Annotated in this window: 50 protein-coding genes and 2 tRNA genes (2 of these 52 running past the window's edge); 35 read left to right on the top strand and 17 right to left on the bottom strand. The window is 69.9% G+C overall.

Translation table 11 applies throughout. The features are described from left to right. On the bottom strand, positions 1 to 214 hold the start of the coding sequence (locus tag AB5J50_RS09900; protein ID WP_327427326.1) for a CGNR zinc finger domain-containing protein. The gene continues 344 nt to the left of window position 1, outside the view; the window shows 214 of its 558 coding nt (coding positions 1-214); the start codon lies at positions 212 to 214; its stop codon lies beyond the left edge, outside the window. Positions 215 to 586: 372 nt separating this feature from the next. After that, positions 587 to 1000, bottom strand: coding sequence for an SsgA family sporulation/cell division regulator (locus AB5J50_RS09895; RefSeq protein WP_003959770.1), 414 nt, complete (start codon positions 998 to 1000; stop codon positions 587 to 589). Positions 1001 to 1191: 191 nt separating this feature from the next. On the opposite strand from AB5J50_RS09895, the gene AB5J50_RS09890 reads away from it, so the two are divergent. The 7 genes from AB5J50_RS09890 to AB5J50_RS09860 all read left to right on the top strand — a co-directional run bounded on the left by AB5J50_RS09890 (position 1192) and on the right by AB5J50_RS09860 (position 10549). Next, positions 1192 to 1626, top strand: coding sequence for a TIGR02611 family protein (locus AB5J50_RS09890; RefSeq protein ID WP_369256771.1), 435 nt, complete (start codon positions 1192 to 1194; stop codon positions 1624 to 1626). Positions 1627 to 1708: 82 nt separating this feature from the next. Further along, a tRNA-Val gene (locus tag AB5J50_RS09885) sits at positions 1709 to 1783 on the top strand. Positions 1784 to 3956: 2173 nt separating this feature from the next. Next, positions 3957 to 5246 carry a sugar ABC transporter substrate-binding protein gene (locus AB5J50_RS09880; RefSeq protein ID WP_327427324.1) on the top strand — a complete coding sequence of 430 codons (1290 nt, stop codon included), beginning with the start codon at positions 3957 to 3959 and terminating at the stop codon, positions 5244 to 5246. A gap of 11 nt (positions 5247 to 5257) precedes the next feature. Beyond that, positions 5258 to 6217 carry a sugar ABC transporter permease gene (locus AB5J50_RS09875; RefSeq protein ID WP_330303222.1) on the top strand — a complete coding sequence of 320 codons (960 nt, stop codon included), beginning with the start codon at positions 5258 to 5260 and terminating at the stop codon, positions 6215 to 6217. Beyond that, complete coding sequence (locus AB5J50_RS09870) at positions 6214 to 7083, top strand: carbohydrate ABC transporter permease (protein WP_369256769.1); 870 nt, start codon at positions 6214 to 6216, stop codon at positions 7081 to 7083. Before AB5J50_RS09875 ends, AB5J50_RS09870 begins: the two co-directional genes overlap by 4 nt. A gap of 1 nt (position 7084) precedes the next feature. Beyond that, on the top strand, positions 7085 to 7708 hold the full coding sequence (locus AB5J50_RS09865; RefSeq protein ID WP_369256767.1) for a hypothetical protein: 624 nt from the start codon (positions 7085 to 7087) through the stop codon (positions 7706 to 7708). A 105-nt stretch (positions 7709 to 7813) separates the two neighbouring features. Next, positions 7814 to 10549: a Tat pathway signal sequence domain protein gene (locus tag AB5J50_RS09860; RefSeq protein ID WP_369256765.1), complete on the top strand. Its 2736-nt coding sequence runs from the start codon at positions 7814 to 7816 to the stop codon at positions 10547 to 10549. Positions 10550 to 10571: 22 nt separating this feature from the next. Here AB5J50_RS09860 and AB5J50_RS09855 read toward each other — a convergent pair whose 3' ends face one another. Beyond that, on the bottom strand, positions 10572 to 13046 hold the full coding sequence (locus AB5J50_RS09855; protein ID WP_369256763.1) for an SCO7613 C-terminal domain-containing membrane protein: 2475 nt from the start codon (positions 13044 to 13046) through the stop codon (positions 10572 to 10574). Positions 13047 to 13098: 52 nt separating this feature from the next. Here AB5J50_RS09855 and AB5J50_RS09850 point away from each other — a divergent pair, with 52 nt between their 5' ends. Both AB5J50_RS09850 and AB5J50_RS09845 read left to right on the top strand, forming a co-directional pair. Beyond that, complete coding sequence (locus tag AB5J50_RS09850) at positions 13099 to 13545, top strand: SRPBCC family protein (protein WP_327434922.1); 447 nt, start codon at positions 13099 to 13101, stop codon at positions 13543 to 13545. Positions 13546 to 13584: 39 nt separating this feature from the next. Then, a tRNA-Val gene (locus AB5J50_RS09845) sits at positions 13585 to 13656 on the top strand. Between the two features lie 47 nt (positions 13657 to 13703). On the opposite strand, the gene AB5J50_RS09840 is transcribed toward AB5J50_RS09845, so the two are convergent. After that, positions 13704 to 14429 carry a 3'-5' exonuclease gene (locus tag AB5J50_RS09840; RefSeq protein WP_327427291.1) on the bottom strand — a complete coding sequence of 242 codons (726 nt, stop codon included), beginning with the start codon at positions 14427 to 14429 and terminating at the stop codon, positions 13704 to 13706. Positions 14430 to 14599: 170 nt separating this feature from the next. Between AB5J50_RS09840 and AB5J50_RS09835 the strand changes: the two genes are divergently transcribed. The 3 genes from AB5J50_RS09835 (at position 14600) to thrS (ending at position 18480) form a co-directional block, all read left to right on the top strand. Then, positions 14600 to 15166: a DUF4365 domain-containing protein gene (locus tag AB5J50_RS09835; RefSeq protein ID WP_327427290.1), complete on the top strand. Its 567-nt coding sequence runs from the start codon at positions 14600 to 14602 to the stop codon at positions 15164 to 15166. Further along, entirely contained in the window at positions 15163 to 16380 is a 1218-nt protein-coding gene (locus tag AB5J50_RS09830) for a hypothetical protein (RefSeq protein WP_369256761.1), read from the top strand. The genes AB5J50_RS09835 and AB5J50_RS09830 overlap by 4 nt, the downstream gene beginning before the upstream one ends. A 120-nt stretch (positions 16381 to 16500) precedes the next feature. Beyond that, complete coding sequence (gene thrS / locus AB5J50_RS09825) at positions 16501 to 18480, top strand: threonine--tRNA ligase (protein WP_369256759.1); 1980 nt, start codon at positions 16501 to 16503, stop codon at positions 18478 to 18480. A gap of 30 nt (positions 18481 to 18510) precedes the next feature. Here thrS and AB5J50_RS09820 read toward each other — a convergent pair whose 3' ends face one another. Further along, the gene (locus AB5J50_RS09820) at positions 18511 to 19167 is read right to left on the bottom strand and encodes a potassium channel family protein (protein WP_369256757.1); all 657 of its coding nucleotides are present in this window, start codon (positions 19165 to 19167) and stop codon (positions 18511 to 18513) included. A gap of 79 nt (positions 19168 to 19246) precedes the next feature. Between AB5J50_RS09820 and AB5J50_RS09815 the strand changes: the two genes are divergently transcribed. Next, positions 19247 to 19795: an HIT domain-containing protein gene (locus AB5J50_RS09815; protein ID WP_369256755.1), complete on the top strand. Its 549-nt coding sequence runs from the start codon at positions 19247 to 19249 to the stop codon at positions 19793 to 19795. 178 nt (positions 19796 to 19973) lie between these two features. Here the strand turns inward: AB5J50_RS09815 and AB5J50_RS09810 are convergent, their stop codons facing one another. Both AB5J50_RS09810 and AB5J50_RS09805 read right to left on the bottom strand, forming a co-directional pair. Beyond that, complete coding sequence (locus AB5J50_RS09810) at positions 19974 to 21629, bottom strand: hypothetical protein (RefSeq protein WP_369256753.1); 1656 nt, start codon at positions 21627 to 21629, stop codon at positions 19974 to 19976. Between the two features lie 168 nt (positions 21630 to 21797). Next, positions 21798 to 23993 (bottom strand): elongation factor G-like protein EF-G2, encoded by a 2196-nt coding sequence (locus AB5J50_RS09805; RefSeq protein WP_369265351.1) that lies wholly within the window; start codon positions 23991 to 23993, stop codon positions 21798 to 21800. A 218-nt stretch (positions 23994 to 24211) separates the two neighbouring features. Here AB5J50_RS09805 and pgsA point away from each other — a divergent pair, with 218 nt between their 5' ends. From pgsA to AB5J50_RS09725, 16 genes are all read left to right on the top strand, one after another. Continuing rightward, entirely contained in the window at positions 24212 to 24934 is a 723-nt protein-coding gene (gene pgsA, locus AB5J50_RS09800; RefSeq protein WP_327434920.1) for a phosphatidylinositol phosphate synthase, read from the top strand. Next, positions 24931 to 25920 carry a phosphatidylinositol mannoside acyltransferase gene (locus AB5J50_RS09795; protein ID WP_369256751.1) on the top strand — a complete coding sequence of 330 codons (990 nt, stop codon included), beginning with the start codon at positions 24931 to 24933 and terminating at the stop codon, positions 25918 to 25920. The genes pgsA and AB5J50_RS09795 overlap by 4 nt, the downstream gene beginning before the upstream one ends. Next, positions 25917 to 27077: a glycosyltransferase family 4 protein gene (locus AB5J50_RS09790; RefSeq protein WP_369256750.1), complete on the top strand. Its 1161-nt coding sequence runs from the start codon at positions 25917 to 25919 to the stop codon at positions 27075 to 27077. Before AB5J50_RS09795 ends, AB5J50_RS09790 begins: the two co-directional genes overlap by 4 nt. A gap of 2 nt (positions 27078 to 27079) precedes the next feature. Beyond that, a complete protein-coding gene (locus tag AB5J50_RS09785) occupies positions 27080 to 28015 on the top strand; it encodes a formylglycine-generating enzyme family protein (protein WP_369256748.1) in 936 nt (311 codons plus the stop codon). A gap of 25 nt (positions 28016 to 28040) precedes the next feature. Next, on the top strand, positions 28041 to 28586 hold the full coding sequence (locus AB5J50_RS09780; protein WP_369256746.1) for a hypothetical protein: 546 nt from the start codon (positions 28041 to 28043) through the stop codon (positions 28584 to 28586). Positions 28587 to 28839: 253 nt separating this feature from the next. After that, positions 28840 to 29763, top strand: a complete 924-nt coding sequence (gene pdxS / locus AB5J50_RS09775; protein WP_327427281.1) for a pyridoxal 5'-phosphate synthase lyase subunit PdxS — start codon at positions 28840 to 28842, stop codon at positions 29761 to 29763. A gap of 12 nt (positions 29764 to 29775) precedes the next feature. After that, complete coding sequence (pdxT, locus tag AB5J50_RS09770; RefSeq protein ID WP_327427280.1) at positions 29776 to 30381, top strand: pyridoxal 5'-phosphate synthase glutaminase subunit PdxT; 606 nt, start codon at positions 29776 to 29778, stop codon at positions 30379 to 30381. A gap of 48 nt (positions 30382 to 30429) precedes the next feature. Beyond that, on the top strand, positions 30430 to 31182 hold the full coding sequence (locus tag AB5J50_RS09765) for a YebC/PmpR family DNA-binding transcriptional regulator (protein WP_327427278.1): 753 nt from the start codon (positions 30430 to 30432) through the stop codon (positions 31180 to 31182). A 153-nt stretch (positions 31183 to 31335) separates the two neighbouring features. After that, complete coding sequence (gene ruvC / locus AB5J50_RS09760) at positions 31336 to 31998, top strand: crossover junction endodeoxyribonuclease RuvC (protein WP_369256743.1); 663 nt, start codon at positions 31336 to 31338, stop codon at positions 31996 to 31998. Next, positions 31995 to 32606, top strand: coding sequence for a Holliday junction branch migration protein RuvA (gene ruvA / locus AB5J50_RS09755; RefSeq protein ID WP_327427277.1), 612 nt, complete (start codon positions 31995 to 31997; stop codon positions 32604 to 32606). The genes ruvC and ruvA overlap by 4 nt, the downstream gene beginning before the upstream one ends. An 86-nt stretch (positions 32607 to 32692) precedes the next feature. Then, the gene (ruvB, locus tag AB5J50_RS09750; RefSeq protein ID WP_327427276.1) at positions 32693 to 33763 is read left to right on the top strand and encodes a Holliday junction branch migration DNA helicase RuvB; all 1071 of its coding nucleotides are present in this window, start codon (positions 32693 to 32695) and stop codon (positions 33761 to 33763) included. A gap of 231 nt (positions 33764 to 33994) precedes the next feature. Further along, positions 33995 to 34510: a preprotein translocase subunit YajC gene (yajC, locus tag AB5J50_RS09745; RefSeq protein ID WP_369256741.1), complete on the top strand. Its 516-nt coding sequence runs from the start codon at positions 33995 to 33997 to the stop codon at positions 34508 to 34510. A gap of 141 nt (positions 34511 to 34651) precedes the next feature. Then, entirely contained in the window at positions 34652 to 36427 is a 1776-nt protein-coding gene (secD, locus tag AB5J50_RS09740; protein ID WP_369256739.1) for a protein translocase subunit SecD, read from the top strand. 1 nt (position 36428) lies between these two features. Next, a complete protein-coding gene (gene secF / locus AB5J50_RS09735) occupies positions 36429 to 37547 on the top strand; it encodes a protein translocase subunit SecF (protein ID WP_369256737.1) in 1119 nt (372 codons plus the stop codon). Then, a complete protein-coding gene (locus AB5J50_RS09730; protein WP_327427272.1) occupies positions 37544 to 38092 on the top strand; it encodes an adenine phosphoribosyltransferase in 549 nt (182 codons plus the stop codon). The genes secF and AB5J50_RS09730 overlap by 4 nt, the downstream gene beginning before the upstream one ends. Positions 38093 to 38321: 229 nt before the next feature. Continuing rightward, complete coding sequence (locus AB5J50_RS09725; protein WP_369256735.1) at positions 38322 to 40844, top strand: RelA/SpoT family protein; 2523 nt, start codon at positions 38322 to 38324, stop codon at positions 40842 to 40844. Here AB5J50_RS09725 and AB5J50_RS09720 read toward each other — a convergent pair. The 5 genes from AB5J50_RS09720 to AB5J50_RS09700 form a co-directional block, all read right to left on the bottom strand. Continuing rightward, positions 40822 to 41991, bottom strand: a complete 1170-nt coding sequence (locus AB5J50_RS09720; RefSeq protein ID WP_327427270.1) for a caspase family protein — start codon at positions 41989 to 41991, stop codon at positions 40822 to 40824. The genes AB5J50_RS09725 and AB5J50_RS09720 overlap by 23 nt on opposite strands. Further along, positions 41988 to 42398: a hypothetical protein gene (locus AB5J50_RS09715; RefSeq protein ID WP_369256733.1), complete on the bottom strand. Its 411-nt coding sequence runs from the start codon at positions 42396 to 42398 to the stop codon at positions 41988 to 41990. Before AB5J50_RS09715 ends, AB5J50_RS09720 begins: the two co-directional genes overlap by 4 nt. Position 42399: 1 nt before the next feature. After that, the gene (locus tag AB5J50_RS09710) at positions 42400 to 43797 is read right to left on the bottom strand and encodes a serine/threonine-protein kinase (RefSeq protein ID WP_369256731.1); all 1398 of its coding nucleotides are present in this window, start codon (positions 43795 to 43797) and stop codon (positions 42400 to 42402) included. A gap of 154 nt (positions 43798 to 43951) precedes the next feature. Next, a complete protein-coding gene (locus AB5J50_RS09705; RefSeq protein WP_369256729.1) occupies positions 43952 to 45181 on the bottom strand; it encodes a DUF349 domain-containing protein in 1230 nt (409 codons plus the stop codon). A gap of 134 nt (positions 45182 to 45315) precedes the next feature. Next, complete coding sequence (locus tag AB5J50_RS09700; protein ID WP_369256727.1) at positions 45316 to 46152, bottom strand: peptidylprolyl isomerase; 837 nt, start codon at positions 46150 to 46152, stop codon at positions 45316 to 45318. A 191-nt stretch (positions 46153 to 46343) separates the two neighbouring features. Here AB5J50_RS09700 and AB5J50_RS09695 point away from each other — a divergent pair, with 191 nt between their 5' ends. Beyond that, positions 46344 to 47057: an MBL fold metallo-hydrolase gene (locus tag AB5J50_RS09695; RefSeq protein ID WP_327427265.1), complete on the top strand. Its 714-nt coding sequence runs from the start codon at positions 46344 to 46346 to the stop codon at positions 47055 to 47057. Between the two features lie 12 nt (positions 47058 to 47069). Further along, on the top strand, positions 47070 to 48332 hold the full coding sequence (gene hisS, locus AB5J50_RS09690) for a histidine--tRNA ligase (protein ID WP_369256725.1): 1263 nt from the start codon (positions 47070 to 47072) through the stop codon (positions 48330 to 48332). 183 nt (positions 48333 to 48515) lie between these two features. Here hisS and AB5J50_RS09685 read toward each other — a convergent pair whose 3' ends face one another. The 4 genes from AB5J50_RS09685 to AB5J50_RS09670 are packed head-to-tail and all read right to left on the bottom strand — an operon-like array spanning position 48516 to position 52046. Further along, on the bottom strand, positions 48516 to 49139 hold the full coding sequence (locus AB5J50_RS09685; RefSeq protein ID WP_330303191.1) for a response regulator transcription factor: 624 nt from the start codon (positions 49137 to 49139) through the stop codon (positions 48516 to 48518). Next, positions 49136 to 50341 (bottom strand): sensor histidine kinase, encoded by a 1206-nt coding sequence (locus AB5J50_RS09680; protein WP_369256723.1) that lies wholly within the window; start codon positions 50339 to 50341, stop codon positions 49136 to 49138. Before AB5J50_RS09680 ends, AB5J50_RS09685 begins: the two co-directional genes overlap by 4 nt. Further along, complete coding sequence (locus tag AB5J50_RS09675) at positions 50338 to 51183, bottom strand: ABC transporter permease (protein ID WP_327427261.1); 846 nt, start codon at positions 51181 to 51183, stop codon at positions 50338 to 50340. The genes AB5J50_RS09680 and AB5J50_RS09675 overlap by 4 nt, the downstream gene beginning before the upstream one ends. Next, the gene (locus AB5J50_RS09670; RefSeq protein ID WP_369256721.1) at positions 51180 to 52046 is read right to left on the bottom strand and encodes an ABC transporter ATP-binding protein; all 867 of its coding nucleotides are present in this window, start codon (positions 52044 to 52046) and stop codon (positions 51180 to 51182) included. The genes AB5J50_RS09675 and AB5J50_RS09670 overlap by 4 nt, the downstream gene beginning before the upstream one ends. A 139-nt stretch (positions 52047 to 52185) precedes the next feature. Here AB5J50_RS09670 and AB5J50_RS09665 point away from each other — a divergent pair, with 139 nt between their 5' ends. The 3 genes from AB5J50_RS09665 (at position 52186) to rpsD (ending at position 55178) form a co-directional block, all read left to right on the top strand. Further along, a complete protein-coding gene (locus AB5J50_RS09665) occupies positions 52186 to 52821 on the top strand; it encodes a vitamin K epoxide reductase family protein (RefSeq protein WP_369256719.1) in 636 nt (211 codons plus the stop codon). A 68-nt stretch (positions 52822 to 52889) separates the two neighbouring features. Further along, complete coding sequence (locus AB5J50_RS09660) at positions 52890 to 54245, top strand: replication-associated recombination protein A (RefSeq protein WP_369256717.1); 1356 nt, start codon at positions 52890 to 52892, stop codon at positions 54243 to 54245. Between the two features lie 318 nt (positions 54246 to 54563). Next, the gene (rpsD, locus tag AB5J50_RS09655; protein WP_019066381.1) at positions 54564 to 55178 is read left to right on the top strand and encodes a 30S ribosomal protein S4; all 615 of its coding nucleotides are present in this window, start codon (positions 54564 to 54566) and stop codon (positions 55176 to 55178) included. Between the two features lie 39 nt (positions 55179 to 55217). Here the strand turns inward: rpsD and AB5J50_RS09650 are convergent, their stop codons facing one another. Next, positions 55218 to 57395: a regulator gene (locus AB5J50_RS09650; RefSeq protein WP_369256715.1), complete on the bottom strand. Its 2178-nt coding sequence runs from the start codon at positions 57393 to 57395 to the stop codon at positions 55218 to 55220. Between the two features lie 136 nt (positions 57396 to 57531). Here AB5J50_RS09650 and AB5J50_RS09645 point away from each other — a divergent pair, with 136 nt between their 5' ends. Further along, positions 57532 to 57671, top strand: partial view of a DUF948 domain-containing protein gene (locus AB5J50_RS09645; RefSeq protein ID WP_327427256.1) — the beginning only. Its footprint extends 319 nt past the window's final position; the window shows 140 of its 459 coding nt (coding positions 1-140); the start codon lies at positions 57532 to 57534; its stop codon lies beyond the right edge, outside the window.

Raw genomic sequence — 57671 nt, 5'->3', positions numbered from 1 at the left:
CGCTGAAGATCTCGGCGAACCGGCCGCGCACCTTGCGCACGGCCGCGAGATCGGGCTCCGACAGCACGCCGACATCGCTGATCTCGTGCTTTCGTACGAAGTCGGCGAGGGACGCGACATCCGCGAGCCCGTCCGTCGGCTGGTCCTCCGGCGCGGTGTTCACCAGATCCACCACGGCGTCGAGGGCGCACCGGGTGTCGTGGGTGATCAGCACGTTTCGCTCCCTGGCCTGGGGGGTCGGGCGGGCGCCCGCCCGATGCTGGCCGATGGTAGTGGCTTCCCGGCGTGCGGAGTGGGCGAGGGGGAGCGGAGCGGAGGGTGACGGGGAGCCGGAAGGGGGGGTGGGGGAGTCGGAGGCGCGGGTGCGGGGGAGCCGGCGTAGGGGCACGCGCACCGACGTCGCCCCCGCGGAAGTCCGCGACGACGACGCCGATGTTTGTGCCTAAAGCGGTTGTGCCAATTGCGGTTGTGCCTAATGCGGTTGTGCCCAAAACGGTTGTGCCCTACGTGGTTGTGCCCTATGCGGTTGTCTAGGCCCGAGCCGTCTCCCCGAGTGGACGGCGCCGGGCGGCTCTGTGGTGACTCGCTAGCTCTCGGCCAGGATGTGTGAGAGCTCCGTGTCGAGATCGAAGTGCCGGTGTTCCGTGCCTGGGGGCACGGCGGCGTCCGTTCGCTTCAGGAACGACTCAAGAGCCCGCGCCGGGGCTTCGAGCAGTGCCTCACCCTCCGGAGAGCTCAGGGCGATGCATACGACGCCCTGGCCATGGCTTCGGGACGGCCAGACTCGGACGTCGCCGGTACCGGTGGGCCGGTGCAGGCCCTCGGCAAGGAGGTCGCGGGCGAACACCCACTCGACGGTTTCCTCGGCTCCGGTGTGGAAGGTGGCGTGCACGGCGTAGGGATCGGCCGTGTCATACCGCAGTCCTGCGGGAACAGGCAGTGAGGACTCGCTCGACACAACGAGGCGCAGGTGCAGCTCGCAGCTGACCGTGGTGTTCATAAGCGCCAGGGCCTTTCGCTCAGTGTGCGCTCGGGGATTCGCACGTCGGCGAAATCGACATGCCACCTACGGTGCCGTTGTAAACCCCTCTGAGTGTTTTGCGTGCCTTTACGTAACTCATCCGGCCGAGAGTCCGTTCGCCGGATAGGGCCATTCCGGTGACTGGTTTCTCTCGGGTAGGGTTTGGCCGTATGAATACGGGGAGTGACGAGCCGGGCGAGGTCGCCATGGCTGACGACGGGGCGAAGGGTGAGCGAGCGCTCGGTTCGCGGGCGCCGGAATTCATCAAGGCGCGTCGCGCGCTGCACCTGAGCTGGCAGGTGGGCGTTTTCATCGTGGGGCTCGCAGTGGTCGTCGCGGGCGTGATCATGCTTCCGCTGCCGGGGCCCGGCTGGCTGGTGATCTTCGGCGGCATGGCGATCTGGGCGACCGAGTTCGTCTGGGCGCAGCTCGTGCTCCGCTGGACGAAGCGCAAGGTCACGGAGGCGACGCAGCGGGCGCTCGACCCCAAGGTGCGGCGCCGCAACATCATCCTCACAACGGTCGGCCTCGTGATCATCGCCGCCCTTGTCGGCGTCTACGTCTGGAAGTTCGGCCTCGAGATGCCCTGGAACATCAAGGAGTGACGACCCCCTCCGGAGGCCGTCCCGAGGCCCCTCGGCTGGTCGGAGCCACCCCCTGACATGGGGTAATGTTCTCTCTGCGCCCGGGCGATTAGCTCAGCGGGAGAGCGCTTCGTTCACACCGAAGAGGTCACTGGTTCGATCCCAGTATCGCCCACCAGCACGACAGGCGGCCCCGTCCACGGAACACGTGGACTGGGCCGCCTTCGTCATTCCCACGCGACGCTCCACGCGCACCGCGTGCGTCGCAGCCGGGGCGGAGTGTCGGCGCTGCCCCGGAGGAGGCTCCGAGGCGCGGGCGGGGGTGGCGTCGGCCCTGCGGGAGAGCTGCAGCGGACATACGCCGGGCGCGTCCAGGGACTCTGCCGGCCCCGGGTCCAGCCGCCTACGGATGCCTACGGACGCTTGCTGGGACGCCGGGGCCGAAGGCCTGTTGCCGACGTGGGCGCCAACGCCGGTGGACTCTCGCCCGGGCGCGCCGTCGTCGGCGCCGTCGCACGTCCTTCGAACCGCTGGGCTGCCCCACGACAACGGAGCCCTTGCCTCGCTGACCTGCGCCGATCCGAAAAGTCCCGACACCGACCAACAGCCTCCCGGCACACGGCCTCGCCTTCCACGAACAGCCCTTCTGAGCCCGCCTCTTGAGCCCGAATCGAGCGCCTTCCGGTGCGTGGTTCGTGTCCGGGCGCGGTTGGTTGGTGATCCTGGGGCTTGCGCGCTGGTCGGGCTGTTGGTGGTTGGTGGTCGTGCGATTCCTGCCCGAGCCGAACTGTTGGCGGCGCCTCGGTTCGTGTCTGGGCTGGGGTGTTGGTGGTGGTGCGGTTCGTGTCCGGGCCGGGCTGTTGGCAGGGCTCCGGGTCGTGTCCGAGTCGAGCTGTTGGCGGTGCTTCGGTTTCTGGCCGAGTCGGCGTTCGCGGTGCTCCGTTTCCTGCCCGATCGGTGCCGTTCTTACTGGTCAGGGCCCGTCCTGAGGAGCTGCTTGCGGTGCTCCGTTTCCTGTCTGAGTCGAGCGGTTGGTGGCGTCTCGGTTCGAGTCCGGTCCGAGGCGTTCGTGCTGCTCCGGGTCGTGTCCGAGTCGAGCCGTTGCGGTGCTCCGGTTTCTGGCAGAGTCGGCGTTCGCGGCGCGCCGATGCCCGGCCGAGCGGTGCCGTTCTTACTGGTCCGGGCCCGGCCTGAGTGGCTGCTCCCGGTGCTCCGCTTCCTGCCCGAGCCGAGCCGTTGGCGGCGCCTCGGTTCGTGTCCGGGCCGGGGTGTTGGCGGTGCTCCGGTTTCTGGTTGATTGGGCGTTCGCGGCACACCGCTACTTGCCCGAGCGGAGTTGTTCTCACTGGTCAGGGCCCAGCCCGAGTAGCTGCCTGCGCTGCTCCGTCTCCTGTCCGATCCTGTCCGAGACGAGCCGTTGGCGGAGCCTCAGTTCGAGTGCCGTCCGAGGCGTTCGTGTTGCTCCGGTTCGAGTCCGAGCCGAGCTACTTGAGCTGCTCTGTCTCCCTTCCCAAGTCGTGTTGTTGGCGGCACCCCAGTTCGACCCTGATCCGTGCCGTTCGCGCTGCTCCGGTTTCTGCTGAGTCACCGTTCGCGCTGCACGACTTCCCGCCCGAGCGGAGTTGTTCTCACTGGTCAGAGCCCTGCCCGGGCAGCCCTTTGCCATGCTCCGTTTCCTGCCCGAACTCAGCCGCTCCCGGTCCTGATCCCGCCCAGGTCCAGCCGCTCCCGGTCCCGCGCCCCCGCCCTGATCCAGCCCCTTCCCATGCCCTACTCCCGCTCAGGCCAACCCCTTCCAAGTGCCCTGCCCCCCTCCGAGTCGCCCTTTCCGGCCGCCCCGCCTCCCACCCGACCCCAGCCCTTCCCCGCCCCTCCTCCGGACTCCAGCCCGAGGCCGAAACTCATCCACCTCGCGAAGCCATCCTCAACCCACCCCACCCGCGCCACCCCACCCCGCGCACACCCCACCCCGCGCCACCTCACCCCGCGCCACCCCGCCCCACTCCTCAAGCCACCCCCACCCACCACAGTCACGCTCAGTTCAGCACCTCCCACCAACCCCGCCCTCACGCCGCCTAAACCCCCCAACCGCAGTTGTTTTTCGGCCCCGTCCCCAACCCGTCCAACCCACCGCATCACGTTCGACAGACCGACCACACCCGCCCGACCTGCACAATCACGCACGCCCAAGCGAACCGCACCCCCACCCACGCCCCCGCGCGGCCAAACCGCATCACATCAATTCCTGTCCGAATCATTGACGCGCCCGAAAGCCCTCCGTACCTTGTGCCAGCAAGCGCTTACTTGAAACGATTCATGCAGGCGGCGACGAGTTGCGGGGAGGCCCGACTGTGGGAAACAACGGGAGTGTTGAGAGGCGGACCGTCCTCAAGGCGGCCGGAGCTTCGCTGGCCACGCTGGGGCTGGCCGCGACGACGGGCTGCGGTGGGGACAGTGGCACCTCCGGGGACGGGACGGTGACGATCCGTTATGCCTGGTGGGGTGCCGATGAGCGGGCGAAGAGGATCAACCAGTCCATCGCGCTCTTCGAGAAGAAGTACCCCAAGATCAAGGTGAAGACGGACTTCCAGGATTATGTGGCATTTTGGGAGAAGTTCCAGACCCAGGCCGCCGGTGGAAATCCGCCGGACGTATTCCAGAACGCCGTCGGATTTCTTCGGAAGTACGACAAGAGGGGTGTTCTGCTCGACCTCAAGTCCCAGATAGACGCAGGAAATCTGAGCCTCGAAAACTTCCGTGCCGGAGTCGAGAAGGTCGGTCAGGTCGACGGAAAGCAGCTCGGCATTCCGGTCGGATCCAACACCATGTCACTTGTCATCGACGAGAAGGTCTTTGAGAAGGCGGGCATCAAGCCCAAGCAGGGCTGGACCTGGGACGAGTATTTCGCCGCCCTCAAGAAGATCCACGACACCCAGAAGGTGGCCGGCGACACCGGCTATTTCAGCATCATGTACTTGTACGACCTCTACCTCCGGCAGAACGGCAAGGCGTTCTTCACCAAGGACGGACTCGGCTTCGACGAGGCCGACCTGACGGAGTGGTGGACGGACGGCTACAACCGCGTCAAGGCCGGCATCATCACCGACCCCAAGCGGGTCGAGCAGGACAAGCCGAAGTCCTCGCTGTCGGCGGGGCACGCCGCCTCCGAGTTCACCTGGGACAACTTCACGGTCCGTTACACGGCGGAGGGCGACAGCAGCTACGGCCTGGCGCCGATCCCCACGACCGACGGCAAGCAGACCGGCCAGTACCTCGCCTCTCTGATGCTGAGCGCCTCCGCCCGCACCAAGCACCCCAAGGAAGTCGCCCAGTTCATCAACTTCATGGTCCACGACCCCGAGGTCGGCAAGATCATGGGCTACGACCGCGGCATCCTCGCGACCACCGAGCAGTTCGAGGCGTACAAGCCGGCCGACGCTCCCAACAAGGCGATCGCGCAGTACGAGACGGATGTCGCCGCGGCAGGGGTCCTCGGCACCATCACTCCGCACCCGGCCGGAGCCGACACCGTCGAGTCCGCCTTCCTGCGTATCGGCGGTGACATGTCGCAGGGCACGACCAAGGTCTCCGACGCGGTGAAGCAGTTCTTCTCCGAGGCGAAGACCGCCCTCGCCTCCTGATGGGAACCGCAGTGACGCTCGTCAAGGACTCCTCTCCGCCCGACGCCCCGGAGATGCGCTCCGTGGCCCCCGCCGCCGGAAAGCGGCGGGGGCGCCGGGAGAATCTCGCCGGCTATCTCTTCATGTCCCCGTGGATCGCGGGCTTCCTGCTGCTGACCGCGGGCCCGATGGCCGCCTCGCTCTACTTCGCCTTCACCGACTACAACCTCTTCAATTCACCGAAGTGGATCGGCTTCGACAACTTCACCAAGATGTTCGACGATCCCCGATGGCAGAAGTCGGTCGAGGTGACGGCCAAGTACGTCATCATCGGTACGCCGCTGAAGCTGCTGCTGGCGCTCGGGGTCGCCCTGCTGCTCGCGCAGAGCCGCCGCGGCCAGGCCTTCTACCGGGCCGCGTTCTACGCCCCGTCACTGATCGGCGCGAGCGTCTCGGTCGGCTTCGTCTGGCGGGCGCTCTTCTCCGACGACGCCATCGTGGACCGTACGCAGTCGTTCTTCGGCTTCCACACCGGAGGCTGGGTCGGCGACCCGAACTGGGTGCTCTACAGCCTGGTGGCACTCACCGTCTGGCAGTTCGGCGCGCCCATGGTGATCTTCCTCGCCGGGCTCAAACAGGTGCCGAAGGAGCTGTACGAGGCGGCCGAGGTGGACGGCGCCGGACCGTTCCGGCGGTTCTGGAACATCACCCTGCCGATGATCTCGCCGGTGCTGTTCTTCAACGTGCTCCTGGAGACCATCCACTCCTTCCAGATCTTCGGCTCGGCCTACGTGGTCTCCAACGCCACCTGCGGACCGGCCGACGCCACGCTCGTCTACACCTGTTACCTGTACCAGAAGGGCTTCAAGGAGTCCCAGATGGGCTTCGCCTCCGCCATGGCCTGGATGCTGCTGCTCGCCGTCGCACTGGTGACGGCCGTCCTCTTCTGGTCGCAGAAGCGGTGGGTGCACTACGAGGAGGACGCCCGATGAGCGCGACCACCACGAAACCCCTGGCTCTCAGCCGTAAGCGCACCGGCTCGCTCGTCTGGCACATCGGTGCCCTGCTGGTCCTCGCGGTCGTCCTCTATCCCGTCATCTGGGTCCTCGGAGCCTCGTTCAAGCCCAGCCGGGAGATCATCGGCAGCCTGGACCTGTTCCCGACCAGTCCCGTCCTCGGCAACTTCAAGGGGCTGGCCGACGGCATCGCGGACATCTCGATCGCGACCTTCTTCCAGAACTCCCTCTTCTACGCGTTCGGCTCCGTCGTCGGCATCCTCATCTCCTGCTCGCTGACGGCGTACGCCTTCGCCAAGATCCGCTTCGCCGGGCGGAACGTGCTGTTCTCGCTGATGATCGGCACGCTCCTGCTGCCGTACCACGTGCTGCTCATCCCGCAGTACGTGATGTTCCAGAAGATGGAGCTGGTCAACACCTATGTGCCGCTGCTGATCGGCAAGTACCTGGCCACCGAGGCGTTCTTCGTCTTCCTCATGGTGCAGTTCATGCGGAACCTGCCCCGGGAACTGGACGAGGCCGCCCGGCTGGATGGCTGCGGGCATCTGCGGATCTACTGGTCGATCGTGCTGCCGCTGTGCCGCCCGGCCCTCATCACCAGCGCGATCTTCACCTTCATCAACGCCTGGAACGACTTCATGGGCCCGCTGATCTATCTCAACGAGCCCAGCAAGTACACGGTCTCCCTCGGCATGATGATGTTCCGCGACCAGGAAGGGGTCGCCAACTACGGCGGCATGATCGCGATGTCACTGGTCGCGCTGCTGCCCGTGCTCCTCTTCTTCCTCGCCTTCCAGCGCTACCTGATCGACGGCATGGCGACCTCCGGATTGAAGGGCTGACATGGCCACTACCCAGCCGCGGGCCAGAGCCGGAGCCCGAGCGAAGGCCCGCAAGGCACCCCGCGAATCCGTCTTCGCCGAGCGTTTCGCCGTGTTCGCGGAGTGTCTGCTCACCGGTGTGTGGATCGCGCTGGCTTCGCTGCCGCTGGTCACCTACCCCGCGGCATTCGCGGCCGGTGCGCGGCATCTGCGGCGGCGTACGACCCATGTGGCGGGCGGCTGGCGGGAGTTCGTCGCCGACTTCCGGGCGGCCGTCCGGGGCGGGTGGATCGCCGGGCTCGCCGGCTGGGCGGTGGCGGCCGCGGTCTGGGTGGATGTCCAGGCCGTGCGCGCCGGAATACCCGGCGGCCCGCTCGTCGGGGCCGTCGGCCTCTTCGCCCTCATCGGCGGTGCCGTCGCCGGACTGCGCGCGGCGGCGGCCTGGGAGCCGGGGGCGGCCTGGCGCGAGCTGCTCGCGGACGCCGGGCGCCGCACGGTGCTCGACCCGGCCGGATCCTTTCTGCTCATCGGCGGACTGGCCGTGGTGGTCTCCTCCGCCTTCTTCGTCGCGCCGCTCGCGGTCCCTGTCCTTGGGGCCGTAGCGGCGGCGGCCGTCGCCGTGGAGGAGCGGTACCGGCGCCGCTGACCCGGCCCCCGCAGTCGTACGAAAGGTCGGCGCTCCACGCTAAGCGCCGTACCTCCCTCTGTCATGCCCCTGACTTCCCCGCACGGAAAGGAAAGGCTGAATCTCATGGCTCCCATCCCCCGCAGGTCCCTTCTCAAGGCGGCCGCCGTCGCCGGAGCCGCCGCCCAGTTCAGCTGGGCCCTGGGCAGCACGAACGCACAGGCCGCCGTCAGAGCCGAGGCCGCCGACGCGGATCCGGTGACCCTGGACTGGCTGGAGGACGGCGGTCTCGGCGCCGCTCCCGGATCCACCGTCGGCGTGCCCTGGCCGAAGGGCACGTATCAGGAGGACCAGACCTTCGCGCTGACGGACGCCGACGGCAAGGCCGTGCCCGTGCAGTCCTGGCCGATCGCGTACTGGCCGGACGGCTCCCTCAAGTGGACCGCGCACGCGGTGAGTTCGGATTCCGGGAAGCTCACGCTCACCGCCGGGGAACCCGCCGCTCCCGACAAGAAGGTCACCGTCGACAAGAGCGGCGGCACCATCGACATATCGACCGGGGTCATCACCGCGAAGATCGGCAAGAGCGGTTCCACGCTGGTCAAGTCCGTCACGCGCGGCTCCACCGAGATCGCCAAGAACGGCCGGCTGGTGCTCATCCGCCAGCCCGAGATCGAGGACGAGGACCAGGGCGCGGAGAAGTTCGAGCGCTTCGAGAGCGCCATCTCCGAGGTCGAGGTCGAGCAGGAGGGGCCGGTCCGTGCCGTCGTCCGCATCGACGGCAAGCACCGCAAGGGCGACCGGAGTTGGCTGCCCTTCTCGATCCGGCTGTACTTCTACGCGGGCGCCGACTCCTTCCGCATGGTGCACACCATCACCTTCGACGGGACACAGGAGCCGGGCAAGGCGAGCGGCGACTTCATCCGCGGGCTCGGCGTCCGCTTCACCGTGCCGATGCGCGACGCGTCGTACGACCGTCACATCCGCATCGGCGGCGACGAGACCGGTCTGCTGCGGGAGGCGGTCAAGGGCATCACCGGGCTGCGGCGCGACCCGGGCGCGGCCGTCCAGGCGGCCCAGTTCGCGGGGGAGAAGCTGCCCGACCCGTCGACCTGGGACCAGCGGGTGACGACCCGGCTCCAGTACATCCCCGAGTGGGGCGACTACACCCTCGCCCAGCTCTCCGCCGACGGCTTCACGCTGCGCAAGCGGACGAAGAAGGGGTACGGCTGGATCGGCGCCGGCGGCGGCAAGCGCGCGTCGGGCTTCGGTTATGTCGGCGGGCCGAGCGGCGGATTCTCCTTCGGGCTGCGGGACTTCTGGGAGAAGTTCCCGGCCCAGCTCGACATCCGCGACGCCCACACCGACGAGGCCGAGGTCACCCTCTGGCTCTGGTCGCCCGAGGCGCAGCCCATGGACCTGCGCTTCTACCACGACGGTATGGGCCAGGACACGTACGCCGAACAGCTCGAAGGCCTCAACATCACCTACGAGGACTACGAGCCGGGCTTCGGCACCCCCTACGGCATCGCCCGCACCTCCGAACTCCTCTTCTGGGCCAACGAGTCGACGCCCACGCCCGAGAAGCTCGCCGAACAGGTCGACGCCGTACGGGTGTTGCCGCAGCTCGCCGCCCCGCCCAAGCAGCTCATCAAGGCCAAGGTCTTCGGCCCCGGCCTCTACTCCGAGCCCGACCGCTCCACGACCGCCAAGGCCAAGATCGAGGACCACCTCGACTTCCTCTTCACCTATTACAAGGACCAGGTGGAGATGCGCCGTTGGTACGGCTTCTGGGACTACGGCGACATCATGCACTCGTACGACCCGGTCAGGCACCAGTGGCGCTACGACGTCGGAGGTTACGCCTGGGACAACTCCGAGCTGTCGCCGGACCTTTGGCTGTGGTTCGCCTACATCCGCTCCGGCCGCGCGGACATCTTCCGCTTCGCCGAGGCGATGACCCGCCACACCGGCGAGGTCGACGTCTACCACCTCGGCCAGTGGGCGGGCCTCGGCACCCGGCACGGCGTGCAGCACTACGCCGACAGCGCCAAGCAGCAGCGCATCGCCAACACCACGTACCGGCGCTACTACTACTTCCTCACCGCGGACGAGCGCGTCGGCGACCTCATGCACGCCAACGTCGACTCCGACGAGACGTTCCTGGTCCTCGACCCGATCCGCAAGATCCGCACCGAGCCGTACACGCCCGACCGGCACGCGCTGTCGATCGGCTTCGGCACGGACTGGAGCGGGCTCGTGTCGGCGTGGCTGACCGAGTGGGAGCGCAAGGGCCCGAAGTGGGAGAAGGCCAAGGCGCGGGTGCTGTCGACGATGGAGACCATCGCCGGCCAGCCCAACGGATTCGTGCAGGGCTCCGGCCTGTACGACCTCGACACCGGCAAGTTCGCCATCGCCACGACGCCCGTGGTCGGCGTCTCGCACCTCTCGGCGGTCTTCGGCCTCAACGAACTGTGCGCCGAGCTCATCGACCTCGTCGACATGCCCAAGTTCAAGGACGCTTACCTCGACTACTGCCGCTACTTCAACGCCACCAAGACCGAACAGGCGGCCCGTTACGGCTCCAACTTCGGCACCCTGCTGCTGTTCCAGGGCCACTCGCGCCTCGACGCGTACGCCGCCGTACAGACCGGCGACGCGAAGCTCGCCGCGCGCGCGTGGACCAAGTTCTACAGCTCCGACGGCTATACCGAGTCCTCGCCCTGGAAGACGGAGAAGGTGAGCGGCCCGGTCACGCTGGTACCGGGCAGCGAGGCCAACTGGGTCTACACGAACGACACAGCGTTGTACGGCCTCGCCGCCATCGAGAACCTGGCGCTGCTCGGCGACAAGATGCCCTAGCAGTACGCCGGTTGAGGATGTGTCAGTTCATCCTCCCCAGCACCTCCCGCACTCGCCGTGCGTCGCGCATCCGCTGCTCGTAAGTGGCACCCAGCGCGAGCAGCAGCAGACCGGCGAGTGCGGGAGGCACCCAACGGGGGAGCGCGTCGACCACCTGCACGAGGTACGGGGCGAGTTCGTGCAGCGCGTCCAGGACGAGCACCGTGCCGCCCACCACGAGCGGCGCCTGGAGACGGTGCCGGGCGCCCACGAGGACGACCAGGAGCGCCGCCGCGCCGAGCAGCAGCGGGCGAAGCCAGTGGGAGTCGCCCCACGCCGTGAACAGGCTCGGCACGAGCGTGACGGACAGCCCCGGACCGTATGCCGCCCACGACGGGACAGCCATGTCCTTGCGTCGCCTGACCGCCCCCACGAGCAACGCCGGGAGGGTCACCGGAAGTGTGTACGCCTCCGGGGAGCCCACGTTCCAGGCCGCCAGGCGGACCCAGGTGGCCAGGACGAACAGGGCGGCGGCCGCGTATCCGACGGAGCGCCGGTCCTCCCGTACCGCCGTGCCCGCGGCGATCACTCCGCAGAGCGACAGGACCAGGGCCAGCATGGGCGGATGGGTGACCGTGAGAGCGATGGCCGGCAGAGCCGCGGCGGCTCCGGTCACCTCCACCGGCACGGTCATGGACGAGCTGCCCAGACGCGCGGCGAGGAGGGCCGCGCCGACCGGCACCACGAGGACGAGCAGCGCGGTCTGCTGCGGCTGCCAGCCGAAGGACGCCCCTGCGGCGCAGGCCAGGGCAGTGGCGTACACGAGGGCGGCGGGCGCCGCGGCCGGGCCGAGGCCCGGTCGCCGGGCGGCGGCCGCGAACAGGACGGTCAGCGCGGCGAGGACGGTGAGGGTGGCGCCCTCGGAGGCCAGCGAGAGGAACGCGAGGCCGAGGGAGGAGAGGAGGGCCAGCAGCAGCGGGGGTGTCTGTGGCTGTGTGGGGCGGGCGCATGCCAGGGCGGCCACCGTCGTGAGCCCCTGCGTCAACAGTCCTGCCGCGTAGGGGAGTTCGAGAGCTGCCGGGAGGACGAGTACCGTCGCCCAGCTCAGTGTCAGCGCGCACGTCAGGGCCTGCTGACGCCACTGTGAGGCTCGGACCGCCACCACCAGGACTCCGGCGACGAGCGCGAGGACGAGCGGCGCCGTGGCCGCGTGCGCAGGCCAGGGGACGTCGAGAGTCACCGCGTCGCGGGCGGTCGCAGGCGAACCGGACCACGCCCTCTCCACCCAGCCGACGGGGCCCAGAAGGGTGATGCCGACCAGAGGCAGCGCCCACACCACAGCGACGGCCTGCACACAGCCGGAGGCCCGGGCGAGCCCGCGCCGCAGCGGCTCGGCCAGGCGCGTGCGCACGAGCGCCAACAGGGCGACGCCACATGCCAGATAGCCCGGAACCGTCCAGTCGTCGGGCAGCGACGAGCGCAGGACGCCGCCGAGTCCGACGACGGTGATCAGACCGCCCGCCAGCGCGGTGCCGGTCGCGACGCCCGGCTTGGGGGCGTGCCACGCCGCCGCGAACGCGGTCGCCGCGGCAAGGAGGAGGAGCGCCGCCGCACGGGCGGCGGCGCTCGGGCCGGAGGCCGTCCAGGACAGCCAACCGGCGGCAAGGGTGCCCCAGCCGCCCATGCCGTACGCGCCGACGGCGGCGACCACACGTACGGACTTCACGGGGACCCGGAGCGCGACCAGCGTGTCGAACGCGGCCGTCACCAGCAGCGCAGCCGTGAGGGCATGAGCGCCCGCGCCGGCCGCCGCCGCCCAGAGCAGCAGCGGGAGCTGAGCCGTGGCCACGGCGGTGGGGAGGGGGAGCCGCAAGGGCAGACGCACACCGGCGGTGGCCGGCTGCGGTCCGGCGCCGGTGGTCTCCGCCGGCTGTCCGGCCGGGCGGTGCAGCGCGCCGAGGGCGAGACCGTACGCCGCCCACACCGTGGCCAGTACCGCCGACGCGAGCGCCGCGTACCCGAGGCCGTCGGTGTCCGGCAGCGCGACCTCGTGCAGCGCGTAGGCGTCCAGCACCGTCAGCGCGAGGCCGAGCCCCGCCACCGACTCGGCCGTCGAACGCAGTCCACGGCGGAGCAGCGGCACCGGCGCGCCGAGGGCGGCCAGCGTCACCGCGCCGAGGACCAGCGCCCGGCCGGCGATCCCCAGGTGCCCCCAGCTGACGACCGTGAACGCGACTGCGGCCACGGTCAGCAGGATGCCGCCGAGCAGCAGGAGCACGTTCTGGACGCCGGGTGCCGTGGTCTCGGGCCGGCGGGCAGCGGCGGCCTGCGGTGCGCGCGGCGCTTGCGGCGCGGGGGGCGGCTGAAGGGCGGCCACCAGCCAGGCGCGGCGCGCCAGCAACAGGGCCCGGCGCGCGTCGAGTTGCCGCAGCTCGGTGTCGAGGAGCCGCAACTCCTCGGCCGGGGGCGGGATGTGGGTCATGCTCCGGAGTGTGGTCCCGGTCACGTTCGCCGGCATGAGTGCGCGTACTCAGGCCGTACTCAGATCCCCGTACGGGCACACTCCGTACATGGACTGGAGCCACTACCGCTTCCGCAGCCTCTGGGCCCTGCCCGCGCCCCGGGCCGCCGTCTTCACCGCTCTCGAACAGGCCGAGCACTACCCGCGCTGGTGGCCCCAGGTCCGTGAGGTCAACCCGATCGACGAGCGCAGCGGCACCATCCGGATCCGCGCACTCCTGCCCTACGACCTGGTGTTCACCGCCCGGGAGGTCCGGCGCGACCCGACGGCCGGGGTCCTGGAGATCGCGATGACCGGTGACCTCGACGGCTGGGCACGCTGGACGCTCACCTCCGACGGGCCCGGTACCCGCGCCCGGTACGACCAGGAGGTCGACGTCAGCAAGCCCCTGCTGCGGCGGCTCGCGGTACCGGGGCGGCCGGTCTTCCGCGCCAACCACGCCCTGATGATGCGCGCGGGACAGCGAGGACTCACGGCTTACCTCGAAGCGGTTTGAACCACACCCGCCGGGACCTGTATTGTTCAGTGCGTTCCCGGGCGATTAGCTCAGTGGGAGAGCGCTTCGTTCACACCGAAGAGGTCACTGGTTCGAACCCAGTATCGCCCACCCGGAGAAAGCCGGTCCGTCACAGACGGACCGGTTTTTCTGTGTGCTCACGCTGCCTCGCGCAGTTCGGGACGCAGCGGCCACGCCGGATCCACCGCCTCGTCCGAGCCGCTGCGCGCGAACCACGCCTGCAGTCCGCGCGCCTGTGCCGCATGCCACACCGCCTGCAGTGTGTGCAGCTCGGCGGGCGAGAGCCGCTCCAGACGGGCCGCGAAACGGCGCCCCACCGCCCGTACGACATCCATCGAGGCCATTGCGTCGGCCGCCGCGTCGTGCGCGCCCTCCAGCACCACGTCGTAGTGCGCGCACAGATCGGTGAGGGTGCGGCGGCCCTTGCGATAGCGGTCCAGGTGCTTGTCCAGGACCCGGGGATCGAGCACGCGCAGCGGCGTCGACTCGAACCAGTGGTCGAGGGAGGAGGCGCGATGGCGGCGCAACTCCCGGTCCAGCAAGGTCAGATCGAAGGGCGCGTTCATCACCACGAGCGGGCGGCCCGCCGCGGCCTGTTCGCCCAGCTCCAGGGCTATCTCCTCCATCACCGGCGACGGCCAGCGGCCGTTGCGCTGCAGATGTTCGTCCGTGAGCCCGTGCACCGCCGTCGCCCCCGCGGGCACCGGCACTCCCGGGTTCACCAGCCATCGGGTCACCCGCGGACGGGAACCCGGGGCGTCCTGGACGACGACGGCGGCCGACACGATCCGGTCGGTCTCGACGTCCACGCCCGTGGTCTCCGTGTCGAACGCGGCCAAGGGGCCCTCGTACCAGCACGTCATACGTACACAACTCCTCGTTCACCCACGGCAGCTGACGCACCGTCTTCTGCCCGTTTGGTGATACCCGGGCTGTTTGCGCCGTACGCCGGAAGGAGACAACAGAGGTACGGGTCTTTGCAGTTCAGCGGCCCGCAGCGGGGATTTACTTGGCTTGGAAGGCTGTTGGACTCATGGCACTCGCGCAGCCCGAGCGGGGCGGGCTGCTGCCCCAGCGGACGGCACCCCATCGCGGCACGCTCGCCACCACCGCCTGCATGGAGACCTTGCAGGTCGGCTATCTGCACGCCGTCGCGGCGGCCGCCGGCTGCTCGCTGTCCCAGCCCTTTCCCGACAACGGCATCGACTGGCACGTCAGCCACAGCGCCCCCGGGCACACGGTCGACGACGAAGTCACCATCAAGGTGCAGCTCAAGTGCACGTACCAGATCCCGCCGAACCCGCCGGGGCCCGCCTTCTCCTTCACACTCGACAACGAGCACCTGGCGAAGCTCGCCCGCACCCCGGTCTCGGTGCACAAGATCCTGGTCGTGATGCTCGTGCCCAGGTCCCAGGACGACTGGCTGCGCGCCAGCCACGACCGCCTCGACCTGCGGCACTGCTGCTACTGGATCAACCTCGCCGGGCACGCCATCACCGGCCGGCGCAGGACCACCGTCCGCATACCGACCTCGCGGATCTTCGACGACCGCGCGCTCTGCGAGATCATGACGCGGGTCGGGACGGGAGGCAGACCATGACGCACCGCCCGATCGACGAAGTCCTGCGGCCGGTGCGGCCGCACCCGGCCGAGGCGTTCTGGAGCCAGCCGCCCGAGCCCGGCCAGGTCGACCCCGCCGTACTCAGCGCGCTGCTGCAACGGCACGGCTGGCAGCGGCGCGGAGGCGCGGCAGGACGGTACGGCCGGTGGACTCCACCCGGGCCCGGTGGCGGCGGCACCAGCCTGCTGGTGCCGGAGAACCGGGCCTTCCCCGACAGCGACGACCTGCTCGGCGAGGCGCTCGTCGCGCTAGCCCGCAGCGGTTCGCCGTCCGCACGCGACGTACTGGTCGCACTCGCCGTGCCCAGCGACGAGATCCGCTGGTGGCGGGACGTCCCGACCGGACCCGTGGGCGCCGCGCCCTGGACCGTCGAGGAGCAGCTGCGCGCGGCCGCCCGCCAGATGCTGCTCGCGGGCGCGCTGGCCACACGCGCGCGTGCCGGCTATTACGGCGCCCGGCACCGCAGGTCCGCCGCCACGTCCCTGGAGAACGTCCTGGTCGGCGCCGAACCCGGCGGACGCCGGCTCACCGCCTTCGTACCCGTCGCCACCGGACGGCCGCTCGCCATCCGCCTGCACCAGGCGCTGTACGCCGCCCGCGAGGCCATCGACTACCAGCGGGCCACCGGCGGCATGGACGCCTTCGACGCGGCCGTCGAGGCGGGCGTCAGCCACGAGCTCCTGGAAGCCCTGGTGGCCCTCGTCCGCGGCACCGAGGGCGCCCGGATCGCCGTCGAGTGGGCGCCCGCGGACGGCGTCCCCGAGGGCTGCGCGACGCCCGCCGAGCCCGTCGAGTTCTCGCCCGGCGACCTGCCCGTGCTGCGCGAGGCCGGCGCCCGCTATCTGCGCGAGGAGCCGTCCGTGCCGGTCCGCCTCACCGGTGCCGTGGTGCGGATGCGCAGGTCGGGGCCGCGCGGCGAGGGCACCGTACGGCTGCGGGTCATCGCGGGCGCCGAGGTCCCGCACGTCCGTATGACCCTCGACGAGGAGGCGTACCGGATAGCGGGCCATGCCCACCTGGTCGGGCTGCCGGTGCGGGTGCACGGGCGGCTGGAGAGCCGCGGCGGTTTCCGCAGGCTCACGAACGCTTCCGGTGTCGTACCCGTGCAGGTGGACGAGGCCGAGCGGGACCGTCTGATGAAGTCGCTCCAGGAGAACCTGGACTTCTTCGAAGAGGCGTGCAGCGGGGACTGAGGGCGCAGTGGGCACAACCGTTTCGCGGTGGGCACCCCCGGCTCGGTAGGATCGCCGGAAAGGCATTGCCATGCCATGCCCCAGTGGGTGAGCTTGCCCCCCTTCAGTCAGGAGAGACCGGTGTCAGACGTCCGTGTGATCATCCAACGCGATTCCGAGCGGGACGAGCGTGTGGTGACGACGGGCACTACGGCCGCCGACCTCTTCGCCGGTGAGCGCGCCATCGTCGCGGCCCGTGTCGGCGGCGAGCTGAAGGACCTTGCGTACGAGGTGAAGGACGGCGAGGAGGTCGAGCCCGTCGAGATCTCCTCCGAGGACGGCCTCAACATCCTGCGCCACTCCACCGCGCACGTCATGGCCCAGGCCGTGCAGGAGCTCTTCCCCGAGGCCAAGCTGGGCATCGGCCCGCCGATCAAGGACGGCTTCTACTACGACTTCGACGTCGAGAAGCCCTTCCACCCCGATGACCTCAAGGCCATCGAGAAGAAGATGCAGGAGATCCAGAAGCGCGGGCAGAAGTTCGCGCGCCGGGTCACCACCGACGAGGCCGCCCGCGAGGAGCTGGCCGGCGAGCCGTACAAGCTGGAGCTCATCGGCCTCAAGGGCAACGCCGCCGAGGCGGCCGAGGGCGCCGACGCCGAGGTCGGCGGCGGCGAGCTGACCATCTACGACAACCTCGACGGCAAGACCGGCGAGCTGTGCTGGAAGGACCTCTGCCGCGGTCCCCACCTGCCCAGCACCCGGAACATCCCGGCGTTCAAGCTGATGCGCTCCGCCGCCGCCTACTGGCGCGGCAGCGAGAAGAACCCGCAGCTCCAGCGCATCTACGGCACCGCGTGGCCGACCAAGGACGAGCTGAAGGCGTACCTCGACTTCCTCGCCGAGGCCGAGAAGCGCGACCACCGCAAGCTCGGCGCCGAGCTGGACCTCTTCTCCATCCCGGAGGAGCTGGGCTCCGGCCTCGCGGTCTTCCACCCCAAGGGCGGCATCGTCCGCCGGGAGATGGAGTCCTACTCGCGCAAGCGCCACGAGGACGCGGACTACGAGTTCGTGAACACCCCGCACATCTCGAAGGAACAGCTCTTCGTGACCTCGGGGCACCTGCCGAACTACGGGGACGCGATGTTCCCGCCGCTGGAGTTCGACGGGCAGAACTACCGCCTCAAGGCGATGAACTGCCCCATGCACAACCTGATCTTCAAGGCGCGCGGTCGTTCGTACCGTGAACTGCCGCTGCGGCTCTTCGAGTTCGGCACGGTCTACCGCTACGAGAAGTCGGGCGTCGTGCACGGCCTGACCCGCGCCCGCGGCTTCACGCAGGACGACTCGCACATCTACTGCACCAAGGAGCAGATGGCGGGCGAGCTGGACTCGCTGCTCACCTTCGTCCTGGACCTGCTGCGCGACTACGGCCTGCACGACTTCGAGCTGGAGCTGTCCACCCGCGACGACTCCCCGAAGTTCATCGGCGAGGACGCGGAGTGGGAGGAGGCCACCGACGCGCTGCGCCAGGCCGCCGAGAAGCAGGGCCTCCCGCTCGTTCCCGACCCGGGCGGCGCCGCGTACTACGGCCCGAAGATCTCCGTCCAGGCCAAGGACGCCATCGGCCGCTCCTGGCAGATGTCCACGGTTCAGGTCGACTTCCAGCAGCCCAAGCGGTTCAACCTGGAGTACACCGCCGCGGACGGCTCGAAGCAGCAGCCGGTCATGATCCACCGCGCGCTGTTCGGTTCGATCGAGCGCTTCTTCGCGGTGCTGCTCGAGCACTACGCGGGCGCGTTCCCGGCCTGGCTGGCGCCCGTGCAGGCGATCGGCATCCCGATCGGCGACGCGCACGTGCCGTACCTGGCGGAGTTCGCCAAGAAGGCGAAGGCGGCCGGGCTGCGCGTCGAGGTCGACGCGTCCTCGGACCGCATGCAGAAGAAGATCCGCAACGCGCAGAAGCAGAAGGTGCCGTTCATGGTCATCGCGGGCGACGAGGACATGACGGCCGGCGCCGTCTCCTTCCGCTACCGCGACGGCTCGCAGGAGAACGGCATCCCCGTCGACGAGGCGATCGCCAAGATCGTCAAAATCGTCGAGGAGCGCGCACAGGTCTGACCCGTACGGCGTCCGAGGCCTCCGGGGAGCTCAGCGCCCCGGAGGCCTTTCGTCGCTCTCACTCGAGAACACCTGGATCAGCCAGGACGAGAACGAGCCGGTCACGGCGCCGAGCAACGCCACGCCGCAGGCCATCAGCCCCACCGCGATGATCCGTCCCCTCGGCGTCACGGGAGTGACATCCCCGTATCCCACCGTCGACAAGGTGGCGCAGGCCCACCACAACGAGTCCCCGAAGGTAAGGATCGTCGCGTCCGGCGCCGTGTGCTCCACCTGGTAGACGGCGAGGGAACCGGAGAAGCCCAGAAGTGACACCGACAGGGTCGCGTACGTGATCACCCGCGCGTGCAGGCTGAGCCTGGGTTGTCCGCGACGGCGCAGCACGGCGTCGTACAGCTTGACGATCCGCACAGGCCGCAGCAGAGGCAGGACGAGCACCGCCGTGTCCACCAAGTGCGTCCGTACGAAACGAAGCCGCTGCCCGCTCAGCCGCCAGCGCACCGCGTAGTCGACCGCGAACAGGCCCCACGTGCCGAACAGCACCGTCAGACAGAAGTCCTTCCACTTCGGGGGCAGCCCATCGGCCAGTACATGGACCGCGTACGAGCCGAGAAACAGCAGCGACGCCACGGCGAGCGGGCCTTCGGTGCGCCGCTCCCAGCGGCTCTGCGGGCTGTCGTCATCCATCGCCCCAGCTTGGCCGCAAGCCCTTTTGCAGGGCCCCCGCCGACACGCCGCGAACGGGCGAAGCAATATGCTGCAACACATGACGAGTGAGCCGGAGCAGCAGATCGGAGTGGGAACGCAGGACGCGTTCCAGCGCTTGTGGACGCCCCACCGGATGGCTTACATCCAGGGCGAGAACAAGCCCACCGGACCGGGGGCCGATGACGGCTGCCCCTTCTGCTCGATCCCGGCCAAGTCGGACGAGGACGGGCTGATCGTGCGGCGCGGCGAGCAGGTGTACGCCGTGCTCAACCTCTACCCGTACAACGGCGGTCACCTCATGGTCGTGCCCTACCGCCACGTCGCCGACTACACGGACCTGACGGACCCGGAGACCGCCGAACTCGGCGAACTGACCAAGCAGGCCATGACCGCCCTGCGCACCGCCTCCGGCGCCCACGGCTTCAACATCGGCATGAACCAGGGCACGGTCGCCGGCGCCGGCATCGCCGCCCACCTCCACCAGCACATCGTCCCCCGCTGGGGCGGCGACACCAACTTCATGCCGGTCGTCGGCCACACCAAGGTCCTGCCCCAGCTCCTGGCAGACACCCGCAAGATGCTGGCAGAGGCCTGGCCGACGGCGTAGTGCGGATAGGTGGGGGTGCCTGGTCGACGGGCGCGCAGTTCCCCGCGCCCCTCTAGGGGCGCGGGGAACTGCGCGCTCAGCCCCCACCGACCCGCACCCGACGAACCGCCCCACCCGCGCCCAGCTCCACCGCCCCGCACCTCACGACCGAGCCGTCTCCCGCCCAACCGCCGGAGGCTCACGCATCGTAGAGGTCGGCCTTCCGCGGCATAGGATCCTGCACCGCCGTACTGAGGAACGCGGACCGGGTGCCGAACTTCTCGGTGTCGACCCCGTTCTCCTCCAGGACCTTGATCGCCGCCGCGTGGACCACCCGCAGCACCGGCGTAGCAGCCCGCAACGCGTCGTCGGCCATGAACCGGTGCCGCCACGGCTGATCGGCCCAGGCGTGCCGCAGCCCGAAGGGCTCGGGCAGCGTCAGGGTCCCGCCCATCCAGTTGAGCAGCGGCGGGTACCAGGTGAAGGGCGCCCGCGCGGCGAGCCGTACGACCTCGTCCGTGGTGACCAGCGGCAGATTCACCTTCCGGGTCTCCCAGAACTTGACCGCTTTCGCGACCTCCTTCGTCGGAGCCTCCGGCTTCGTCGTGAAGAGCGGGTTCACCGGACCGAGGGCATGCCCGGTCACCTCGATGCGCAGCGTCTCGTGCAGCACGGTCACGGTGATCAGCATGGTGATGATCAACTGGCCGTCCCAGAGCGTCCATTGGACCCCCAGGTAGTGCCGGTTCCCGCTGCCGAACTGCTGCTTGTTGCAGATGTCCTGTATCGCGTGGGTCTTGATCGTGTACGCGTCCACGTCCGTACCGTCCGGCCGGGACACCGCCTTCGCGTTCTCGCCGATCGGCGTGACGACCCAGTGCTTTATCGAAGGGGCCGGAAAACCACCGGTGTTGAGCGGACCGCGCTCCAGCATCCGCAGCTGGTCGTGGATGGACCGTATGACGTCCCAGCTGCGGAACGGGTGGATCTCCTTGCCCTTGTCACGCGCCACCAGGTCCTCGGCGAGCTGCCAGCTGCCCCAGCGGGTGCCCATGCCGAGTATGCCCTTGGGGCCCGCGTAGAAGACCGAGTTGGACTGCTGCTCGGCGGTGAGACGGGCGAGGGCCTGGCGCAGCCGCTCGGCCGCCGTCTCACCGGGGCTGCCGGGCACGGCCTCGGGGATCTTGGGGCCGATGCCGCCGCCGGACAGGAGGCTGTCCCAGCGGTCGCGCAGGTCCTTGGCCGTGCGCTCGCAGATCTGCTTGGCCCAGAGCCAGCCGACGACCGGGAGGACGACCGACGCGCGCGCGTACCAGGCCCAGAAGCCCGTGAACGGCATGCGGATGAGGAAGAGCACGGCGAGGGCGCCGACGGCGACGAGAAGGGTGGTCGCCAGGGCGGAGGCGCGCTTGTCCTCGCGCTTGGCGATCTGCGTGCGGATCTGGAAGACCAGCAGCCAGACCACGAGGCCGGGCAGGAAGAGCAGCCCGCACAGCACCATCACGGCCGACAGCCAGTTGTCCCGCTCCCTGCGGATGCGGTTTGCCGCGAGGCAGTGCTCCACGACGACCTGCGGCTCGGTGCCGAAGGACTGGATGAGCGGCTTGCGTCCGGCGCCCAGCATGCGGTCCTGCACGGCCCGCGCGAAGGCCTCGCCCAGGTTCGGCGCGAACAGCTTGATCTTTCCGGCCTTGACGGTGGACTTGTGCCAGTCGTTGTCGGCCTTGAGGATCTCCTCGACGCCGTTGTCCCGGTACGCCGCCGAGGCGAGCGCGAAAGTCGCCGCCGTCTGGCCCGCGGAACCCGAGAGCGGCACCTGCGCCCCGGGAGTGAAATCGAAACCGTCGAACGCCACTTCCGCCCCCCTTGCCGCCACACCCGCACCTGCGGCTTTCCCGACTTCCCTGCTCCGCACACCTGTTGATCAGGTCATCGTCTTGATCAGTTCTCAGAGTATCGGCCGCGACCGACATTCGTCGGCGGACGGCCGAAGCCGCCCGCCGACCGGGGGTGCGCTGAACTGCTAGGCGTCCTGCGTCTGTTCTCGGATCCTCTCCGCGATCTGAGGCGGCATCGGCTCGTGCCGCGCGTAACTGCGGTTGAAGCGGGCGGTGCCGTGCGAGAGGGAGCGCAGATCGACGGCGTACCGTCCGATCTCGATCTCCGGGACCTCGGCCCGTACGAGCGTGCGCCCGGAGCCCGCCTGCTCGGTGCCGACGACCCGGCCGCGCCGCCCGGACAAGTCGCTCATCACGGCGCCCACATAGTCGTCGCCGACCAGGACCGTCACCTCGGCCACCGGCTCCAGCAGATGGATCCTGGCGTCGGCGGCCGCCTCGCGCAGGGCGAGCGCGCCCGCCGTCTGGAACGCGGCGTCGGAGGAGTCCACCGAGTGCGCCTTGCCGTCGAGCAGCGTGATCCGTACGTCGATGAGGGGATAGCCCGCGGCCACGCCCTTGGCGGCCTGGGTGCGCACCCCCTTCTCGACGGACGGGATGAACTGCCGTGGCACGGCGCCGCCGACGACCTTGTCCACGAACTCGATGCCCGAGCCGTTCGGCAGCGGTTCGACCTCGATCTCGCAGATCGCGTACTGGCCGTGCCCGCCCGACTGCTTCACATGGCGGCCGCGCCCGGCGGACTTGCCCGCGAACGTCTCCCGTAGGGAGACCTTGTACGGGATCACGTCGACCTGGACGCCGTAGCGGTTGCGCAGCCGCTCCAGGGCGACGTCCGCGTGGGCCTCGCCCAGGCACCACAGGACGACCTGGTGGGTGTTCTGGTTCTGCTCCAGGCGCATGGTGGGGTCCTCGGCGACCAGCCGGCCGAGGCCCTGCGAGAGCTTGTCCTCGTCGGCCTTGCTGTGCGCCTGGATGGCGAGCGGCAGCAGCGGGTCGGGCATCTGCCACGGCTCCATGAGCAGCGGGTCGTCCTTGGCCGAGAGGGTGTCGCCGGTCTCGGCGCGGTTCAGTTTCGCCACGCACGCCAGGTCGCCCGCGATGCAGTGCGTGAGGGCGCGCTGCTGCTTGCCGAACGGCGCGGACAGAGCGCCGATGCGCTCGTCCACGTCATGGTCCTCGTGGCCGCGGTCGGTCAGCCCGTGTCCCGAGACGTGCACCGTCTCGTCGGGGCGCAGGGTGCCGGAGAAGACGCGGACGAGCGAGACCCGGCCCACGTAGGGGTCGCTGGCCGTCTTCACGACCTCCGCGACCAGCGGCCCGTTCGGGTCGCACACCTTCACCTCGCGCGCCGCGCCGTCCGGTGTGGTCACCGTGGGCGCCTCGCGCTCCAGCGGGGTCGGGAAGCCACCTGTGACGAGCTCCAGGAGCTCGACCGTGCCCAGCCCCTGACGGGCCCCCTCGGCGGCCGGGGCGGCGGCCAGTACCGGGAAGAAGGTCCCGCGTGCCACGGCCCTCTCCAGGTCGTCCACGAGCGTCTTGAGGTCGATCTCCTCCCCGTCGATGTAGCGGTCCATGAGGGTCTCGTCCTCGCTCTCGGCGATGATCCCCTCGATCAGCCGGTTGCGGGCCTCCTCGATGAGCGGCAGCTGGTCGGGCCCCGGCTCCGCCTCCTTGCGCTCCCCGGAGGAGTAGTCGAACAGCCGCTGGGACAGCAGCCCGGTCAGGCCCGTCACGGGCGCGTGTCCATCGGGACCCTCCTCGCCGCGCAGCGGCAGATACAGCGGCAGTACGGCGTCGGGGTCGTCCGCGCCGAAGGCCTCCGCGCAGGTCCGTGTCATCTCCTCGAAGTTGGCCCGGGCGGACTCGAGGTGGGTGATCACGATGGCCCGCGGCATGCCGACGGCCGCGCACTCCTCCCACACCATCCGGGTCGAGCCGTCCACGCCGTCCGAGGCCGAGACGACGAAAAGGGCCGCGTCCGCCGCTCGCAGACCGGCCCGCAGTTCCCCGACGAAGTCGGCGTATCCGGGGGTGTCCAGAATGTTGATCTTGTATCCGTCCCAGTCGACGGGTACCAGGGAGAGCTGCACCGACCGCTGCTGGCGGTGCTCGATCTCGTCGTAGTCGGAGACGGTGCCGCCGTCCTCCACGCGGCCCGCCCGGTTCACCGCTCCCGCTGTCAGCGCGAGAGCTTCCACCAATGTCGTCTTGCCCGATCCGCTGTGGCCGACCAGCACCACATTCCGTACGGACGCGGGGTGGTCGGCCGCTGTAGCCCTGCCGGCGGCTCCGGGGTGTGCGTTCGCCTTGTCGCCCATGGCCTTGCCTCCCGTGCACGGTGAGGTCACTGTGGGCGCGGACATGACGGATCCGCGTGCGGTGCGGCTCCGATGACGCCCGCGGTGTCTTCGAGCTTTGCACTCGCGTCACGGTGCGTCCATACGGCGGACGCGATCGCGCCCCGACACCGGCGGCATCCCCTCGTGACACGGGGGTGCGGGTGCCCGACCGTCGCACAAGCGCGCGCGTGGCTACGATGGGCCAGCCGGTGGCCAGCAGGGGCCGCGCGGCCACACCGACCCTCGGGAAGGCCATGCTGAACAAGTACGCGCGTGCATTCTTCACGCGTGTCCTCACACCGTTCGCCGCGTTTCTCATCCGCCGGGGGGTAAGCCCCGACACGGTCACCCTCCTGGGCACGGCCGGAGTCATGGCGGGCGCGCTGGTCTTCTACCCCCGGGGGGAGTTCTTCTGGGGCACGATCGTCATCACGCTCTTCGTGTTCTCGGACCTGGTCGACGGCAATATGGCGCGCCAGCTCGGCCGCTCCAGCCGTTGGGGCGCGTTCCTGGATTCGACGCTCGACCGGGTCGCCGACGGCGCGATCTTCGGCGGCTTCGCGCTCTGGTACGCGGGCAACGGCGACAACAACGTCCTCTGCGCGGTCTCGATCTTCTGCCTGGCCAGCGGCCAGGTGGTCTCGTACACCAAGGCCCGCGGTGAATCCATCGGCCTTCCGGTCGCAGTCAATGGCCTGGTCGAGCGCGCCGAGCGCCTGGTGATCTCGCTGGTCGCGGCCGGCCTGGCGGGCCTGCACACGTTCGGTGTGCCCGGCATCCAGGTGCTGCTGCCCATCGCGCTGTGGATCGTCGCCGTCGGCAGCCTCGTCACGCTCATCCAGCGCGTCGTCACGGTCCGCAGGGAGTCCGCGGAGGCGGACGCCGCCGCGGCGGCCCAGAACAGTGGGGCCACGCCGTGACCAGCCTCCAGGACAGACTGGTGGACGGGGCGTACGCGCTCGGCTGGAGCACCGTCAAGAAGCTCCCCGAGCCGGTCGCCGTGCGGCTGGGCCGGACGATCGCCGACCTCGCCTGGAAGAAGCGCGGCAAGGGCGTCCAGCGGCTGGAGAGCAACTACGCGCGCGTGCTGCCCGACGCGACTCCGGAGCGGCTCGCCGAGCTCTCCAAGGCGGGAATGCGCTCATATCTGCGCTACTGGATGGAGTCCTTCCGGCTCCCCGCCTGGAGCGCGGAGCGCGTGAAGACGGGCTTCGACCCGAAGGACGTGCACTACCTCACCGACGCGCTCGCCTCCGACAGGGGCGTGATCCTGGCCCTCCCGCACATGGGCAACTGGGATCTCGCGGGCGCCTGGGTCACCACGAAGCTGGAGACCCCGTTCACGACGGTCGCCGAGCGGCTCAAGCCCGAATCGCTGTACGACCGTTTCGTCGCCTACCGCGAGGGCCTCGGCATGGAGGTCCTGCCGCACAGCGGCGGCACCGCCTTCGGCACACTGGCCCGGCGGCTGCGCGACGGCGGACTGATCTGCCTGGTCGCCGAGCGCGATCTGTCCGCGTCCGGCGTCGAGGTGAAGTTCTTCGGGGAGGCGACCCGGATGCCCGCGGGTCCGGCTCTGCTGGCCCAGCAGACGGGAGCCATCCTGCTTCCGGTGACACTCTGGTACGACGACTCGCCCGTGATGAAGGGCCGCCTGCATCCCCCCGTCGAGGTCCCCGAGACAGGTACCCGGGCCGACAAGACGTCTGTCATGACACAGGCGCTGGCCGACGCCTTCGCCACGGGGATCGCCGACCATCCGGAGGACTGGCACATGCTGCAGCGCTTGTGGCTGAAGGACCTCGACCCAGAGAAGGATCCCGGGAGCACCGGGAGCACCGGGAGCACCGGGAGCACCGGGAGCACCGGAAACACCGAGAAGGATCCCGAGAAGGGGACCCCGTGAGGATCGGCATCGTCTGCCCGTACTCCTGGGACGTGCCGGGCGGCGTCCAGTTCCACATCCGCGACCTGGCCGAACACCTCATCCGACTCGGGCACGAGGTCTCCGTCCTCGCCCCCGCGGACGACGAGACACCCCTGCCGCCGTACGTCGTCTCGGCCGGCCGCGCCGTCCCGGTGCCGTACAACGGCTCCGTGGCGCGCCTGAACTTCGGCTTCCTCTCGGCGGCCCGGGTGCGGCGCTGGCTGCACGACGGCACCTTCGACGTGATCCACATCCATGAGCCGGCCTCGCCGTCGCTCGGACTGCTGGCCTGCTGGGCCGCGCAGGGCCCCATCGTGGCCACCTTCCACACCTCGAACCCGCGCTCCCGCGCGATGGTCGCCGCGTACTCGATCCTCCAGGCGGCCCTGGAGAAGATCAGCGCGCGGATCGCGGTGAGCGAGTACGCGCGCCGCACCCTCGTCGAGCACCTGGGCGGCGACGCCGTCGTCATCCCGAACGGTGTCGACGTCGACTTCTTCGCCCGGGCCAAGCCCAAGTCCGAGTGGCAGGGCGACACCCTCGGCTTCATCGGCCGCATCGACGAGCCCCGCAAGGGCCTGCCGGTGCTCATGAAGGCACTCCCCGAGATCCTCGCCGAGCGCCCGGGGACCCGGCTGCTGGTCGCCGGGCGCGGTGACGAGGAGGAGGCGGTCGAGTCGCTGCCCGCCGAGATGCGCTCGCGCGTCGAGTTCCTCGGCATGATCAGCGACGAGGACAAGGCCCGCTTCCTGCGCAGCGTCGACGTGTACGTGGCGCCCAACACCGGCGGCGAGAGCTTCGGGATAATCCTCGTGGAGGCGATGTCGGCGGGAGCGCCCGTGCTTGCTTCCGACCTCGACGCGTTCGCCCAGGTGCTCGACCAGGGCGCGGCGGGCGAGCTGTTCGCCAACGAGGACGCGGACGCGCTGGCCGCCGCCGCGCTGCGACTCCTGGGCGATCCGGCGCGCCGGGCCGAACTGCGCGAGCGGGGGAGTGCCCATGTGCGGCGCTTCGACTGGTCGACGGTCGGCGCGGACATCCTGTCCGTGTACGAGACGGTGACGGACGGAGCGGCGGCGGTCGCCGCCGACGAACGGACCGGGCTGCGGGCGCGGTTCGGGCTGGCCCGGGACTGAACATGCCGGACACCTCGGGTGGGGGAGCGTCGTGCTGCGCACCCGCGCGCGGGGAGGCCAGTTCACTTTTCCAACTCGCTGCACCCGGCCCACGGAGGGGCGAGCGTCGCGCGCACGATGCCGCGGCCCTCACTTTGCCGGGCGGCGAGTTCCGCAGGGGCGACGCCTTCGACGAGGGGTATCCGGACGACGCCGAGGGACCCGTCCGTACGGTGACCGTGGCACCGTTCCGGATCGACGCGACCGCCGTCTCCAACGCCCGGTTCGCCGACTTCGTGCGGGAGACCGGGTACCGGACGGAGGCGGAGCGGTACGGCAGCTCGTTCGTGTTCCACCTGCTGCTGCACCCCGGTGCGCGGGACGCCGTGCTGGGGGCCGTCGCCGCGGCACCCTGGTGGCTGGGCGTCGAGGGCGCCTCCTGGAGTGCGCCCGAGGGACCCGGCTCGGATCTCGAAGGCCGCTCGGACCACCCCGTCGTGCATGTTTCGTACCACGACGCGCTCGCGTACTGCTCCTGGGCGGGCGCCCGGCTGCCCACCGAGGACGAGTGGGAGTACGCGGCCCGCGGCGGCCTCGAAGGGTGCCGCTATCCCTGGGGCGACGAGTTCGCGCCGGGCGGCCGGGAGCGGATGAACACCTGGCAGGGGGAGTTCCCCCGGGTCAGCGGGCGTCCGGGCGGCGCGACCGGGACCGTGCCCGTCGACGCGTACGAGCCCAACGGCTTCGGGCTGCACAACACGTCGGGCAACGTGTGGGAGTGGTGCGCGGACCTCTTCTCCGAACAGGACGCGGACCAGCGCGTCATCCGGGGCGGCTCCTACCTCTGCCACGCTTCGTACTGCAACCGCTACCGGGTCGCCGCCCGCTCCAAGAACACGCCCGACTCCTCGACCGGGCACGGCGGTTTCCGTTGCGCGTGGGACCTCGAAGAGCGCTGACCGCACCCCGGTAGCCTTGCCGCCCGTGACCGCAACCCTCATCTGGATCCTCGTCGGCCTCGTCGTGATCGGCCTCTACCTGAGCTGGACCGCCGGGCGGCTGGACCGGCTGCATGCCCGCATCGACGCCGCCCGCGCCGCCCTCGACGCGCAGTTGCTGCGCCGTGCCTCCGTGGCACAGGAGTTGGCCACGTCGGGCGTTCTCGATCCGGCCGCCTCGATCGTGCTGTACGAGGCCGCGCACGCGGCCCGGCAGGCCGAGGAGGAGCAGCGGGAGGTGGCCGAGAGCGAGTTGAGCCAGGCGCTCAGGGCCGTGTTCGGGGAGGTGCAGCAGGTGGAGGCGGTGCGGGCTGTTCCGGGCGGGGAGGCAGCGGCGAGTGAGCTGGCGCAGGCGGTGCGGCGGGTGCCGATGGCTCGGCGCTTCCACAATGACTCCGTGCGCGCCGCGCGTGCGCTCCGCCGCCACCGCAAGGTCCGCTGGTTCCGCCTCGCCGGCCACGCCCCGTTCCCCATGGCCTTCGAAATGGACGACGAGCCCCCGGTAGCCCTGGCAGACCGCCCCACCAGCTGACCTGCGATTTTCGGTTGTGTGTCGGCTGCGGGTGGGTGGGCCGTTCGCGCAGTTCCCCGCGCCCCTTCAGGGGCGCGGGGAACTGCGCAATCTTTTAGCGGGGGTCTGGGGGCGCAGCCCCCAGGGACGGGACGGGTAGGGGCGGCGAGGGCGAAAAAAATCCACCGGCTCCCCATTGGCCCTTGTAGTGGACTGGTCCCCTCGCGTTTCCTCGGTCAAGCAGAAATCCTCTTTCACCGAGTGAGGTCAACCCGTGTCCAGCACGCTCTCCAACTCCGCCCAGCCCGCTGAAAACACCGCGATCGGCACCGCCCGCGTAAAGCGCGGCATGGCCGAGCAGCTCAAGGGCGGCGTGATCATGGACGTGGTCAACGCCGAGCAGGCGAAGATCGCCGAGGACGCCGGCGCCGTGGCCGTCATGGCCCTGGAGCGGGTCCCCGCCGACATCCGCAAGGACGGCGGCGTGGCCCGCATGTCGGACCCGACCATGATCGAGGAGATCATCGACGCGGTCTCGATCCCGGTCATGGCCAAGTCGCGTATCGGCCACTTCGTCGAGGCCCAGGTCCTCCAGTCCCTCGGCGTCGACTACATCGACGAGTCCGAGGTCCTCACCCCCGCCGACGAGGTCAACCACTCCGACAAGTGGGCGTTCACGACCCCCTTCGTCTGCGGCGCCACCAACCTCGGTGAGGCCCTGCGCCGCATCGCCGAGGGCGCGGCCATGATCCGCTCCAAGGGCGAGGCCGGCACCGGCAACGTCGTCGAGGCCGTCCGCCACCTGCGCCAGATCAAGAACGAGATCGCCAAGCTGCGCGGCTTCGACAACAACGAGCTGTACGCCGCCGCCAAGGAGCTCCGCGCCCCGTACGAGATCGTCAAGGAGGTCGCCGAGCTCGGCAAGCTGCCGGTCGTGCTGTTCTCCGCCGGTGGCGTCGCCACCCCGGCCGACGCCGCGCTGATGCGCCAGCTCGGCGCCGAGGGCGTCTTCGTCGGCTCCGGCATCTTCAAGTCCGGCGACCCGGCCAAGCGCGCCGCCGCCATCGTGAAGGCGACCACCTTCTACGACGACCCCAAGATCATCGCGGACGCGTCCCGCAACCTGGGCGAGGCCATGGTCGGCATCAACTGCGACACCCTCCCCGAGGCCGAGCGCTACGCCAACCGCGGCTGGTAAGGCACACCACTCATGAACACCCCCGTCATAGGCGTCCTGGCCCTCCAGGGCGACGTACGGGAGCATCTCATCGCCCTGGCCGCGGCTGACGCCGTGGCCAGGCCGGTGCGGCGCCCCGAGGAGCTCGCCGAGGTGGATGGCCTGGTCATCCCCGGCGGTGAGTCCACCACCATCTCCAAGCTGGCCGTCCTCTTCGGAGTGATGGAACCCCTCCGCGCGCGCGTGCGGGCCGGAATGCCCGTCTACGGCACCTGCGCCGGCCTGATCATGCTCGCCGACAAGATCCTCGACCCGCGCTCGGGCCAGGAGACGATCGGCGGTATCGACATGATCGTGCGCCGCAACGCCTTCGGACGGCAGAACGAGTCGTTCGAAGCGGCTGTCGACGTCCGGGGCATCGCGGGCGATCCTGTAGAGGGCGTCTTCATCCGCGCCCCCTGGGTCGAGTCCGTCGGCGCCGAGACCGAGGTGCTCGCCGAGCACGACGGCCACATCGTCGCGGTCCGCCAGGGCAACGCGCTCGCCACGTCGTTCCACCCGGAACTGACCGGCGACCACCGCGTGCACGCCCTGTTCGTCGACATGGTGCGCGCGAACCGGACTCCAGAGTCCTTGTAGGATCTCTGGGGTTCGTAAAGAGTTGGGTTACGCGAAGGAGACAGGCAGATGTCCGGCCACTCTAAATGGGCTACGACGAAGCACAAGAAGGCCGTGATCGACGCCAAGCGCGGCAAGCTCTTCGCGAAGATGATCAAGAACATCGAGGTCGCGGCGCGGACGGGTGGCGCTGACCCGGCCGGCAACCCGACGCTGTTCGACGCCATCCAGAAGGCCAAGAAGAGCTCGGTCCCGAACAAGAACATCGACTCCGCGGTCAAGCGTGGCGCCGGTCTCGAGGCCGGTGGCGCCGACTACGAGACGATCATGTACGAGGGTTACGGTCCGAACGGTGTCGCGGTGCTCATCGAGTGCCTCACCGACAACCGCAACCGCGCCGCCTCGGACGTGCGCGTCGCCATGACCCGCAACGGCGGCAACATGGCCGACCCGGGCTCCGTCTCGTACCTGTTCAACCGCAAGGGCGTCGTGATCGTCCCCAAGGGCGAGCTGGCCGAGGACGACGTCCTGGGTGCCGTGCTCGACGCGGGTGCCGAGGAGGTCAACGACCTCGGTGAGTCCTTCGAGGTCATCTCCGAGGCCACCGACCTGGTCGGGGTGCGCACCGCGCTCCAGGAGGCCGGAATCGACTACGACTCCGCCGACGCCAACTTCGTCCCGACCATGCAGGTCGAGCTGGACGAAGAGGGTGCCCGGAAGATCTTCAAGCTGATCGACGCCCTGGAGGACAGCGACGACGTGCAGAACGTCTTCGCCAACTTCGACGTCAGCGACGAGGTCATGGAGAAGGTCGACGCGTAGCGCTGCCGCGAGCTGAACGTGCTCAACGGGCCGACGGGACACACCCCGTCGGCCCGTCGCTTTGTCGGCTGTTGTCAGTGGCACCCGATAGCCTGCACAAACTGGGGGCACCTCCCAGCGGTAGCCGGGGGAGAGATCGAAGGAGGGGGCAGGGTGCGGGTACTGGGTGTCGACCCCGGGCTGACCCGGTGCGGCGTCGGGGTGGTCGAAGGTGTCGCGGGCCGGCCCCTGACCATGCGCGGCGTCGGTGTCGTACGCACGCCCGTGGACGCCGAGTTGGGCCTGCGCCTCGTCGCCATCGAGCAGGGCATCGAGCAGTGGCTCGACGAGTACGCGCCCGAATTCGTCGCCGTGGAGCGGGTGTTCAGCCAGCACAACGTCCGTACGGTGATGGGCACGGCCCAGGCCAGCGCCGTCGCCATGCTCTGCGCTGCCCGCCGCGGCATCCCTGTCGCCCTGCACACCCCGAGCGAGGTCAAGGCCGCCGTCACCGGCAACGGACGCGCGGACAAGGCCCAGGTCGGCGCGATGGTCACCCGCCTGCTCCGCCTCGACGCGCCCCCCAAGCCCGCCGACGCCGCCGACGCCCTCGCCCTCGCCATCTGCCACATCTGGCGCGCCCCCGCCCAGAACCGGCTCCAGCAGGCAGCCGCCCAGAACCGCCTTCAGCAGGCCGCTGCTCAGAACCGGTTCCAGCAGGCCGCCGCCGAGAACAGACTCCAGCAGGCAGCCGCGCGGACCGGGCTCCCGCAGGCCGCCGCCCCGCCCGCATCGAATAACGCCTCGCACCACGCTTCGAAAGGCCGTACCGCATGATCGCCTTCGTCAGCGGCCCGGTCGCCGCCCTCGCCCCCGACTCCGCGGTCGTCGAGGTCGGCGGTATCGGTATCGCCGTCCAGTGCTCGCCGAACACCCTCTCCGGGCTGCGTATGGGACAGCAGACCAAGCTCGCCACCTCCCTCGTCGTACGCGAGGACTCGCTGACCCTCTACGGCTTCGCGGACGACGACGAGCGGCAGACCTTCGAGCTACTGCAGACCGCGAGCGGTGTCGGCCCGCGCCTCGCCCAGGCCATGCTCGCCACGCACACGCCCGACGGCCTGCGCCGCGCGATCTCCACGGGTGACGAGAAGGCGCTCACCGCCGTCCCCGGCATCGGCAAGAGAGGCGCCCAGAAGCTCCTCCTGGAGCTCAAGGACCGTCTCGGCGCACCCCTCGGCACCGGCGGCCCGGCCATCGGAAGCGCGGTCACCACCGGGTGGCGCGACCAGCTGCACGCCGCGCTCATCGGCCTCGGGTATGCCACCCGCGAGGCCGAGGAGGCGGTCTCCGCGGTCGCCCCGCAGGCCGAGGCCGCCGAGGGCACACCCCAGGTGGGCCAGCTGCTGAAGGCCGCCCTGCAGACCCTGAACCGCGCCCGCTGAACCACTGGCCCTCTCCTCCGGGCCGCTGAACCGCGCCCGCAGCCGAACCACCGGCCGCCCGACCACCACACCGCGAGGCACACGCAATGAACTGGGACGACACGACCGACGAGGCCGCCGCGGAGCGGCTGGTGGGCTCTGTCGCCGACCGTGAGGACCAGGCCGTCGAGGCCGCTCTGCGTCCCAAGGACCTGGACGAGTTCATCGGCCAGGAGAAGGTCCGCGAGCAGCTCGACCTCGTCCTGCGTGCCGCACGCGCGCGTGGCGCCACCGCCGACCATGTGCTTCTCTCGGGTGCTCCCGGACTCGGCAAGACCACCCTCTCGATGATCATCGCGGCCGAGATGGGCGCCCCGATCCGCATCACCAGCGGCCCCGCCATCCAGCACGCCGGGGACCTCGCCGCGATCCTCTCCTCCCTCCAGGAGGGCGAGGTGCTGTTCCTCGACGAGATCCACCGCATGTCCCGGCCCGCCGAGGAGATGCTCTACATGGCGATGGAGGACTTCCGCGTCGACGTCATCGTCGGCAAGGGCCCCGGCGCCACCGCCATCCCCCTCGAACTGCCGCCGTTCACCCTGGTCGGCGCCACGACACGCGCGGGACTGCTGCCGCCCCCGCTGCGCGACCGCTTCGGCTTCACCGCGCACATGGAGTTCTACGAGCCCGCCGAGCTGGAGCGCGTCATCCACCGCTCGGCCAACCTGCTCGACGTCGAAATCGGCTCCGAAGGCGCCGCAGAGATCGCGGGGCGCTCCCGCGGCACGCCCCGTATCGCCAACCGCCTGCTGCGCCGCGTACGCGACTACGCCCAGGTCAAGGCCGACGGCATCATCACCCGCGACATCGCGGCAGCCGCGCTGAAGGTCTACGAGGTCGACGCCCGGGGCCTCGACCGCCTCGACCGCGGTGTCCTCGAAGCCCTGCTCAAGCTCTTCGGCGGCGGCCCGGTCGGCCTGTCCACGCTCGCCGTCGCCGTGGGGGAGGAGCGCGAGACCGTCGAGGAGGTCGCCGAGCCCTTCCTCGTACGGGAGGGACTGCTCGCTCGTACTCCCCGTGGACGGGTGGCCACACCGGCGGCATGGGCGCATCTGGGCCTCACCCCGCCCGGCAGGCCGACTGGTGGAAACGGACAACAGGACCTGTTCGGGGCGTGACGACGGGGGTCCCCCCGCTCTGGGAGCACCTCCCAGGCCCTTGAGGCACTGGGGGAGAAGCCGAGAGTGGGCGAGGGTACGTGCGGGTCAGGAACCCCGGTGCCATGCTGAGCGTTGTTCCATGAGTGCGGACTCGCTTAGACTCCGCCGATGCCGCGCTTGTCGGCGGCATACATACCCCCATCCAGCAGGCCGCTCACCATCTGCGGTCGAAGAAGGAAGTTCCGACCCGTGAGTCTCGTGACCCTCCTCCCGTTCATCGTGCTCATCGGGGCCATGTTCCTGATGACCCGCTCGGCCAAGCGCAAGCAGTCGCAGGCCGCGCAGATGCGTAATGAAATGCAGCCCGGCACCGGCGTCCGCACGATCGGGGGCATGTACGCGACGGTGAAGGAGGTCAACGAAGAGACGGTCCTCCTTGACGCGGCACCGGGCGTCGACCTCGTCTTCGCCAAGAACTCGATCGGCGCCGTCCTGTCCGACGACGAGTACAACCGCATCGTCCACGGCATCGAGCACGACCTGAAGACCGACGCCGCCGTCGTCCCCGACGACGCCTCCTCCCTCACCGAGACCGACGAGCCCGCCGCCGACGCCTCTTCCGACGCCTCCGACGACAAGCCCATCGACCTCGGCAAGAAGGACGCGGCGGACGAGCCGGCCGACGAGCCCGCCGAGGCGAAGGCCGACGAGGCCGGCGAAGCAGAGCCGAAGAAGACCGACGACGGCGAGCCCGACGCGAAGTAGTCACGCCCCGGGAGCGCGGCGCGACCCGCTCGCGCCCCGCGCTTTCCGGGACGTGCTGTTCTCGCACGGAGTCCCGACACCATGTCATGGCCGCCCGCGCGCTGACCCGGCGCAAGGCGGCCCGAGAGGGAGTACGAGAAGGTGGCAGCACCGAAGAAGGGCCGGAGCGCGAGCGCCCAGAGCAGGCCGGGGCGCTCGCTGGCCCTCATCCTGATCGCCATCGCGGCGCTCACCGGGGGGATGTTCGTCTCCGGGCACCCCACCCCGCGTCTCGGCATCGACCTCGCCGGCGGCACGAGCATCACGCTTGAGGCGAAGAACGAGCCGGGCCAGCCCAACGCGATCAACAAGACCAACATGAACACCGCGGTCGACATCATGAACCGCCGTGTCAACGGTCTCGGCGTGTCCGAGGCGGAGGTGCAGACCCAGGGCGACAAGAACATCATCGTCAACATCCCCAAGGGCACGAACTCCGAGCAGGCCCGGAAGCAGGTCGGCACCACCGCCAAGCTCTACTTCCGTCCGGTCCTGGCCACCGAGGCCTCCGGCTCCGCCGCGTCGGCCAGCCCGTCGCCGAGCGCGTCCGGCAGCGCCTCCAGCAGCCCGTCCAGCAGTGCCTCCACGAAGGCCACGGACAAGGCCACCTCGTCGAGCTCCGCGACCCCCTCGGCCACCGCCACCTCCCAGGGCCGTGCGGTCACCGACGCCCTGAAGGCCGACTCCACGCCGTCCGCGAGCAGCTCGGCCTCGGCGACTTCCTCGGCCTCCGCCAGCGCCTCGCCGTCCGCGAGCGCCAGCGTCGACGCCGCGACCGCCAAGCTCCAGGCCGAGTACGCCGCGCTCGACTGCACCGACAAGGCGGCCCGCGCCAAGGCCGGTGACGGCGCCAAGCCCACCGACCCGACCGTGGCCTGCGGTGAGAACGACGGCGTCTGGTACAAGTACGTGCTCGGCCCCGCCGCCGTCTCGGGTACCGACATCAAGAAGGCCGCGGCCGTCCTCGACACCACGAGCGGTGCCGGCTGGAAGGTCACGATGGACTTCACGTCCAGCGGGTCCAAGAAGTTCGCCACCATCACGGGCCAGCTCGCGAAGAACACCACTCCGCAGAACCAGTTCGGCATCGTCCTCGACGGTGAAGTCGTCTCCGCCCCGTCCGTCACCCAGTCGCTCAGCGGCAGTGTCGAGATCACCGGCAGCTTCACGCAGACCGAGGCGCAGGACCTGGCGAACATGCTGAAGTACGGCGCCCTGCCGCTCACCTTCAAGGAGGCGAGCGTCACCACGGTGACCGCCGCCCTCGGTGGTGAGCAGCTGCACGCCGGTCTGATCGCCGGCGCGATCGGCCTGGGCCTGGTCATCATCTACCTGGTGGTCTACTACCGGGGCCTGTCGGTCATCGCCATCGCCTCCCTGCTGGTCTCCGCCGCCCTCACGTACGTGCTCATGGCCCTGCTCGGCCCGGCCATCGGGTTCGCGCTGAACCTGCCGGCCGTCTGTGGCGCCATCGTCGCGATCGGTATCACGGCGGACTCGTTCATCGTGTTCTTCGAACGCATCCGGGACGAGATCCGCGAGGGCCGCACGCTGCGGCCCGCCGTCGAGCGCGCCTGGCCGCGCGCCCGGCGCACCATCCTGGTCTCCGACTTCGTGTCGTTCCTCGCCGCCGCGGTGCTCTTCATCGTCACCGTCGGCAAGGTCCAGGGCTTCGCGTTCACGCTCGGCCTGACCACCGTGCTCGACGTGGTCGTCGTGTTCTTCTTCACCAAGCCGCTGATGACGATCCTCGCCCGCAAGAAGTTCTTCGCGAGCGGTCACAGCTGGTCCGGCCTCGACCCGAAGCGACTGGGCGCCAAGCCGCCGCTGCGCCGCACCCGTCGCGCGTCCGCCCCCGTCGACACGAAGGAGGCGTGAGATGTCGAAACTCGGCACCCTCGGCGCCCGGCTCCACCGCGGTGAGATCGGCTACGACTTCGTCGGCAAGCGCAAGATCTGGTACGGCATCTCGATCCTGATCACCATCACGGCCATCCTCGGCCTGACGGTGCGGGGCCTGAACATGGGCATCGAGTTCCAGGGCGGCGCCGTCTTCACCACCGGCAAGTCCAGTGTCTCGGTGGCGCAGGCGGAGACGTACGCGGAAGGCTCCTCCGGCCACGACGCGGTCGTCCAGAAGCTCGGCAACGGCACTCTGCGCATCCAGATCGCCGGCATCGACACCGACAAGTCCGACCAGATCAAGACCGAGCTGGCCAAGGACCTGAAGGTCGACCCGGAGACGATCAACGCCGACCTGGTCGGCCCCAGCTGGGGTGACCAGATCGCCAACAAGGCCTGGGAGGGCCTGGCGATCTTCATGGTCCTCGTCGTGATCTACCTGGCCATCGCCTTCGAGTGGCGCATGGCCGCGGCGGCGCTGGTCGCCCTGATCCACGACATCACCATCACGGTCGGCATCTACGCCCTGGTCGGCTTCGAGGTCACCCCGGGCACCGTGATCGGTCTGCTGACGATCCTCGGTTATTCGCTCTACGACACGGTCGTCGTCTTCGACAGCCTCAAGGAGCAGACCAAGGACATCACCAAGCAGACCCGCTGGACCTACAGCGACGTCGCCGACCGCTCGATCAACGGCACCCTGGTCCGCTCCATCAACACCACGGTGGTCGCGCTGCTGCCGGTCGCGGGCCTGCTGTTCATCGGTGGCGGCGTGCTCGGCGCGGGCATGCTCAACGACATCTCCCTGTCGCTGTTCGTCGGCCTCGCGGCCGGTGCGTACTCCTCGATCTTCATCGCCACGCCGCTCGTCGCCGACCTCAAGGAGCGCGAGCCGCAGATGAAGGCGCTGCGCAAGCGCGTCCTCGCCAAGCGGGCCCAGGCCGCCGCCAAGGGCGAGTCCCTGGAGCCCCAGGTCTCCGACGGGCCGCTGGACGACGACGAGCCGGAGGACGCCACCCCGGCGGTCGTCGGCCCGCGCAACCAGCCCGCGTCCCGCGCCCGGGGCCGCGGCCGACCCTCGGGGAAGCGCCGATGACCGAGCTCGCAGACATCTCGACGCTGCTCCTCAGCCGAATCCGCGATGTGGCCGACTACCCGGAGCCGGGCGTGATGTTCAAGGACATCACCCCGCTCCTGGCGGACCCGGGTGCTTTCACGGCGCTCACCGACGCACTGGCGGACATCGCGGTGCGCAACGAGGCGACGAAGATCGTCGGCCTGGAGGCCCGCGGCTTCATCCTCGGCGCCCCGGTCGCCGTCCGCGCCGGGCTCGGCTTCATCCCCGTACGCAAGGCGGGCAAGCTCCCCGGAGCGACCCTGTCGCAGGCCTACGACCTGGAGTACGGCTCCGCCGAGATCGAGGTGCACGCCGAGGACCTGGTCGCGGGTGACCGCATCCTGGTCGTCGACGACGTCCTCGCCACCGGCGGCACCGCCGAGGCCTCGCTCCAGCTCATCCGCCGGGCGGGCGCCGAGGTCGCGGGCGTCGCCGTGCTGATGGAGCTCGGCTTCCTGGGCGGCCGCGGCCGACTGGAGCCGGCCCTGGCGGGCGCCCCCTTGGAGGCGCTCCTCCAGGTCTGAGGACCGGCGCCGAGGCACCCCGGGGAAAGTCCCGGGCAAGGCCACGGAAAGCCCTGAGACACCCGTAGGACACCGCGGAGGCGGGCCCGGAGGAATCCGGCGCCCGCCTCTCGCGTTCCTTCTGTAAGAGGCCGTCCCAACGGCCGAAAGCGAGTCCGACGCCCAGGATCGCTACCATGGGGTCTCCGGAGCCTGACCGGGGGACCCGGAACGCGCACGAGGAGCCCTCTTGCCAGACGAGGCCCAGCCACTCGCCACCGCCAAGCCCGAGCCCGCCTCGGCCCCCGCGGACAAGCCCGCCAAGAACGCCACGAGCGGGCCGGTCGAGCACGCCCAGTCCGCGCCGGACGACAAGGCGGCCGAGCAGCCACGCCCCAAGCCGGCCCCCGCCGAGCGTCCCGCGAGCACCCCGGCGATCCGCCCCGCGGCAGGCCAGCCCGCCCGCACCGGCGGCGGCTCCTCCAACCGCGTCCGCGCCCGGCTCGCCCGTCTCGGCGTGCAGCGCTCCAACCCGTACAACCCGGTCCTGGAACCGCTGCTGCGGATAGTGCGCAGCAACGACCCCAAGATCGAGACCGCCACGCTCCGCCAGGTCGAGAAGGCCTACCAGGTCGCCGAGCGCTGGCACCGCGGCCAGAAGCGCAAGAGCGGCGACCCGTACATCACCCACCCGCTCGCCGTGACCACCATCCTGGCCGAGCTGGGCATGGACCCGGCCACGCTGATGGCGGGCCTGCTGCACGACACCGTCGAGGACACCGAGTACGGCCTCGACACCCTCCGCAAGGACTTCGGCGATCAGGTCGCCCTCCTCGTCGACGGCGTCACCAAGCTCGACAAGGTCAAGTTCGGCGAGGCCGCGCAGGCCGAGACCGTGCGCAAGATGGTCGTCGCCATGGCCAAGGACCCGCGCGTCCTGGTCATCAAGCTCGCCGACCGCCTGCACAACATGCGCACCATGCGCTACCTCAAGCGCGAGAAGCAGGAGAAGAAGGCGCGCGAGACCCTCGAGATCTACGCGCCGCTCGCCCACCGCCTGGGCATGAACACCATCAAGTGGGAGCTGGAGGACCTCGCCTTCGCGATCCTCTACCCCAAGATGTACGACGAGATCGTGCGCCTGGTCGCCGAGCGCGCCCCCAAGCGCGACGAGTACCTCGCCATAGTGACCGACGAGGTCCAGTCCGACCTGCGCGCCGCCCGCATCAAGGCGACCGTCACCGGCCGCCCGAAGCACTACTACTCCGTCTACCAGAAGATGATCGTCCGCGGGCGTGACTTCGCGGAGATCTACGACCTGGTGGGCATCCGTGTCCTCGTGGACACCGTACGAGACTGCTACGCGGCCCTCGGCACCGTGCACGCGCGATGGAACCCGGTCCCCGGCCGGTTCAAGGACTACATCGCGATGCCCAAGTTCAACATGTACCAGTCGCTGCACACGACGGTCATCGGCCCCAACGGCAAGCCCGTCGAACTCCAGATCCGTACGTTCGACATGCACCGCCGCGCCGAGTACGGCATCGCCGCGCACTGGAAGTACAAGCAGGAGCCCTCCGCCGGCGCCTCCAAGGTGCGTACGGACGCCCCGAGAAGCGCGGGCAAGGACAAGGACGCCGTCAACGACATGGCGTGGCTGCGCCAGTTGCTCGACTGGCAGAAGGAGACCGAGGACCCCAGCGAGTTCCTGGAGTCCCTGCGCTTCGACCTGTCCCGCAACGAGGTCTTCGTCTTCACGCCCAAGGGCGACGTCATAGCGCTCCCGGCGGGCGCGACGCCGGTGGACTTCGCGTACGCGGTCCACACGGAGGTCGGCCACCGCACGATAGGCGCCCGGGTCAACGGACGCCTCGTCCCGCTCGAATCCACCCTGGACAACGGCGACTTGGTGGAGGTCTTCACCTCCAAGGCGGCCGGCGCGGGCCCCTCCCGCGACTGGCTGGGCTTCGTGAAGTCCCCGCGCGCCCGCAACAAGATCCGCGCCTGGTTCTCCAAGGAGCGCCGCGACGAGGCGATCGAGCAGGGCAAGGACGCCATCGCCCGCGCGATGCGCAAACAGAACCTGCCGATCCAGCGCATCCTCACCGGCGACTCCCTGGTCACCCTCGCGCACGAGATGCGCTACCCCGACATCTCGTCCCTGTACGCGGCGATCGGCGAGGGCCATGTCGCCGCGCAGAGCGTCGTACAGAAGCTCGTGCAGGCGCTCGGCGGGGAGGAGGCGGCCACCGAGGAGATCGACGAGGCGGTTCCGCCGTCCCGCACCCGTGGCCGCAAGCGGCGCAGCAACCAGGACCCCGGTGTGGTCGTCAAGGGCGTCGAGGACGTGTGGGTCAAGCTGGCCCGCTGTTGTACGCCCGTCCCCGGCGACCCGATCATCGGCTTCGTCACCCGTGGCAGCGGCGTATCGGTTCACCGAAGCGACTGCGTCAACGTGGACTCGCTGTCCCGCGAGCCCGAGCGCATCCTCGAGGTCGAATGGGCGCCCACCCAGTCCTCGGTCTTCCTGGTCGCCATCCAGGTCGAGGCCCTGGACCGCTCCCGGCTCCTCTCGGACGTCACCCGGGTCCTGTCCGACCAGCACGTCAACATCCTGTCCGCCGCCGTCCAGACCTCCCGTGACCGCGTCGCCACCTCCCGCTTCACCTTCGAGATGGGCGACCCCAAGCACCTGGGGCACGTACTGAAGGCGGTCAGGGGAGTGGAAGGCGTGTACGACGTGTACCGGGTTACGTCAGCCCGCCAGCGGTAGGCGGAGCAAGCGGCGCTTCGGCCGGGAAACTGAGCTTCAGCGCGTGTTCGAGCACGTCGCAGGCCTCCGCGTGGCTGCCCATCTCACGGAGGAGTGCGGCGAGCCGTCGGCACACCGTCAGTACTTCGGGGCCCGCGCGGTTGTGGACGGCGACGAAGGCGGTCTCCAGAACCTCGATCGCCTCCCGTCCGTGATCGAGTTCGGTGAGGATGTCCGCCAGCTCAAGGCGTACGAGGATGTCGTCGCCGCCTTCCGTCGTGCCGGGCTGTCCCAGGATCAGCCGGAGCACGGGCAGGGCGTCGCGCGTCCGGCCGACAGCACGCAGCCTGCGGGCGAGCCGGAGACCGGTGGTGGTGATCGCCGAAGTCACCTGGAGATCGAGGACCGGACCCCCGACGCCTCTGGCCGGGGCACACGCCCTGTTCCGGGCGATCGGCAGCAGACCGGCCTGGTTCTCGAAGGTGCGCTGCGGCAGCGGCTTGTTCTTGGCACGCAGCCGGTCCTCCAGCGTGCGGTAGATGGTCTCGAGATCGATCAGCTCGGGACCGTCGGGGATGCCGCCGCGCAGCAGGTCGAGCAGCTCTCCGGTGAAGGTCGTGTACACCTCCCCCTCGGGCGCGAGCGCGGGCCGGTCACCGGGCGAGGCCGCGAGGACGTAAGTACCCTCGACCTTCGCCTGCGCCGCCAGGTTCTGTACGTCGGCACTCATCGCACGTGCCGCCCGGCCGCTGAAGCAGCAGTCGAGGATGACGATCCTGCGCCGCGCCCGAGACATGCGGACCACGGAACGGAGATGGTTGTACGCGACCGCCGTGTACCCCCGGCCCTCCTGGGAGTCGCGCAGCGCCATGTACAGGTCGGGGTCGTCGGTGTCCCGCAGGCCGTGGCCGCTGTAGTAGACCAGCAGGGTGTCCCGTGCGGTGGCCGCCGCGTTCGCCACCGGGTCGAGGAACTCGGACGGCAGCTGGGGATCCTTGACGACGGTGCAGTTCGCCTCCGGAATACCGCAGATGGTCGGGTCCTGGAGCGTCGTGCACAGACTCTGCAGGTTCGAGGAGACGGGGGGAAGGGGCACCAGGCTCCGGTACTCGCTGCCTCCGATGAGCACGACCCGGGAGGCGGACGGGTCGGGCAGGTCACCGTTCACGGGGCATCACCGCTCCGGTCGGCACCGCTCCGGTCGGCGTGATCCTGCTCTGCCCCCTCCTCGCCCAGAAGTCGCCAGACGGCGGCGAGAGTGTCGTCAGAGGTCTCCGCGGACAGCTCGACGATGATCGAGCCCCGCCTCAGACGCAGCCGGGGGCTGCCCCTGCGCGCATCCAGCCAGGCCGCGATCGAGACGGCGAGACTGCCCGCGCTGAAGCCGGAGGCGAGCGCCAGCTGAAGGATGTCGAACCCCAGGCCCATGTGGTCGGAGCGCGGCGGGCCGGAGGAGTGCAGGGTGCCCGAGCAGGCGCTCATGAGCGTCTCGTCCTCGGCTATCCAGCGGGTCAGCGAGCGCAGGTCGTTCTCCGCGTCGCTGCCCAGGGCAGCGATCTCCAGCTGAAGGGCCATGTCAGGCTCCGAAGGATCGAGGCGGGGCCGGCCACGCCACGGACAGCGTTTCCTCCCCGTATCGGCTGCAGGCATCGCTGATCATCGACAGCCGGTTCAGTGCCTCGGGCGCGGCACCGAGACGGGCCAGGCAGACCGCGGCCCAGAACTGGCTGACGAGGGTGAGGGGGTGCCCCGCGCCGAGCTCGGCGGTGCGGACCTGAATCAGATAGCCGTGCAGCTCCAGCGCGTCGCTGTACTTGCCCCGGCTCACCATCAGCACGGCCTCGCGGTGTTTGCCCTCCATGCCGTCGGTGGACATGCCCTGCCGGATGAGCTGCCGGGTGTCCCGCTGCAGGGTGGCCTCGACGGAGGGCGCCGCGAAGTCCGGCTCGGGAGCGTGGGAGTCGGGCGGATAGCCGGGCGCGGGCGGGATCTGCCCAGCCCACGGTGATGCGCTGCCGGTGGCCAGTTGGGGCTTGGGGAGCCGGTACGACGTCGGTGGTGTTGCGGAGGCTCCCGGCTCGGGTGTCGACCGGGCCCACTGGGCGGCGCTCTGCCGCAGATGCCGGGCGACCACCTCGATCAGGATGTCCTCGGCCCGGTCGGGAGCACCGATGAAGGCAGCCAGATCGGCGGCGTTGACCGGCCTGAGGTGCGGCTCGCGCTCCAGTAGATCGTCCACCGTCGAGACCAGGGCCGCCGGCAGACCCGGCCGACCGCGCAAGGTGGGCGGCGGCTGGTTGACCTTGGCGAACAGGATCCCCAGCGTGGAGCCGTCGCTGACGTACGGCTCGTCCCCGGAGAGCATGCGGTACATGACGCATCCCAGGCCGTAGAGGTCGGCCGCCGGGCCGACCCGCTGTCCCCGCACCGCCTCCGGCGCCATGTACACGGGTGTTCCTACGAGAATGCCGGTCTGGGTCTGCACCGCGGACTCGACGAGGCGGGCGATGCCGAAATCCATCAGGACGACCCGTCCGTCACGGCAGAGGAACACATTGCCGGGCTTGACGTCCCGATGGACGATTCCGACGCCGTGCGCGGCCGCCAGCCCCTCGCACATGCCCGTCGCGACGGCCCGTACGGTCTCCTCGGGCAGAGGGCCGGGAGTGGCGGCCAGGATGCGGCTCAGCGGAACGCCGTCGAGGCACTCCATCACCAGATAAGGCTGACCGTCCTCGACCCCTACGTCGTAGACCGCCACCGCGTTGCGACTGCTGATCCGGGCGGCTGCCCGCGCCTCCTGCAAGAAGCGCTCCGCCGCCACCGGACTCTCCGGCGCGTAGCCCGACAGCAGTTTCACCGCTACCGAGCGGTCGAGGATCGTGTCACGACCCTCGTACACCTCGCCCATACCGCCTCGGCCCAGGCACCGGTCCAGCCGGTACCTGCTTGCCAGAATCCGGAGGTCCCCCATGGATGCCCACCCCGCCGTTCGGCTCTCGGCGTCAATCGTCCCGCCGGTACCTGGGCACGCGCAACCGATTCGGCGAGGGCCGTCGCCGTCGCCGGGGCAAAAGAGCAGTGGTCCCGCTTCTGTGAAGCGGGACCACTGACAAGGGCGGCGTGCGTCAGCCGCCGAACTCCTGCAGACCCTTCAGGGCCTGGTCCAGCAGCGCCTGGCGGCCGTCGAGCTCCTTCTGGAGCTTGTCGGCCCTCGAGGTGTTGCCCGCGGAGCGGGCCGACTCGATCTGGCCCTGGAGCTTGTCCACGGCGGCCTGGAGCTGACCGGTCAGACCCTCGGCACGCGCGCGTGCCTCAGGGTTGGTCCGGCGCCACTCGGTCTCCTCGGACTCCTGGAGAGCCCGCTCCACCGCGTGCATCCGGCCCTCGACCTTCGGGCGGGCGTCGCGCGGCACATGGCCGATGGCCTCCCAGCGCTCGTTGATGGAGCGGAAGGCGGCGCGGGCCGCCTTCAGGTCCTGCACCGGGACGAGCTTCTCGGCCTCCTCGGCCAGCTCCTCCTTGAGCTTCAGGTTCTCCGACTGCTCCGCGTCACGCTCGGCGAACACGGAGCTGCGCGCCGCGAAGAACACGTCCTGGGCGCCGCGGAAGCGGTTCCACAGGTCGTCCTCGTGCTCGCGCTGGGCGCGGCCCGCGGCCTTCCAGTCGGCCATCAGCTCGCGGTAGCGCGCGGCCGTCGGACCCCAGTCGGCCGAGCCGGACAGCGACTCGGCCTCCGCGACCAGCTTCTCCTTGGTCTTGCGGGCCTCCTCGCGCTGCGCGTCCAGCGAGGCGAAGTGCGCCTTGCGGCGCTTGGAGAACGCCGAGCGGGCGTGCGAGAAGCGGTGCCACAGCTCGTCGTCCGACTTGCGGTCGAGCCGAGGCAGCCCCTTCCACGTGTCCACCAGCGCGCGCAGCCGCTCACCGGCCGCCCGCCACTGGTCGCTCTGCGCCAGCTCCTCGGCCTCGACGACCAGCGCCTCCTTGGCGTGCCGTGCCTCGTCGGACTGCTTCGCCCGCTGGACCTTGCGCTCCTCGCGGCGCGCGTCGACCGTCTCGACGAGCTTGTCCAACCGTCCTCGCAGCGCCGCCAGGTCACCGACCGCGTGGTGGGCGTCCACCTGCTCGCGAATATGGTCGATGGCGGTCTGGGCGTCCTTCGCCGACAGGTCGGTGGTCTTCACTCGCTTCTCGAGGAGGCCGATCTCGACAACCAGGCCCTCGTACTTGCGCTCGAAGTAGGCCAGCGCCTCATCAGGAGAGCCGGCCTGCCAGGAACCGACGACCTGCTCGCCGTCGGCCGTACGCACGTACACGGTCCCCGTCTCGTCGACGCGGCCCCACGGGTCGCTGCTCACAGCGCCTCCTCCACATGATGCCTGTGAGGGGCGTCACTGCCCCCTGGCATCGTCCACAGTTTCGTCACGGCCAACATAGGCGACCGGCAGGGCGGCTGTCCGCATCCCGCGCGACCGAAATTGGCTGCTGGCGGTCAGGATTTCGTCACGGTCATCTTGTTGATCACGACGGTCGCGTTGGGGGCGCCGTCGCCCGCGCCCGTGCTCTCTCCGGCCGCTGCGATCTTCGTGAGGACCTTCATGCCGGACTTGGAAATAGTTCCGAACGGTGTGTAATTGGCCGGCAGCTGACTGTCCTGGTACACGAGGAAGAACTGGCTGCCACCGGTGTTGCGGCCCTTCTTCGTCGTGGCGTCGTACGTGTTGGCCATCGCCACCGTCCCCGCCGGGTACACCCCGCCCTTCAGGGTGGTGTCCTTCAGGTTCTCGTCCGGGATCGTGTAGCCGGGAGTGCCGGAGCCGAGGGCCGTCGGGTCACCGCACTGCAGCACGTAGATGCCGTTCGTGGTGAGCCGGTGGCACTTGGTGTGGTCGAAGTAGCCCTTGGCCGCGAGGAAGTTGAACGAGTTCACGGTGTGCGGGGCCGCGGCCGTCTTCAGCGCGATGTCTATGTCACCGCACGTCGTCGCCATCTTCATCGTGTAGTCCGCGGACTTGTCGATGGTGACCGCCGGCTCCTTCTTCCAGCTCAGCGACTTCACCTTGCCCGCCGCGGCCTTCTTGCACGGGTCCGGCGCCTTGGACGCCGAAGGGCTCGGGGAGACCTCCGCGCCCGCGTTGGCCTTCTTGTCGTCGTTCTTGAAGACCCCGGTCGCGTACGACACGACACTGCCGACCACGATGACGCCGAGCACCGAGGCGACGACCGCGTTGCGTGCGTGTGTCTTGCGTCGCGCGGCCGTGCGCCGCTGCTGCTGTCGCAAGAACTTCTCCCGGGCGAGCTGACGTCGCCGCTGTTCCTGGCTGACCACCGGGTTTTCTCCTCATGCGTCTCGTGCGTCAAGTGGGACGCGTGCGTCTTGTGAGCCGACCGCCTGCGTGTGCCCCGTACCGTATATGGGTTCGCTGAGGAATCGGCAGCGCCGGTAGGCTCTGATCCACAGCCACCCACCGCGTACGAGACAACCGCGTACGAAACAACGCGACACAGCGAAGGACGATCGTGCTCATTGCCGGGTTCCCCGCCGGGGCCTGGGGGACCAACTGTTACCTGGTCGCCCCCGCCGCGGGTGAGGAGTGCGTGATCATCGACCCGGGCCATCAGGCCGCCCAGGGAGTCGAGGACGCACTCAAGAAGCATCGGCTCAAGCCCGTCGCGGTCATCCTCACCCATGGTCACATCGACCATGTCGCCTCGGTCGTCCCGGTGTGCGGAGCGCACGACGTACCGGCCTGGATCCACCCCGAGGACCGCTTCATGATGAGCGACCCGGAGAAGGCGCTCGGCCGGTCCATCGGGATGCCGCTGATGGGCGAGCTGACCGTGGGGGAGCCGGACGACGTGAAGACGCTCACCGACGGCGCGAAGCTGGAGCTGGCCGGCCTGGAACTGTCCGTCGCGCACGCGCCCGGCCATACCAGGGGGTCGGTGACCTTCCAGATGCCCGAGACCACGGAGATCCCGTCCGTGTTCTTCTCCGGGGATCTGCTGTTCGCCGGCTCCATCGGACGCACCGACCTGCCCGGCGGCTCCCACGCCGAGATCCTCGACTCGCTGGCCCGCGTGTGCCTGCCGCTCGACGACTCGACCGTGGTGCTGTCCGGCCACGGCCCCCAGACGACCATCGGCCAGGAGCGCGCCACCAACCCGTATCTGCGGCAGGTGGCGGCCGGCCTGGGAGCGGACCCGACCTCCGCTCCTCGACGAGGAATGTGACGAGAGACTTCCGTGAGCACCTTCAAGGCCCCCAAGGGCACGTACGACCTGACTCCGCCGGACAGCGCGAAGTTCCTCGCGGTCCGCGAGGCGATCGCCGCGCCGCTGCGCAACTCCGGCTACGGCTACATCGAGACGCCCGGCTTCGAGAACGTCGAGCTGTTCTCGCGCGGGGTCGGTGAGTCCACCGACATCGTGAGCAAGGAGATGTACGCCTTCGAGACCAAGGGCGGCGACAAGCTGGCCCTGCGCCCCGAGGGCACGGCCTCCGTCCTGCGCGCGGCGCTGGAGGCCAACCTGCACAAGGCGGGCAACCTCCCCGTCAAGCTCTGGTACTCGGGCTCCTACTACCGCTACGAGCGTCCTCAGAAGGGCCGTTACAGGCACTTCTCCCAGGTGGGCGCCGAGGCGATCGGAGCCGAGGACCCGGCGCTGGACGCCGAGTTGATCATCCTGGCGGACCAGGCGTACCGGTCGCTGGGACTGCGCGACTTCCGCATCCTGCTGAACTCGCTCGGCGACAAGGAGTGCCGCCCGGTCTACCGCGCCGCCCTCCAGGACTTCCTGCGGGGCCTGGACCTCGACGAGGAGACCCTCCGCCGCGCGGAGATCAACCCGCTGCGCGTCCTCGACGACAAGCGGGACGACATCCAGAAGAAGCTGGTCGGGGCGCCGCTCCTGCGTGACTACCTCTGCGACGCGTGCAAGGCGTACCACGAGGAGGTGCGCGAGCTGATCACGGCGGCGGGTGTCTCCTTCGAGGACGACCCGAAGCTCGTCCGGGGCCTGGACTACTACACCCGTACGACCTTCGAGTTCATCCACGACGGTCTCGGTTCCCAGTCCGCGGTGGGCGGCGGCGGCCGTTACGACGGCCTCTCCGAGATGATCGGCGGGCCCGCGCTGCCGTCTGTCGGGTGGGCGCTCGGTGTCGACCGTACGGTGCTGGCGCTGGAGGCGGAGGGGGTGGAGCTCGAACTCCCCTCGTCCACCAGTGTGTTCGCGGTGCCGCTCGGGGAGGAGGCTCGGCGCGTGCTCTTCGGGGTGGTCACCGCGCTGCGCAAGGCCGGGGTCGCGGCGGACTTCTCCTACGGGGCGAAGGGGCTCAAGGGCGCGATGAAGAACGCGAACCGGTCGGGGGCGCGGTACACCGTCGTCGCCGGCGAGCGCGATCTTGCCGAGGGCGTCGTGCAGCTCAAGGACATGGAGTCCGGTGAGCAGGTCGCGGTACCGGTCGACGGCATCGTGACCGAGCTGACGTCCCGCCTGGGCTGAGGCCCGAGAGGTTTCGCCCCCGCCGCCCCTACCCGTCCCATCCTTCTGGGGCTCCGCCCCAGACCCCGTTCGGTTGTGGGTCGGGTGCGGGTGGGTGGGGGTTGCCCGCGCAGTTCCCCGCGCCCCTTAAGGCGCGGGGGACTGCGCAATCTTTTGGGGGTCTGGGGGCGGAGCCCCCAGGGATCACTCCAGCAAGCCGAACCGCATCGCACTGGTCACCGCGGCCGTCCGGTCATCCACCCCCAGTTTTCCGAAGACCCGCAGCAGATGGGTCTTCACGGTGGACTCGCCGATGAAGAGCCGACGGCCGATCTCGGCGTTGGTGCAGCCCTCGGCGACCAGGCGAAGAACCGCCGTCTCGCGCTCGGACAGACGGGGCCGCTCCGGCTTGGTACGGAGCTGGTCGACAAGGCGGGCGGCGACGGACGGCGCCAGCACGGTCTCGCCCCGCGCGGCGGCCCGCACCGCGTCCGCGAGCTCCCCCCGAGGCAGATCCTTCAGCAGATACCCCGCCGCCCCGGCCTCCACGGCCCGCAGAATGTCCCGGTCCGTCTCGTACGTCGTCAGCACGATGACCCGGCACGACAACCCCGCCTCCGTCATCCGCACGATCGCGTCGACGCCCCCACCCCCCGGCATCCGCAGATCCATCAGCACGATGTCGGGCCGGAGTTCGGCGGCCAACGCCTCCGCCTGCGGCCCGCTGGAGGCATCGGCGATCACATCGAGGTCGGGCTCGGCGCTGAGCATCGCGCGCAGCCCTTCCCGTACGACGGGATGGTCGTCGGCGAGGATGATCCGGATCACGAGCCACTCCTGGGGACGGGCAGGCAAACGGTGACGGTCGTGCCGTCGCCGGGCGTACTGCGCACCTGAGCGGTGCCGCCCACCTCGGCGGCCCGGGCCCGCAGCCCCGCCAGTCCGTAGCCGCCGGCCGGTGCGGCGGGGTCGAAGCCGCAGCCGTCGTCGCGTACGGACACGGTGAGCGCGTCGTCGGCGTAGGCCAGGGCGATGCCGACGGCAGTAGAACTCCCCGCGTGCTTACGGGCGTTGGCGAGCGCTTCCTGGCAGGAGCGGAGCACGACGACCTCGGGCCCGGCGGGCAGCGCGCGCACGGGACCCGTCACGTCGAGGGTCGCGTCATGGCGGGCCGCGAGCCGGCGCAGCGCGTCGGGCAGCGTGGCGCCGTCGAGGTCGGCGGGCGCGCCTCCGGCGACCAGGGCCCGCGCCTCGGCCAGATTCTGCCGGGCCGTCTCGGCCATCAGGGCAAGGTGACGGCGGGCCTGCGGCAGATCGTGGTCGAGTTCGGCCTCCACGGCCTGCACCAGCATCAGCAGGCTGGTGAAGCCCTGTGCGAGCGTGTCGTGGATCTCGCGGGAGAACCGCTCGCGCTCGGCCAGCGCGCCGTGCGCGGTCGAGAGTCGGGAGATCTCATGGCGGCTGGCGTCCAACTCGGCTATCAACTCCGCCCGTTCCTGGCTCTGCTCGATGATGCGGATGATCCAACTGCCGACGGCCACGGAGAAGACGAGGGTCACCACGGCGAAGAGCACGTTGAAGAAGACGTCCTGGTGGCTCGGCCACCACAGCAGCGCCCAGCCCACCACCGGCGCGATGTTGATGACCGTCACGGCTGTCAGAGCCCTGTGCAGGCGCAGCGCCATGAAGCACTGGGGGACGAGCGCGAAGGTCATCAGACGCGTCTCACCGACGAGGACCGCCGACGGCAGGAACAGCATCATCGCTCCCGTGAGGTAGCCAAGGGCCCGCTGTTCGTCAGGGGGATCGCCGTTGAGGATGGGGCGTCCCACCGCCACGTACCAGGGGATCAGCAGGACGAGCAGCGAGGCCGCGACGAAGCGCAGGGACCACCCCGGGTGCCCTGTACCGAGCACGAACACCAGGGTGGCCACCCACACGATCGCGAAGTACGAGTCCCAGAGCCGGAACGACCGGTCCCAGGTGTACGCGCTCTTCGCGCCGCCGGGACCGGTCTTCCGCTCGGTCATCCGTCGCGCCGGTTCTTCCACCGGAAGGTCAGCAGACACAGCAGCAATCCTCCGACGCACCACGCCCCCAGCACCAGCGCGATCCGCCCGAACTCCCAACCGCCCGTCTGCTCCAGAACCCGCGCCGACTCCGGCAGGAACACGCCCCGCAGCCCCTGGCACATCCACTTCAGCGGGAACAGCGCGCCGATGTTCAGCATCCAGTCCGGGATGGTGTCGATGGCGATGTACACCCCGGAGATGAACTGGAGGACCAGGAAGGGCAGGACGACCACCGACGTGGCGCTCTTGCCGGACTTGGGGACCGAGCTGATCGCGATGCCGAGCAGAGCACAGGCCGTGAGTCCCAGGACGAAGATCCAGGTGAAGTCCGCCCACTTGCCGAGGTCCGAGGGCAGGTCGACGTCGTACAGCGTCGTGCCGACGAGGAGCAGGATCGCCGTCTCCAGGGCGCCGGTCACCAGAACCAGCCAGATCTTGCCGAGGAAGTACGAGGCCGGTGGCATCGGTGTGCCGCGCAGCCGGCGCAGCACCTTCTCGTCCCGCTCGATCGCGATCGAGATGCCCAGGGACTGGAAACTGGTGGACATGATGCCCGCGGCCATCATCGCGGGGACGTACAGCTGGGAGGCGGTGATGCCCGCTCCCCGCACGTCGTCGCTGAAGATCGACGCGAAGAGGAAGAGGAAGACGACCGGGAAGGCGAAGGTGAACACCACCTGGTCGCGCTGGCGGAAGAACTGCTTGATCTCCAGGGCACCCCGCTGGAGGCCGAGCCCCCAGGCTCCGGGCAGCCTGCCGGAAGAGGTCTGACGGTCCGCGCGTACGGCGGTCGTGCTCATCGCGCGTCCTCCTGTCCGGTCAGCCGGAGGTAGACGTCCTCCAGGGTGGGGCGGCTCACCCGCAGGCCCGGGATCTCGCCGTCGAAGCGGTGTATGAGCTCTGCGACAGTCCTGGTGGGGGTGTCCGTGCGCTCGCGGCGCGGCGTGCCGTCGGACTCCGTCCACTCCACGGTGGCCTCGGTGCCGAAGCGCTCGCGCAGCGTGGACGGCTCGCCCTCGGCGACGACCCGGCCCTTCGCGATGACCGCGAGCCGGTGCGCGAGCGCCTCCGCCTCCTCCAGGTAGTGCGTGGTGAGGAGGATGGTCGTGCCCTCGTCGGCCAGTTTCCGGATCAGGTCCCAGAACTGCCTGCGGGCGGCCGGGTCGAAGCCGGTCGTCGGCTCGTCCAGGAGCAGCAGCTCCGGGCCGCCGATCACACCCAGCGCCACATCGAGCCGCCTGCGCTGACCGCCCGAGAGCGCCTTGATGCGGCTGCCCGCCTTCTCCTCCAGGCCGACCAGGCCGATGACTTCCTCGGGGTCGCGGGGCCTCGGGTAGTAGCGGGCGAAGTGCCGCACGGTCTCGCGCACCGTCAACTCGGCGGGCGCGGATTCGTCCTGCCAGACGATGCCGACCCGCGAGCGCCACGCGCGCGTGCCCGTCGCCGGGTCGGCGCCGAGCACGGAGACCTCGCCCGAGTCCCGGCCGCGGTTGCCCTGGAGGATCTCCACCGTGGTGCTCTTGCCCGCTCCGTTGGGTCCGAGCAGGCCGAACACCTCGCCCTGCCGGATGCCGAGATCGATGCCGTCGACGGCGGTCACGTCCCCGTACCGCTTGCGCAGTCCGCGTACGTCCACAGCGAGTTGGTTCGCATCTGGTGTCATGCCGACGAGCCTCCCCCTGAACCGAACGCTCCGGGACGACCGTGCGTACCTCCTTATGTCCATCGAACGGTGGACACACGGGTGCGTGCGGCACAATGACCGTGCCCGCAGGCCCCTTCGAAGCTACGGAAACGGCGTGATGAGCAAGACGACAGTCAAGGACGTCCCGGCCGACCAGGAACGCGTCACCGTTCCCCGGACGGTCGGCGGCAGCCGTGCCCTCGCCCTGCTGCTGGTGATCACCGGTGCGGCCGGTCTCCTTGCCGCGTGGGTCATCACGATCGACAAGTTCAAGCTGCTGGAGAACCCGAACTTCGTGCCCGGGTGCAGCCTGAACCCGGTCGTCTCCTGCGGCAACATCATGAAGAGCGAGCAGGCCTCGGCCTTCGGGTTCCCCAACCCGATGATGGGACTCGTCGCCTACGGCATCGTCATCTGCGTCGGCGTGAGCCTGCTCGCCCGGGCCACCTTCCCGCGCTGGTACTGGCTGACCTTCAACGCGGGCACGCTCTTCGGTGTCGGATTCTGCACCTGGCTGCAGTTCCAGTCGCTCTACCGCATCAACTCGCTGTGCCTGTGGTGCTCCCTCGCCTGGGTCGCCACGATCATCATGTTCTGGTACGTGACCTCGTCCAACATCCGCAACAACTTCCTGCCCGCCCCGCGCTGGCTGAAGAGCTTCTTCGGCGAGTTCACCTGGGTCCTGCCGGCGCTGCACATCGGCATCATCGGGATGCTGATCCTGACCCGCTGGTGGGACTTCTGGACCAGCTGACCCCCGCCGGTCCCGGGGATTTCCCCGGCCGGACGGCGTTGTCAGTGCGGTGACATAGGGTTTTGTCCGTGGAGCCCGACCTGTTCACCGCCGCAGCAGAAGAACGCCAGGAGAAGGACCCGTCCTCCAGCCCCCTGGCGGTACGGATGCGTCCGCGCACCCTCGACGAAGTCGTGGGCCAGCAGCATCTGCTGAAGCCGGGCTCGCCCCTGCGCAGACTCGTCGGCGAGGGGAGCGGCGGCCCGGCCGGACCGTCCTCGGTGATCCTGTGGGGCCCGCCCGGCACCGGCAAGACCACGCTCGCGTATGTCCTCTCCAAGGCCACCAACAAGCGCTTCGTGGAGCTGTCCGCGATCACCGCGGGCGTCAAGGAAGTGCGCGCGGTCATCGACGGCGCCCGCCGCGCCACCGGCGGCTTCGGCAAGGAGACCGTCCTCTTCCTCGACGAGATCCACCGCTTCAGCAAGGCCCAGCAGGACTCCCTGCTCCCGGCCGTCGAGAACCGCTGGGTGACGCTGATCGCGGCGACCACCGAGAACCCGTACTTCTCGGTGATCTCGCCCCTGCTCTCCCGCTCGCTCCTGCTGACCCTCGAACCGCTCACGGACGACGACCTGCGCGGCCTCATCAAGCGCGCGCTCACCGACGAGCGCGGCCTCAAAGAAGCCGTCACCCTCCCCGAGGACTCCGAGGAACACCTGCTGCGGATCGCCGGCGGTGACGCCCGCCGCGCCCTGACCGCCCTGGAAGCCGCGGCCGGCGCCGCGCTCGACAAGGGCGAGGCGGAGATCAGCCTCCAGACCCTGGAGGAGACCGTCGACCGCGCGGCCGTGAAGTACGACCGCGACGGCGACCAGCACTACGACGTGGCGAGCGCGCTCATCAAGTCCATCCGCGGCTCGGACGTGGACGCGGCGCTGCACTATCTGGCCCGGATGATCGAGGCCGGCGAGGACCCCCGGTTCATCGCCCGCCGGCTGATGATCTCCGCCAGCGAGGACATCGGCCTCGCCGATCCGAACGCGCTGCCGATAGCCGTGGCCGCCGCCCAGGCCGTCGCGATGATCGGTTTCCCCGAGGCAGCGCTCACCCTCAGCCACGCCACTATCGCCCTCGCCCTGGCGCCGAAGTCCAACGCCGCGACGACGGCGATCGGCGCCGCCATGGAGGACGTACGCAAGGGGCACGCGGGCCCGGTGCCCATGCATCTGCGCGACGGCCACTACAAGGGCGCGGCCAAGCTGGGGCACGCCCAGGGGTATGTGTATCCGCACGACCTGCCCGAAGGCATCGCCGCCCAGCAGTACGCCCCGGAGGAGCTCAAGGACCGGGAGTACTACACCCCCACCCGGCACGGCGCCGAGGCGCGCTACGCGGACGCGGTGGAGTGGACCAGGAAGCACCTCGGTAGAGGGCGGTCCTGAGCACCCTGTAACATGGCGCGAAGCGCTGCGTCCCGTGTCCGGCTCCGGTCGGCACCACCAGAACGGGACATCCAGCCGGAACCCCCGCGCCGCAAGGCCAAGGGGATCCAGGAGCGTCGCGCACCGTCGAAGGTGTCGCGGGCAGCCCACCACCACCCGGCTTCCGGGAACGGTCGGTGGGCCACTCGCGTGCTGCACGTATGTGCCCAGACCCAGGAGCGGCTGCCCAGCAGGTCCATCAAGGACCCGCAGGGTTTCCCGGGCTGCGGATGCGACCTCCTTTAACTCTGGTGAGCCGAAATCAAGGAAAGAGAAAAAGTGGCGAATCAGTCCCGCCCCAAGGTCAAGAAGTCGCGTGCCCTCGGCATCGCGCTGACCCCGAAGGCCGTCAAGTACTTCGAGGCCCGCCCCTACCCGCCGGGCGAGCACGGCCGCGGCCGCAAGCAGAACTCGGACTACAAGGTCCGTCTGCTTGAGAAGCAGCGTCTGCGCGCGCAGTACGACGTGTCCGAGCGTCAGCTCGTCCGCGCCTACGAGCGTGCCTCCAAGGTCCAGGGCAAGACCGGTGAGGCCCTGATCATCGAGCTCGAGCGCCGTCTCGACGCGCTGGTCCTGCGTTCGGGCATCGCCCGCACGATCTACCAGGCCCGCCAGATGGTCGTCCACGGCCACATCGAGGTCAACGGCCAGAAGGTCGACAAGCCGTCCTTCCGCGTCAAGCCCGACGACGTCGTGATGGTCCGCGAGCGCAGCCGCAGCAAGACGCTGTTCGAGGTCTCCCGCGCCGGTGGCTTCGCCCCCGACGGCGAGACCCCGCGCTACCTCCAGGTGAACCTCGGCGCCCTGGCGTTCCGCCTGGACCGCGAGCCGAACCGCAAGGAGATCCCGGTGATCTGCGACGAGCAGCTCGTCGTCGAGTACTACGCCCGCTGATCATCCTTCAGCGGACGTAGCACCACCTGCGCGTCAGCGTCAGCCCGTCGTCTCCCCGCCCTTCGAGGTGGGCGAGACGGCGGGCTTTCGCATGTCCGGGAGCAGCCTCCGCGGCGACGGCACCACACCCAGCGGCCGGTACCCGGCCCGCCCCAGCGCCCGGGCCACCGCCGCCTCCTGTCCGAGCAGCGCCCCCGCCCGTACGCACTCCTCATACCGCTCGTCGCCCAGCCGCTCCCGCGCCAGGGCCTCGCACCGCTCGTGCGGCGCGTTGTAGTACGCCGAGCCGAACAGCGGCAGACCCACGGACGGCCACATCCGGGCCGCCGCCCCTTGCAGCGCCGCGGCCTCGGCCGGATCGCCCTCCACCGCCGTGACCAGCGCGAACAGCTCGATCGACAGGACCGTGCCGAGCAGATCGTGAAAGGTGTGCGCGATGCCGAGGCACTCCTTCAGAAGATCCCGGGCGCGCGTCGCATCGCCCCCGGTCAAGGCCCCGTACGCCAGGACGTACAGCGCGTACGCCAGCGCCCAGCGCTCCCCGTGGTCCTCGCAGACCCCGCGGACGTCCTCGCACAGGTTCACCGCGCCCGGCAGATCGCCCTGGAACGCCAGGGTCATCGCCAGCTCGACCTGGCCCATCAGCACATTGCTGTTGAGCTCGCCGATCTCGTGATAGCGGTCCAGCGCCGAGCGCAGCAAGGTTTCCGCACGCGCCATGTCGTCCGTGACCAGCGCGAGACAGCCCGTGCGGTGCTCGGCGTACGCGACCGCGGTGGCGTTGCCGGCACGTTCCGCCTCATCGCGGCACTCCTGGAGCGCGGACAGCGCGGGCACCGTGTCGCCCTGCAGGACCGCCACATAGCCGAGCACCCACAGCGCCTTCAGCCGCGACTGCTCCTGCGTCCCGTCCTCCGCGCACAGTTCCACGCTGCGTTCCAGCCAGTGCCGGCCCTCCGACAGCCGGCCGCAGCCGACCCAGGAGAACCACAGGGTGCCCGCCAGATACTGGCCCAGATGCGCCTCGCCCGGCTCGGTCAGGCAGTGCTCCAGGGCGCAGCGCAGATTCGGCAGCTCCGTGTCGACGCGCGCGGCGACCTCGCCCTGCCGCGGCGAGAACCAGTCCAGCTCGCACCAGGTGGCCAGGCCCATGTACCAGTCGCGGTGCCGGCGCCGCAGCCGGTCCGCGTCGCCCGTCGCCTCCAGCCAGTCCGCGCCGTACGCCCGGACCGTGTCCAGCATCCGGTAGCGCACGCCCGCCGCCGTGTCCTCGCGGAACAGCACGGACTGCGCGAGCAGCTCGCCCAGCACGTCGAGAACGTCGTCGGAGTGCAGCCCGTCACCGCTGCACACGTACTCCGCGGCCTCCAGGTCGAACTGCCCCGCGAACACCGAAAGACGCGACCACAGCAGCCGCTCCTCGGGCGTGCACAGCTCATGGCTCCAGCCGATCGCCGTACGCAGGGTCTGGTGGCGAGGCAGCGCGTCGCGGGCGCCGCCGGTCAGCAGCCGGAAGCGGTCCTCCAGCCGGGACAGCAGCTGCGCGGGGGAGAGGGCACTCAGCCGCCCCGCCGCCAGCTCGACCGCGAGCGGGATCCCGTCCAGGCGCCGGCACAGCTCCCGTACGTCCGACCGGTTGCCGTCGTCCAGGACGAACCCGGGCACCCGGGCCGCCGCCCGGTCCGCGAACAGCTCCGCCGCCTCCGGCTCGGTCAGCGGCGCCAGCGGGAACAGCCGCTCGCCCCCGACATCCAGCGGCCGGCGCCCCACGGCGAGCACCCGCAGCCCGGGCACGTGCCGCAGCAGCTCGCCCACCAGCGAGGCGCACACCTCCACCAGATGCTCGAACCCGTCGAGGACGAGGAGGAGTTGGCGCTCGGCGAGATGGTCGAGCAGCACCCGGCGCGGCGGCCGCGAGGTGTGATCCGTCAGACCGAGAGCCTCGACGACCGCGTACTCGACGAGGCCCGGATCGCGCACCGCGGACAGCTCCACACGCCACGCCCCGTCGCACACCTCCGCCCGCGCCGCGGCGTGCGCCGCGAATCGCGACTTGCCGACACCACCCACACCGGTCACGGTCACCAGGCGGGCTGTCTCCAGTGCCTCGGCCAGCCGCGCGAGTTCGGCGGCGCGCCCCACGAACGCGTTGAGTTCCAGGGGCAGATTGCCGGGCACCAAGCCGTCGGAGTCATGGGAACGGTGAGAACGCTGCATGGAATACGGAGCGTACTGACCCATAAGCAGTCCGTACAATCGCTTCGCACAACTCCGCCGCGGGGAGGCGTTAATGCGGTGCGGAGCGGCGCCCCCGGCGCGATAGGCTCGGGTGACGACTTTTCGATGTTCAGGCATGCAGTCAGGGAGCGGGTGCACAGTGTCCGGTGGAGAGGTGGCCGGGATCCTGGTGGCCGTCTTCTGGGCGATCCTGGTCTCCTTCCTCGCCGTCGCGCTGGTGAGGCTGGCCCAGACGCTCAGGGCGACCACCAAGCT

This window comes from Streptomyces sp. R35 (assembly GCF_041053035.1).
GTDB lineage: Bacteria > Actinomycetota > Actinomycetes > Streptomycetales > Streptomycetaceae > Streptomyces > Streptomyces lutosisoli.
Note: the sequence above shows the minus strand (reverse complement) of the source record. Positions and strands in the feature narration are given on the sequence as shown.

Coding starts and splice junctions, on each gene's coding strand:
- AB5J50_RS09895 (WP_003959770.1), bottom strand. CDS start 1,000: ATGAACACCACGGTCAGCTGCGAGCTGCACCTGCGCCTCGTTGTGTCG.
- AB5J50_RS09890 (WP_369256771.1), top strand. CDS start 1,192: ATGAATACGGGGAGTGACGAGCCGGGCGAGGTCGCCATGGCTGACGAC.
- AB5J50_RS09870 (WP_369256769.1), top strand. CDS start 6,214: ATGAGCGCGACCACCACGAAACCCCTGGCTCTCAGCCGTAAGCGCACC.
- AB5J50_RS09865 (WP_369256767.1), top strand. CDS start 7,085: ATGGCCACTACCCAGCCGCGGGCCAGAGCCGGAGCCCGAGCGAAGGCC.
- AB5J50_RS09860 (WP_369256765.1), top strand. CDS start 7,814: ATGGCTCCCATCCCCCGCAGGTCCCTTCTCAAGGCGGCCGCCGTCGCC.
- AB5J50_RS09855 (WP_369256763.1), bottom strand. CDS start 13,046: ATGCCGGCGAACGTGACCGGGACCACACTCCGGAGCATGACCCACATC.
- AB5J50_RS09850 (WP_327434922.1), top strand. CDS start 13,099: ATGGACTGGAGCCACTACCGCTTCCGCAGCCTCTGGGCCCTGCCCGCG.
- AB5J50_RS09840 (WP_327427291.1), bottom strand. CDS start 14,429: ATGACGTGCTGGTACGAGGGCCCCTTGGCCGCGTTCGACACGGAGACC.
- AB5J50_RS09835 (WP_327427290.1), top strand. CDS start 14,600: ATGGCACTCGCGCAGCCCGAGCGGGGCGGGCTGCTGCCCCAGCGGACG.
- AB5J50_RS09830 (WP_369256761.1), top strand. CDS start 15,163: ATGACGCACCGCCCGATCGACGAAGTCCTGCGGCCGGTGCGGCCGCAC.
- AB5J50_RS09820 (WP_369256757.1), bottom strand. CDS start 19,167: ATGGATGACGACAGCCCGCAGAGCCGCTGGGAGCGGCGCACCGAAGGC.
- AB5J50_RS09815 (WP_369256755.1), top strand. CDS start 19,247: ATGACGAGTGAGCCGGAGCAGCAGATCGGAGTGGGAACGCAGGACGCG.
- AB5J50_RS09805 (WP_369265351.1), bottom strand. CDS start 23,993: ATGGGCGACAAGGCGAACGCACACCCCGGAGCCGCCGGCAGGGCTACA.
- pgsA (WP_327434920.1), top strand. CDS start 24,212: ATGGGCCAGCCGGTGGCCAGCAGGGGCCGCGCGGCCACACCGACCCTC.
- AB5J50_RS09785 (WP_369256748.1), top strand. CDS start 27,080: ATGCCGGACACCTCGGGTGGGGGAGCGTCGTGCTGCGCACCCGCGCGC.
- pdxT (WP_327427280.1), top strand. CDS start 29,776: ATGAACACCCCCGTCATAGGCGTCCTGGCCCTCCAGGGCGACGTACGG.
- AB5J50_RS09765 (WP_327427278.1), top strand. CDS start 30,430: ATGTCCGGCCACTCTAAATGGGCTACGACGAAGCACAAGAAGGCCGTG.
- ruvA (WP_327427277.1), top strand. CDS start 31,995: ATGATCGCCTTCGTCAGCGGCCCGGTCGCCGCCCTCGCCCCCGACTCC.
- ruvB (WP_327427276.1), top strand. CDS start 32,693: ATGAACTGGGACGACACGACCGACGAGGCCGCCGCGGAGCGGCTGGTG.
- secF (WP_369256737.1), top strand. CDS start 36,429: ATGTCGAAACTCGGCACCCTCGGCGCCCGGCTCCACCGCGGTGAGATC.
- AB5J50_RS09730 (WP_327427272.1), top strand. CDS start 37,544: ATGACCGAGCTCGCAGACATCTCGACGCTGCTCCTCAGCCGAATCCGC.
- AB5J50_RS09715 (WP_369256733.1), bottom strand. CDS start 42,398: ATGGCCCTTCAGCTGGAGATCGCTGCCCTGGGCAGCGACGCGGAGAAC.
- AB5J50_RS09710 (WP_369256731.1), bottom strand. CDS start 43,797: ATGGGGGACCTCCGGATTCTGGCAAGCAGGTACCGGCTGGACCGGTGC.
- AB5J50_RS09680 (WP_369256723.1), bottom strand. CDS start 50,341: ATGACCGAGCGGAAGACCGGTCCCGGCGGCGCGAAGAGCGCGTACACC.
- AB5J50_RS09675 (WP_327427261.1), bottom strand. CDS start 51,183: ATGAGCACGACCGCCGTACGCGCGGACCGTCAGACCTCTTCCGGCAGG.
- AB5J50_RS09670 (WP_369256721.1), bottom strand. CDS start 52,046: ATGACACCAGATGCGAACCAACTCGCTGTGGACGTACGCGGACTGCGC.
- AB5J50_RS09665 (WP_369256719.1), top strand. CDS start 52,186: ATGAGCAAGACGACAGTCAAGGACGTCCCGGCCGACCAGGAACGCGTC.
- AB5J50_RS09650 (WP_369256715.1), bottom strand. CDS start 57,395: ATGCAGCGTTCTCACCGTTCCCATGACTCCGACGGCTTGGTGCCCGGC.